The organism is Spiroplasma endosymbiont of Polydrusus pterygomalis (assembly GCF_964030635.1).
Taxonomy (GTDB): Bacteria; Bacillota_I; Bacilli_A; order Mycoplasmatales; family Mycoplasmataceae; genus Spiroplasma.
This window is the reverse complement of record NZ_OZ034909.1, coordinates 1384113-1441783: the sequence shown is the minus strand read 5'-3', so window position 1 is coordinate 1441783 and position 57671 is coordinate 1384113. Positions and strand designations below refer to the sequence as shown.

The 57671-nt window shown below is 27.5% G+C and carries 68 protein-coding genes, 10 tRNA genes, 1 other RNA gene, 2 pseudogenes and 1 riboswitch (1 of these 82 only partly in view); of the genes and pseudogenes, 43 read left to right on the top strand and 38 right to left on the bottom strand.

Features of this window, described 5'->3' with window-relative positions:
• A protein-coding gene (locus ACQH23_RS09320) for a BMP family ABC transporter substrate-binding protein (RefSeq protein WP_425378129.1) crosses the window boundary here: on the bottom strand, positions 1–1252 show its 5' portion. It extends 149 nt beyond the left edge of the window; 1252 of the gene's 1401 nt are visible here — the first part of the coding sequence; its start codon is at positions 1250–1252; its stop codon lies beyond the left edge, outside the window.
• An 86-nt stretch (positions 1253–1338) separates the two neighbouring features.
• A riboswitch (purine riboswitch) is annotated at positions 1339–1438 on the bottom strand.
• 305 nt (positions 1439–1743) lie between these two features.
• Between ACQH23_RS09320 and ACQH23_RS09315 the strand changes: the two genes are divergently transcribed.
• Together ACQH23_RS09315 and ACQH23_RS09310 are read left to right on the top strand one after the other, a co-directional pair.
• On the top strand, positions 1744–1884 hold the full coding sequence (locus ACQH23_RS09315; RefSeq protein ID WP_425378075.1) for a hypothetical protein: 141 nt from the start codon (positions 1744–1746) through the stop codon (positions 1882–1884).
• Between the two features lie 296 nt (positions 1885–2180).
• Entirely contained in the window at positions 2181–2864 is a 684-nt protein-coding gene (locus tag ACQH23_RS09310; RefSeq protein ID WP_425378128.1) for an IS3 family transposase, read from the top strand.
• A 118-nt stretch (positions 2865–2982) separates the two neighbouring features.
• On the opposite strand, the gene ACQH23_RS09305 is transcribed toward ACQH23_RS09310, so the two are convergent.
• From ACQH23_RS09305 to ACQH23_RS09295, 3 genes and pseudogenes are all read right to left on the bottom strand, one after another.
• Positions 2983–4317, bottom strand: coding sequence for a DEAD/DEAH box helicase (locus tag ACQH23_RS09305; protein ID WP_425378127.1), 1335 nt, complete (start codon positions 4315–4317; stop codon positions 2983–2985).
• Between the two features lie 573 nt (positions 4318–4890).
• Positions 4891–5814 (bottom strand): hypothetical protein, encoded by a 924-nt coding sequence (locus tag ACQH23_RS09300; protein WP_425378126.1) that lies wholly within the window; start codon positions 5812–5814, stop codon positions 4891–4893.
• Positions 5815–6116: 302 nt separating this feature from the next.
• Positions 6117–6452 (bottom strand): annotated as a pseudogene (locus tag ACQH23_RS09295) (IS3 family transposase); the annotation flags it as partial.
• 376 nt (positions 6453–6828) lie between these two features.
• Here ACQH23_RS09295 and ACQH23_RS09290 point away from each other — a divergent pair.
• Complete coding sequence (locus ACQH23_RS09290) at positions 6829–7779, top strand: IS30 family transposase (RefSeq protein ID WP_425377913.1); 951 nt, start codon at positions 6829–6831, stop codon at positions 7777–7779.
• 327 nt (positions 7780–8106) lie between these two features.
• On the opposite strand, the gene ACQH23_RS09285 is transcribed toward ACQH23_RS09290, so the two are convergent.
• The 3 genes from ACQH23_RS09285 to ACQH23_RS09275 are packed head-to-tail and all read right to left on the bottom strand — an operon-like array spanning position 8107 to position 9208.
• Positions 8107–8427, bottom strand: a complete 321-nt coding sequence (locus ACQH23_RS09285) for a hypothetical protein (RefSeq protein ID WP_425378125.1) — start codon at positions 8425–8427, stop codon at positions 8107–8109.
• Entirely contained in the window at positions 8342–8890 is a 549-nt protein-coding gene (locus ACQH23_RS09280) for a hypothetical protein (protein ID WP_425378124.1), read from the bottom strand. Before ACQH23_RS09280 ends, ACQH23_RS09285 begins: the two co-directional genes overlap by 86 nt.
• Positions 8891–8896: 6 nt before the next feature.
• Positions 8897–9208 carry a hypothetical protein gene (locus ACQH23_RS09275; protein ID WP_425378123.1) on the bottom strand — a complete coding sequence of 104 codons (312 nt, stop codon included), beginning with the start codon at positions 9206–9208 and terminating at the stop codon, positions 8897–8899.
• Positions 9209–9412: 204 nt separating this feature from the next.
• Between ACQH23_RS09275 and rpsL the strand changes: the two genes are divergently transcribed.
• From rpsL to ACQH23_RS09215, 12 genes are all read left to right on the top strand, one after another.
• Positions 9413–9835: a 30S ribosomal protein S12 gene (rpsL, locus tag ACQH23_RS09270; RefSeq protein WP_425378122.1), complete on the top strand. Its 423-nt coding sequence runs from the start codon at positions 9413–9415 to the stop codon at positions 9833–9835.
• Positions 9836–9857: 22 nt separating this feature from the next.
• Positions 9858–10325 carry a 30S ribosomal protein S7 gene (rpsG, locus tag ACQH23_RS09265; protein ID WP_425378121.1) on the top strand — a complete coding sequence of 156 codons (468 nt, stop codon included), beginning with the start codon at positions 9858–9860 and terminating at the stop codon, positions 10323–10325.
• A gap of 21 nt (positions 10326–10346) precedes the next feature.
• Positions 10347–12425 (top strand): elongation factor G, encoded by a 2079-nt coding sequence (gene fusA / locus ACQH23_RS09260; protein WP_425378120.1) that lies wholly within the window; start codon positions 10347–10349, stop codon positions 12423–12425.
• A gap of 117 nt (positions 12426–12542) precedes the next feature.
• Complete coding sequence (gene tuf, locus ACQH23_RS09255; RefSeq protein ID WP_425378119.1) at positions 12543–13733, top strand: elongation factor Tu; 1191 nt, start codon at positions 12543–12545, stop codon at positions 13731–13733.
• A gap of 143 nt (positions 13734–13876) precedes the next feature.
• Positions 13877–14986, top strand: a complete 1110-nt coding sequence (locus ACQH23_RS09250) for an IS3 family transposase (RefSeq protein WP_425378118.1) — start codon at positions 13877–13879, stop codon at positions 14984–14986.
• Positions 14987–15072: 86 nt separating this feature from the next.
• On the top strand, positions 15073–15219 hold the full coding sequence (locus ACQH23_RS09245; protein WP_425378117.1) for a hypothetical protein: 147 nt from the start codon (positions 15073–15075) through the stop codon (positions 15217–15219).
• A 405-nt stretch (positions 15220–15624) separates the two neighbouring features.
• Positions 15625–15864 (top strand): hypothetical protein, encoded by a 240-nt coding sequence (locus ACQH23_RS09240; RefSeq protein WP_425378116.1) that lies wholly within the window; start codon positions 15625–15627, stop codon positions 15862–15864.
• 506 nt (positions 15865–16370) lie between these two features.
• On the top strand, positions 16371–16688 hold the full coding sequence (locus tag ACQH23_RS09235; RefSeq protein ID WP_425378115.1) for a hypothetical protein: 318 nt from the start codon (positions 16371–16373) through the stop codon (positions 16686–16688).
• A 9-nt stretch (positions 16689–16697) separates the two neighbouring features.
• The gene (locus tag ACQH23_RS09230; protein ID WP_425378114.1) at positions 16698–16865 is read left to right on the top strand and encodes a hypothetical protein; all 168 of its coding nucleotides are present in this window, start codon (positions 16698–16700) and stop codon (positions 16863–16865) included.
• A 13-nt stretch (positions 16866–16878) separates the two neighbouring features.
• Positions 16879–17169, top strand: a complete 291-nt coding sequence (locus ACQH23_RS09225; RefSeq protein ID WP_425378113.1) for a hypothetical protein — start codon at positions 16879–16881, stop codon at positions 17167–17169.
• Positions 17162–17308: a hypothetical protein gene (locus ACQH23_RS09220; RefSeq protein ID WP_425378112.1), complete on the top strand. Its 147-nt coding sequence runs from the start codon at positions 17162–17164 to the stop codon at positions 17306–17308. The genes ACQH23_RS09225 and ACQH23_RS09220 overlap by 8 nt, the downstream gene beginning before the upstream one ends.
• 2 nt (positions 17309–17310) lie before the next feature.
• Positions 17311–17703: a hypothetical protein gene (locus ACQH23_RS09215; RefSeq protein ID WP_425378111.1), complete on the top strand. Its 393-nt coding sequence runs from the start codon at positions 17311–17313 to the stop codon at positions 17701–17703.
• 9 nt (positions 17704–17712) lie between these two features.
• Here ACQH23_RS09215 and ACQH23_RS09210 read toward each other — a convergent pair whose 3' ends face one another.
• Positions 17713–18309, bottom strand: coding sequence for a DDE-type integrase/transposase/recombinase (locus ACQH23_RS09210; RefSeq protein ID WP_425378110.1), 597 nt, complete (start codon positions 18307–18309; stop codon positions 17713–17715).
• A 167-nt stretch (positions 18310–18476) separates the two neighbouring features.
• The gene (locus ACQH23_RS09205) at positions 18477–19436 is read right to left on the bottom strand and encodes a transposase (RefSeq protein WP_425378109.1); all 960 of its coding nucleotides are present in this window, start codon (positions 19434–19436) and stop codon (positions 18477–18479) included.
• A 335-nt stretch (positions 19437–19771) separates the two neighbouring features.
• Here ACQH23_RS09205 and rplI point away from each other — a divergent pair, with 335 nt between their 5' ends.
• The 5 genes from rplI to ACQH23_RS09180 all read left to right on the top strand — a co-directional run bounded on the left by rplI (position 19772) and on the right by ACQH23_RS09180 (position 23647).
• A complete protein-coding gene (gene rplI, locus ACQH23_RS09200; RefSeq protein WP_425378108.1) occupies positions 19772–20221 on the top strand; it encodes a 50S ribosomal protein L9 in 450 nt (149 codons plus the stop codon).
• A 3-nt stretch (positions 20222–20224) separates the two neighbouring features.
• Positions 20225–21610 (top strand): replicative DNA helicase, encoded by a 1386-nt coding sequence (dnaB, locus tag ACQH23_RS09195; protein ID WP_425378107.1) that lies wholly within the window; start codon positions 20225–20227, stop codon positions 21608–21610.
• Between the two features lie 203 nt (positions 21611–21813).
• A complete protein-coding gene (locus tag ACQH23_RS09190) occupies positions 21814–22272 on the top strand; it encodes a hypothetical protein (protein WP_425378106.1) in 459 nt (152 codons plus the stop codon).
• A gap of 254 nt (positions 22273–22526) precedes the next feature.
• Complete coding sequence (locus tag ACQH23_RS09185) at positions 22527–22790, top strand: hypothetical protein (RefSeq protein ID WP_425377654.1); 264 nt, start codon at positions 22527–22529, stop codon at positions 22788–22790.
• A gap of 173 nt (positions 22791–22963) precedes the next feature.
• Positions 22964–23647 (top strand): DDE-type integrase/transposase/recombinase, encoded by a 684-nt coding sequence (locus ACQH23_RS09180; RefSeq protein WP_425378105.1) that lies wholly within the window; start codon positions 22964–22966, stop codon positions 23645–23647.
• 19 nt (positions 23648–23666) lie between these two features.
• On the opposite strand, the gene ACQH23_RS09175 is transcribed toward ACQH23_RS09180, so the two are convergent.
• Both ACQH23_RS09175 and ACQH23_RS09170 read right to left on the bottom strand, forming a co-directional pair.
• The gene (locus tag ACQH23_RS09175; RefSeq protein ID WP_425378104.1) at positions 23667–23840 is read right to left on the bottom strand and encodes a hypothetical protein; all 174 of its coding nucleotides are present in this window, start codon (positions 23838–23840) and stop codon (positions 23667–23669) included.
• Between the two features lie 27 nt (positions 23841–23867).
• A complete protein-coding gene (locus ACQH23_RS09170) occupies positions 23868–24620 on the bottom strand; it encodes an ISNCY family transposase (RefSeq protein WP_425378103.1) in 753 nt (250 codons plus the stop codon).
• A gap of 179 nt (positions 24621–24799) precedes the next feature.
• On the opposite strand from ACQH23_RS09170, the gene rpsT reads away from it, so the two are divergent.
• Both rpsT and rnpB read left to right on the top strand, forming a co-directional pair.
• Entirely contained in the window at positions 24800–25051 is a 252-nt protein-coding gene (gene rpsT, locus ACQH23_RS09165) for a 30S ribosomal protein S20 (protein ID WP_425378102.1), read from the top strand.
• Positions 25052–25552: 501 nt separating this feature from the next.
• Positions 25553–25922, top strand: an RNA gene (gene rnpB / locus ACQH23_RS09160) — RNase P RNA component class B.
• A gap of 205 nt (positions 25923–26127) precedes the next feature.
• Here rnpB and ACQH23_RS09155 read toward each other — a convergent pair.
• Positions 26128–26622 (bottom strand): UPF0236 family transposase-like protein, encoded by a 495-nt coding sequence (locus ACQH23_RS09155; protein ID WP_425378101.1) that lies wholly within the window; start codon positions 26620–26622, stop codon positions 26128–26130.
• Between the two features lie 5 nt (positions 26623–26627).
• Positions 26628–27146: a hypothetical protein gene (locus ACQH23_RS09150; RefSeq protein WP_425377771.1), complete on the bottom strand. Its 519-nt coding sequence runs from the start codon at positions 27144–27146 to the stop codon at positions 26628–26630.
• On the opposite strand from ACQH23_RS09150, the gene ACQH23_RS09145 reads away from it, so the two are divergent.
• From ACQH23_RS09145 to ACQH23_RS09100, 10 genes and pseudogenes are all read left to right on the top strand, one after another.
• Positions 27123–27497: a hypothetical protein gene (locus ACQH23_RS09145; protein WP_425378100.1), complete on the top strand. Its 375-nt coding sequence runs from the start codon at positions 27123–27125 to the stop codon at positions 27495–27497. The two genes, ACQH23_RS09150 and ACQH23_RS09145, sit on opposite strands and share 24 nt — an antisense overlap.
• 132 nt (positions 27498–27629) lie before the next feature.
• Positions 27630–28709: pseudogene (locus ACQH23_RS09140) on the top strand (IS3 family transposase).
• A gap of 43 nt (positions 28710–28752) precedes the next feature.
• A complete protein-coding gene (locus ACQH23_RS09135; RefSeq protein ID WP_425378099.1) occupies positions 28753–29250 on the top strand; it encodes a hypothetical protein in 498 nt (165 codons plus the stop codon).
• Positions 29251–29430: 180 nt separating this feature from the next.
• On the top strand, positions 29431–30381 hold the full coding sequence (locus ACQH23_RS09130; protein WP_425378098.1) for an IS30 family transposase: 951 nt from the start codon (positions 29431–29433) through the stop codon (positions 30379–30381).
• Positions 30382–30497: 116 nt separating this feature from the next.
• Complete coding sequence (gene efp, locus ACQH23_RS09125) at positions 30498–31055, top strand: elongation factor P (RefSeq protein ID WP_425379335.1); 558 nt, start codon at positions 30498–30500, stop codon at positions 31053–31055.
• Positions 31056–31088: 33 nt separating this feature from the next.
• Complete coding sequence (locus ACQH23_RS09120; RefSeq protein ID WP_425378097.1) at positions 31089–31394, top strand: MMB_0454 family protein; 306 nt, start codon at positions 31089–31091, stop codon at positions 31392–31394.
• 282 nt (positions 31395–31676) lie between these two features.
• Positions 31677–32069: a hypothetical protein gene (locus ACQH23_RS09115; protein ID WP_425378096.1), complete on the top strand. Its 393-nt coding sequence runs from the start codon at positions 31677–31679 to the stop codon at positions 32067–32069.
• 201 nt (positions 32070–32270) lie between these two features.
• Positions 32271–32720 (top strand): hypothetical protein, encoded by a 450-nt coding sequence (locus ACQH23_RS09110; RefSeq protein ID WP_425378095.1) that lies wholly within the window; start codon positions 32271–32273, stop codon positions 32718–32720.
• 140 nt (positions 32721–32860) lie between these two features.
• Positions 32861–34012: a hypothetical protein gene (locus ACQH23_RS09105; RefSeq protein WP_425378094.1), complete on the top strand. Its 1152-nt coding sequence runs from the start codon at positions 32861–32863 to the stop codon at positions 34010–34012.
• Positions 34013–34372: 360 nt separating this feature from the next.
• A complete protein-coding gene (locus ACQH23_RS09100) occupies positions 34373–34510 on the top strand; it encodes a hypothetical protein (RefSeq protein WP_425378093.1) in 138 nt (45 codons plus the stop codon).
• A 68-nt stretch (positions 34511–34578) separates the two neighbouring features.
• Here the strand turns inward: ACQH23_RS09100 and ACQH23_RS09095 are convergent, their stop codons facing one another.
• The 4 genes from ACQH23_RS09095 to ACQH23_RS09080 are packed head-to-tail and all read right to left on the bottom strand — an operon-like array spanning position 34579 to position 39000.
• Positions 34579–36015, bottom strand: coding sequence for a hypothetical protein (locus tag ACQH23_RS09095; protein ID WP_425378092.1), 1437 nt, complete (start codon positions 36013–36015; stop codon positions 34579–34581).
• A 15-nt stretch (positions 36016–36030) separates the two neighbouring features.
• Positions 36031–37326 (bottom strand): hypothetical protein, encoded by a 1296-nt coding sequence (locus tag ACQH23_RS09090; protein WP_425378091.1) that lies wholly within the window; start codon positions 37324–37326, stop codon positions 36031–36033.
• Between the two features lie 57 nt (positions 37327–37383).
• Positions 37384–37761, bottom strand: a complete 378-nt coding sequence (locus ACQH23_RS09085) for a hypothetical protein (RefSeq protein ID WP_425378090.1) — start codon at positions 37759–37761, stop codon at positions 37384–37386.
• 3 nt (positions 37762–37764) lie between these two features.
• Positions 37765–39000 carry a hypothetical protein gene (locus ACQH23_RS09080; RefSeq protein WP_425378089.1) on the bottom strand — a complete coding sequence of 412 codons (1236 nt, stop codon included), beginning with the start codon at positions 38998–39000 and terminating at the stop codon, positions 37765–37767.
• 1383 nt (positions 39001–40383) lie between these two features.
• On the opposite strand from ACQH23_RS09080, the gene ACQH23_RS09075 reads away from it, so the two are divergent.
• The 9 genes from ACQH23_RS09075 to ACQH23_RS09035 all read left to right on the top strand — a co-directional run bounded on the left by ACQH23_RS09075 (position 40384) and on the right by ACQH23_RS09035 (position 43607).
• Positions 40384–40695, top strand: a complete 312-nt coding sequence (locus ACQH23_RS09075) for a hypothetical protein (RefSeq protein WP_425378088.1) — start codon at positions 40384–40386, stop codon at positions 40693–40695.
• 14 nt (positions 40696–40709) lie between these two features.
• Complete coding sequence (locus ACQH23_RS09070) at positions 40710–40877, top strand: hypothetical protein (RefSeq protein WP_425378087.1); 168 nt, start codon at positions 40710–40712, stop codon at positions 40875–40877.
• A gap of 13 nt (positions 40878–40890) precedes the next feature.
• Positions 40891–41181, top strand: coding sequence for a hypothetical protein (locus ACQH23_RS09065; protein WP_425378086.1), 291 nt, complete (start codon positions 40891–40893; stop codon positions 41179–41181).
• Positions 41174–41320 (top strand): hypothetical protein, encoded by a 147-nt coding sequence (locus ACQH23_RS09060; RefSeq protein WP_425377993.1) that lies wholly within the window; start codon positions 41174–41176, stop codon positions 41318–41320. Before ACQH23_RS09065 ends, ACQH23_RS09060 begins: the two co-directional genes overlap by 8 nt.
• A 2-nt stretch (positions 41321–41322) precedes the next feature.
• Entirely contained in the window at positions 41323–42099 is a 777-nt protein-coding gene (locus ACQH23_RS09055) for a hypothetical protein (RefSeq protein ID WP_425378085.1), read from the top strand.
• Between the two features lie 137 nt (positions 42100–42236).
• Complete coding sequence (locus ACQH23_RS09050; protein ID WP_425378084.1) at positions 42237–42752, top strand: recombinase RecT; 516 nt, start codon at positions 42237–42239, stop codon at positions 42750–42752.
• 69 nt (positions 42753–42821) lie between these two features.
• Positions 42822–42968 (top strand): hypothetical protein, encoded by a 147-nt coding sequence (locus tag ACQH23_RS09045; protein WP_425378083.1) that lies wholly within the window; start codon positions 42822–42824, stop codon positions 42966–42968.
• A complete protein-coding gene (locus tag ACQH23_RS09040) occupies positions 42953–43423 on the top strand; it encodes a hypothetical protein (protein WP_425377638.1) in 471 nt (156 codons plus the stop codon). The genes ACQH23_RS09045 and ACQH23_RS09040 overlap by 16 nt, the downstream gene beginning before the upstream one ends.
• A gap of 4 nt (positions 43424–43427) precedes the next feature.
• Positions 43428–43607, top strand: coding sequence for a hypothetical protein (locus ACQH23_RS09035; protein ID WP_425378082.1), 180 nt, complete (start codon positions 43428–43430; stop codon positions 43605–43607).
• A gap of 45 nt (positions 43608–43652) precedes the next feature.
• Here the strand turns inward: ACQH23_RS09035 and ACQH23_RS09030 are convergent, their stop codons facing one another.
• The 21 genes from ACQH23_RS09030 to ACQH23_RS08930 form a co-directional block, all read right to left on the bottom strand.
• Positions 43653–44501, bottom strand: coding sequence for an IS3 family transposase (locus tag ACQH23_RS09030; protein WP_425378081.1), 849 nt, complete (start codon positions 44499–44501; stop codon positions 43653–43655).
• Positions 44502–44870, bottom strand: coding sequence for a transposase (locus ACQH23_RS09025; RefSeq protein ID WP_425378080.1), 369 nt, complete (start codon positions 44868–44870; stop codon positions 44502–44504). It abuts the gene before it with no gap.
• 106 nt (positions 44871–44976) lie between these two features.
• Complete coding sequence (locus ACQH23_RS09020; RefSeq protein ID WP_425378079.1) at positions 44977–45129, bottom strand: hypothetical protein; 153 nt, start codon at positions 45127–45129, stop codon at positions 44977–44979.
• Between the two features lie 25 nt (positions 45130–45154).
• Complete coding sequence (locus ACQH23_RS09015) at positions 45155–45310, bottom strand: hypothetical protein (protein ID WP_425378078.1); 156 nt, start codon at positions 45308–45310, stop codon at positions 45155–45157.
• 87 nt (positions 45311–45397) lie between these two features.
• A complete protein-coding gene (locus ACQH23_RS09010) occupies positions 45398–45625 on the bottom strand; it encodes a hypothetical protein (protein WP_425378077.1) in 228 nt (75 codons plus the stop codon).
• Positions 45586–45963 (bottom strand): hypothetical protein, encoded by a 378-nt coding sequence (locus ACQH23_RS09005; RefSeq protein ID WP_425378076.1) that lies wholly within the window; start codon positions 45961–45963, stop codon positions 45586–45588. The genes ACQH23_RS09010 and ACQH23_RS09005 overlap by 40 nt, the downstream gene beginning before the upstream one ends.
• Positions 45964–46346: 383 nt before the next feature.
• Entirely contained in the window at positions 46347–46487 is a 141-nt protein-coding gene (locus tag ACQH23_RS09000) for a hypothetical protein (protein ID WP_425378075.1), read from the bottom strand.
• A 75-nt stretch (positions 46488–46562) separates the two neighbouring features.
• Positions 46563–50315 (bottom strand): DNA-directed RNA polymerase subunit beta', encoded by a 3753-nt coding sequence (gene rpoC / locus ACQH23_RS08995; protein ID WP_425378074.1) that lies wholly within the window; start codon positions 50313–50315, stop codon positions 46563–46565.
• Positions 50316–50328: 13 nt separating this feature from the next.
• Positions 50329–54195: a DNA-directed RNA polymerase subunit beta gene (locus ACQH23_RS08990; protein ID WP_425378073.1), complete on the bottom strand. Its 3867-nt coding sequence runs from the start codon at positions 54193–54195 to the stop codon at positions 50329–50331.
• A 188-nt stretch (positions 54196–54383) separates the two neighbouring features.
• Entirely contained in the window at positions 54384–54761 is a 378-nt protein-coding gene (locus tag ACQH23_RS08985) for an IS3 family transposase (RefSeq protein WP_425378072.1), read from the bottom strand.
• Positions 54762–54820: 59 nt separating this feature from the next.
• Positions 54821–55084 (bottom strand): hypothetical protein, encoded by a 264-nt coding sequence (locus ACQH23_RS08980; protein WP_425378071.1) that lies wholly within the window; start codon positions 55082–55084, stop codon positions 54821–54823.
• 185 nt (positions 55085–55269) lie between these two features.
• Positions 55270–55345: transfer RNA gene (locus ACQH23_RS08975), tRNA-Phe, on the bottom strand.
• A 5-nt stretch (positions 55346–55350) separates the two neighbouring features.
• Positions 55351–55426: transfer RNA gene (locus ACQH23_RS08970), tRNA-Asp, on the bottom strand.
• A 2-nt stretch (positions 55427–55428) separates the two neighbouring features.
• Positions 55429–55503 (bottom strand) — tRNA-Met (locus tag ACQH23_RS08965).
• Between the two features lie 52 nt (positions 55504–55555).
• Positions 55556–55648: transfer RNA gene (locus ACQH23_RS08960), tRNA-Ser, on the bottom strand.
• Between the two features lie 31 nt (positions 55649–55679).
• Positions 55680–55756, bottom strand: a tRNA-Ile gene (locus ACQH23_RS08955).
• 1 nt (position 55757) lies between these two features.
• Positions 55758–55834, bottom strand: a tRNA-Met gene (locus ACQH23_RS08950).
• A 31-nt stretch (positions 55835–55865) separates the two neighbouring features.
• Positions 55866–55941: transfer RNA gene (locus ACQH23_RS08945), tRNA-Ala, on the bottom strand.
• 17 nt (positions 55942–55958) lie between these two features.
• A tRNA-Pro gene (locus tag ACQH23_RS08940) sits at positions 55959–56036 on the bottom strand.
• A 22-nt stretch (positions 56037–56058) separates the two neighbouring features.
• Positions 56059–56135: transfer RNA gene (locus ACQH23_RS08935), tRNA-Arg, on the bottom strand.
• 23 nt (positions 56136–56158) lie between these two features.
• Positions 56159–56234: transfer RNA gene (locus ACQH23_RS08930), tRNA-Cys, on the bottom strand.
• 162 nt (positions 56235–56396) lie between these two features.
• Here ACQH23_RS08930 and ACQH23_RS08925 point away from each other — a divergent pair.
• Entirely contained in the window at positions 56397–57263 is an 867-nt protein-coding gene (locus tag ACQH23_RS08925; RefSeq protein WP_425378070.1) for an ISNCY family transposase, read from the top strand.
• A complete protein-coding gene (locus ACQH23_RS08920) occupies positions 57178–57513 on the top strand; it encodes a hypothetical protein (RefSeq protein ID WP_425378069.1) in 336 nt (111 codons plus the stop codon). The genes ACQH23_RS08925 and ACQH23_RS08920 overlap by 86 nt, the downstream gene beginning before the upstream one ends.
• Positions 57514–57671: the final 158 nt, after the last annotated feature.

Sequence of the window (57671 nt, the reverse complement as noted above, 5' to 3'; positions counted from 1 at the left end):
TAATTTGATCAAATAAAGTATTTTTGCTTTTATCTTCAATAGTATTATGTAAAAAATCAACTAAGTCTTGTTTAACCCATTTAGTTGTTTCAATCCCTGTTCATGATGGGTGATTAAGGGAAGTTTGATCAGTATTAATTCAACAATTATTGGTTTGATATGTCAAATCTCACATTTCATTTCGAGCATCATAACCACATTCTTGCGAATAAATATTTTTTAAAGCATCATAAGTTGAAGTGCCAATTTGTTTTAGAGCACTTGTTACAACATAATTTTCCCCATAAATTTTTGATTGTTCAGTATCAACACCAACAACTTTAGCATTAACTTTATGAACTTTAATTTGATTAATTGTATCTTGCACTTGTGCCCCAGCAACAGGAAAAATAATACGAGCCCCCCGAGACAATAATTCATCACTAATAATTTTCCCGTCGCCAGCCTGAAATGATTGTGAAAATCATGATTCATTTTGTTTTAAAACTTTTTGAACTTTAGTAACTGGTTGCAAAGTTGTTATTGACGGATTAATATTTTGAACTTGCTCTAATAATTTGCCTTTTAAATTATTTCATTTATTGTTTAATGGTGCATCAATAATCATATTAAATAAATCAACCCCAATTAAAAAACCTCACATATAATTTGAAACAGCAACAGGATTGTCCATTCCACCATAAGTACCTATTTTTAATTGACCATTATATTCTTGCTGATGAGCATTTAAATAAATATTTGTTGCTAAACTAGCAAAAAAACCAGAAGCTTCAGATTGATAAGTAATTCCAATAATGTTTTTTGCTAAAGGAGCTTTTTGATACATATTAAGATGGATATTTTTCCTACTACCATCAATATAAATAATATTATCAACTAAAACTGAAGCTCACCCCAAAGTGTTACCATGATTAAAGCCTGGTAAAACTAAGGTCTTGGCCCCCGCAATTGAAGAAGTAATATAAGCACGTTTATAATCACCAGGTGTTTGACTAACTGATTCAAAATAACTTGCTCGTCAATCTGAAGTTTTTCATTGTAATCCTAAAATCCCGTTATTTTTTTGGGCAACAACATATTTACTTGCCCCTTGTCATGCCGATTGATTAAAAGCAAGGTCAGTAATAGTCCCACCATCAGTAATAACTCAAATACTACTATCAAAATAATATTTTTTTGTACAAGCAATAAGACTACTAGCTGAAGTCCCCGCAATATTTATAATCATTAAACTTTGTAAAATTCTTTTCATTAAATTTGCTCCTTTTTAACTTAATGTTCCTAAAAACAAAAAAATCAACCTGGTATCTTCAATTAAAATGAATGGTTAATGTTTAAAAAGCAAAAGCATTAATCTATAGTGTCTTTTTCCAATGGTAAGACGTAGAAACACTAGACCATATTACTAGTATATACAACTATATCATTTATTTTTATACTTACATCATAATCTATTTTTTAGAAAAAGCAAATAAAATAAAAAAAATCTCACCCGTATTTTTTTTAGGATATCCATGAAGTATAAGATAATATAATACAAAGTATGGTCATATTTATAGGGATAAACTTGTGCTGTTTATTATTAATTCCTGAATTGTAAATATATTCTTTAATTTTATCAATAGTTTTCGACAAAATTAAAGATTAATTATTATAAAAAGCGCTATGATTCTAGACTGCACCCAAAAAAGTAAGTAAAGAAAAAAAGTCTTTGCTAAAGTTTTAAAGGAGGTGCATTTTTATATGGCAAGAAAAGGACAAAAATTTAATAAATATACAGCAGATTTTCGAAAAAGGATAGGACAAGAGGTTAAAAATAATAGTATAAGTTTTATTGCAAAAAAATATGCAATTAATAAAAAAACTGTTGCTTCATGGTATTAAAATTTTAAGAAAGGGATTTTAAACACCAATAAAGGTCCAAAAGAATCATTTGAAAAAAGAGATTTAAACTATTACAAAGTTAGGTATGAATTATTAAAAAAGCTTCATGACTTTTACAATTAAATAAGATAAAAATTGTATTTTTTATCAAAGAAAACATTAATAAATATCCACTAAATTTATTACTTGATATAACAGATTTAAAGCGTAGTTATTGAGATAAATATAAAAATTATTCAAGTAATGGTAAGGATAGTGAACCATTAAAGAATATTGTAAAAGTCTATGAAGAAAATTTGAAACAATTTGGTTATCGTCGAATTACCAAATATTTAAAAGAAGATTATGGCATTGTTTATAATGCTAAGAAAGTATTACGAATTATGAAAGAAAATAATATTCAAGCTGAATATGTAAAGCGTATGCGTAGAAAAATATTAATAAAACAAAATAGAAATAAAAATATAATTAAATATCCTGATTTAGTAAATCGTAATTTTAATGATATTAAAGAAAGATTTTCAATTTTATTTACTGATGTAACTTATTTAATTTGAAATGGTAAAAAACATTATCAATCAACAATAATTGATGGATATACTAAAGAAATTATTGATGTAAAATGATCAAAATTTAATAATAACAAACTTGTAATTGATAATTTAAATGCTGCAATTAATAAAATTAAAAAAATAAAAAAAGAGCTAAATAAAACAATAATTCATTCAGATCACGGATATCAATATACATCTAAAGATTATAATAGTAAATGTTTAGATAACAAAATTATAATTTCAATGGGTAAAAATTATCATTGTGCAGACAACATTATTATTGAAAGTTTTCATTCATTACTTAAAAAAGGAACAATCCATAATAAAAATTATAAATCTCATAATGAATATATTAATGATGTTAAAAAATGAAATAAATGATATTCAAACCAAAAAGAAAAAGATATAATAAATGAAAGTTTGTAAACCTTTTTATTAACACTTACTAAACAGGGTGCAGTCTAATTATACTGAAAAAAAAGCACCATGGTGCTTTTAACAACTTAATTTCTTACAAAGAACATTTTGTAAGAAATTACTTGCCTTAAATTCGGTTAAATGTAAAATTATTTCTCCCAAATTTTTTATTTTTTTCTTTTCAAGTTTTATTACCTTGTGAACTGAAGTCTCTCTTACCATTAGATTGCTTACTTTTATTGCTACGTTGTGAATTATCATATTTAAAATTACTATTCTTTTGTTTAAAACTCGTTTGTTTATGATTAGCATCAAATTTTTTTGTTCCTTGTGGTTTTGGTTTTAAATAATATTCTGAAATATTTAATAATTCAATTCTCTTCTTCTGATATTCACCTAAGTGCTGCATTTCTTTCAATTCATTACAATTTGAAACAATTGAGATTGCTACTCCAGTTGCACCAGCTCGTGCTGTTCGTCCAATACGGTGAATATAACTTTCTCGTTCAGTTGGAATATCATAATTAATAACATAATCGATATTCTCAATATCAATTCCTCGCGCAGCAACATCAGTTGCAACCATTACCGTTGCTTTACCATCACGGAATAAACGCATTGCTTGTGTTCGTTCATAACGACTTTTATCACCATTAATAACACAGCAACTAATACCATTGCTTGTTAACATATCCGCAATTTTATTCGTAAAAGCTTTTGTGTTAGAAAAAATAATACTGCGTTTTGGTTGTAAATGTTGATATAAAGCAATTAAAACATCTTTCTTATGATAATTAATTGCATTAACATATTGTTGTGTTATATTATTTTGTTCAATGCTATTTTTTGTAACAACAATTTCAACTGGATTATTTTGATAAGTATTAGCAATTTCTAATACTTGTTTTGGCATTGTTGCAGAAAACAATAATGTTTGATATTTTTCTGGGGCATTTTCAAACACTTTATCAAGATCATTTTTAAAACCCATTTTTAACATTTCATCAGCTTCATCAAGGACAATTGTTTTAATTTTATCTAAGCGTAATGTCTTACGATTAATATGATCAGCAATTCGCCCTGGTGTTCCAACAATAATATTGCTTTTTCGTAAAGCATAAATTTGGCTTTGGATATGCGAACCACCACAAATTAATGTTGCATTTACTCCTTCTAAATAAGTTGCAAATCTACGTACTTGACCAATAATTTGGGTTGCTAGTTCATGTGTTGGACATAAGATAATTGTTTGTGACCGTTTTAAGTTTGTATCTAAGTTTTGCAAGATTGGTAAAATAAATGCTACCGTTTTACCAGTTCCGGTATGACTTTTACCAATAATATCTTGATTATTTAGGGCAACTGGAATCGCTTTTTCTTGGATTTCAGTTAGATTAGTATAACCCATTTTAGCAATCATTCGCTGTAATGATGGGTATAAATTTAATGTATTAAAATTCATTTAATCTCCTTTTATTTTCATATCATAGTTTAGTTGTTTTTTTAACATTACAGCTGTTGAATTTACATATTTATATTATTTTAGATAACAGAATAAATTAAAGTTTAACAACTTAATAAGTGTATCTCAAAATGACAAAAAAATAAAGTATTTTTATTTTAATTTTGTAGAAAAATCTTGATATTTTAATATTTTAATAAAACCTTGATTTTATTGGGTTTTATTAAAATGGACTTTTTACAAATTTCTATATTTTATAAGGGTTTTTGACTTTATCAAGATTTTTCGACAAAATTAAAATCTTTTTATGCTAAATTCTTAAATGTATATTGTACCTTACATTTTATATAACCTGAGTTGTAAAATTAAATGGGACAGTTAAACAAATAAAAATATTGTGTTAAAATCCAAATTTAAAAAAGGAGAAATAATAGTAGACTGTAGACCCTTTTATTTTATCTTTAGCCATATAAAAATGTTTCTCCTAACTTTATATATTAATAATAATCTAAAAAAATTTTTATTTATATATCTCAGTTAAAAGAAACATTGCAGTATTACTCCATAACATTTTTAAAATCACGGTTCAAATGGTAATTCAAAACCAAACCAACTATTAATTAAATCGTGCACTGCTTCTAAATTAAAATATAATATTACAATAGTTATAATTGCTAAAATTAAAAAGACTAACATCACAATCAATACTATTACTCAAACAGGTAATTTTCGTTTGCTTGTTTCTTCTTCATATTGAAATGGCATTTTAGTGGAATCCATTTTGCTCAAAACATTACTATTGTTATTAAAAACATTCGATGGAGCAAAATCAGGAGCAGAACTAAAACTTGGCGCAGCATTAAAATATGGCGTTGGACCAAAATTTGAAGTTTCTTGTCCAAAATCTGAATTTGATCCAAAAGTATTTCCACCACCAAAATTATCATCAAAATCACCATTAAGTGGTTGTTGTTGCATTAAATCAGGATTCATAAAAGAAAAATGACGACCATTATCTTGCATTTGGTGTTTTCCAGATTCTTGACCAGGAGCATATTGTTGCATTTCTTGTTGTTCTACTTCTGGTCCAACCACTGATGGATAAGTTAACATCCCAGGATATTTTGACATTTGTGGATAACCCATCATCATTGGGAATTGGGGCATCATTGAACACGGAAACATTTGTGGATAACCCATCATCATTGGCATCACAAATGGTTGATAAATAATTGGTTGATAAATTGGTTTATTATGTTGCGGTTTCATTGATGTGCTATTAATTCCTAATTTTTGTGAAATATAAGAAGAATTAAACGCCGGATTAGCTTCAGTTTGAAAATCATTTGTATTATTGGGAACTTTAATCGAGTCAGTTAATGGAGTTACTGCTGGATTTTTGTTTTCAAAATTATTATTTTCGAATTCATTTGAATTGCCAAACGAATTAAAATTATTTTCGTTCCCTCCATTAAAATTTGGTTCATTATTGTTCATGTGATACCTCCATCTAACTCAATATGCCCTCTGTCCAATTTGTTTATAAATTAACTATATCATATATTTGGTTAAAATTAAACTATTTTTTTAATTTTGTCGAAAACTCTTGATATTTTAATAAAACCTTTATTTTATTGGGTTTTTAATAAAATGTATTTATTGCAAATTTCTATATTTTATAAGGTTTTTTGACTTTATCAAGAGTTTTCTACAAAATTAAAGTAATTAACTAAATAATTAATAATTTCAAGATAAATTTTATTTAATGTTTGGATTGGCAACCCTTTTTAGGACACTTTTTATATGGACTGTTGTTTTCTAAATTCAACAGGTGTTAAATAATTTAAACTACCGTTAATTCGAATATTGTTATATCAATGCACAAAGTCAAATAATTTGTATTTTAATTGGGTTAAATTTATAAATTTTTGCCCCTTGATAAATTCCGTTTTAAAACTTTTGTAAGTTGTTTCAGCTACAGCATTATCAGAAGGACAGCCTTTATTGCTTAATGATCGTTTGATGTTAAAAGTATTTAAGATATTATCAATGATTTTATTTTTAAATTCATTACCCCGGTCAGTATGAAATAACGTAATTTGATTTAATGGTCTTGTAATTGAATAAAAGACTTTTTTTCTTTACTTACTTTTTTGGGTGCAGGATTGCTTTGCCAAAGTTGGGGAAAATAAAAAAGAAAGTTTTCAGTATAATTCAGCGTTTGAAAAAAATTAGAAAGAAAACCATCCTATGAATATTATAACTAGAATCCAAGAGTTTTTAAACGAAAATAATAACTCTTTTATTGATTTAATTAATGAAAGAGTTATTATTTTCGTTTAAAAACTCTTGGATTCTAGTTATAATATTCATAGGATGGTTTTCTTTCTAATTTTTTTCAAACGCTGAATTATACTTGTAAGTGCAAGTAAATAAAATTGCAAAAAATCTCATATAAAAGTTTTATGATGCTAAGTTTATTTTAGAAAAAATAAAGCAAGGAGTTTTTATATGGGATATAAACATCTTGGCATAGATGAAAGAATTTATATTGAGAATCAATTGAAGTTTAAAATAAAAATTAGTGAAATAGCTAAAAATATTAATCGAAGTATTAGTACTATTATTCGAGAAGTTAATAGAAATAAAGATAATAATCATTATTTTTCATTAATTGCACAAAATAAAGCAGAAAATAGAAAACAATCACATATTTATTTTCATAAGTTTAAAAATAGAGAATTAGTAAAATATGTACAACAAAAATTATTATTAGGTTGATCACCCGAACAAATTTATGGCAGAATTAAAAATTTTCATAAAGAATGAATTATTAGTTTTAAAACAATTTACAATTGAATTTATTCTGGATTACTTGAAAAAGTTACTAATAAAAATTTAAGAAGAAAAGGTAAGAAACGAAAATATCAAGAAAATCGGGGTAAATTTAATGGTAAATCAATTAAAGAACGAAATGCTAATGTTAATAATCGCGTAACTCTTGGTCATTGAGAAGGTGATACCGTAGTATCATCACGAGGTAAAAGTAAATCATGTTTAATAACTTTAGTTGAAAGAACATCAAGATTTACTTTAGCAATATTAGTTGAAAATAGAACTACTAAAGTTATTAACGAAAATATTAGCCATTATTTATCAATTCTGCCAAATAATCTTGTTAAGACTATAACATTTGATCGTGGTAAAGAATTTGCTAATTGACAACAACTTGAAAAAAATTTAAATGTGAAAATTTATTTTGCTAATGCATATTCACCCTGACAAAGAGGTACTAATGAAAATACTAATGGTTTAATTAGAGAAAAATTTCCTAAAAAATTTAATTTTTCAAATACTACTAAAAATGCAGTTCATAAATTTATATTGTCTTTAAACCAAAGACCAAGAAAAATACTAAATTATCTTTCGCCAATCGAATATTTGGTTAGAAAAATAATTTAGTTGCACTTAACTTTACAATTTGGCAAACTTAATTATACTGAAAACTTTCTTTTTTATTTTCCCCAACTTTGGCAACGCAATCAGTTTTCGACAAAATTAAAGCAAAAATGTAAAAAAATGGTAGAATTAGTAAAGTAAATAGTAAAAAGAATGTCAATATCTAGCAAAAATTTAGCAAAATTATTTAATTGATAATGTTTGTAATGTATATTTATTATTTCAAGGATGATTTGGTTTTGGTTTATATGCTTTATATTTGGGAACTTTGTTTTCAATATTTTTAATAGGAACCGGAATGTATTCTAATAAATTATATATTTGATTGTTTTATTTTAAATATAACGTTTCATCAAATGCTTTAATTACTGTAATTTTTGTTTTTGAATTAAAGACTTTTAACTTTTTATTATTATAAGCCATATATTTTTTATTGTTATAACTAATTGATGAACTATTGTCTGTTTGTCGCGTTGAAGTGATTGATAAAAATAAATTAATTTTGTCATTATTTCTCGCGTCAACAAAGACAGAATTGTTATAATCAATAGGAATGGCAAATTGTTTATTGAATTTGGTTATAAATTCTTTTAAGAATGTATTTGCTTCTTCAATAGTGGTTACTCCTGCGAGAATTAATTCATTTTTCAAGCGATCTTGTAGAGTGCCTCATAAACGTTCAATTCGTCCCTTTGCTTGGGGGAATTGAAGTAGTTATGATTTCGACACCTAATTCATCACAGCATCGGCTGAATTGAGTAAAGGTGTCTTTTTCTTCGGTTTTATCACTACTTTTTTGGTATGTAAAGATTGTTCGTTTATCGGTATAAAATGTCATGGGAATTCCATAATTTCGTAAAATTTGATGTAAAACATTATAATAACCTTGTAATGTTTCTTGATAAGCAAAATATAATCCAACAACCGTATTTGTTGTATCATCAATTGCGCCATGTAAAAATCATTTTGGACCATTTGGTCCTAATCAATGATGTTCACTGGCATCAGCTTGTAATAGTTCGCCGAAACATTTTCGACGTGCTCTTAAAGGGTGGGTTTTATCTTTTTTCTTTATTTTTTGCTTTCGAGGTGTTTTAATTTGATTTAAGGACATTAATTTTTATAAAACTGAATATGAAATGTTTATTCCTTCATTTTCGATTAATTTTTCTTTGAAATGAGTAAAATTAAAGCCAATATATTTAGTTTTATATAAATTTATAATCTTTTCACAAATTTGTGGATTTGTTTTATTGTGAGCTATCCTTCCACGAGAATGGTGAGCAAATGATTGACTATTTTGTGGATCATAAAGTTTTATAAGTTGTTCAATGCGACGAATTGATAAGTGTAAAATATTTGCAGCTCTTTGCTTTGATATTTTATTGTTAATAATTTTTTCAATTGTTTTGTATTTATGTTGTTCTTTCATTGTTAGTTTTCTTTCCATTGTTATCACCATTTTTAATTTTAAATGGTTGCGAAATTTTTGCTAGATAACTATTACGAAATTATCACAAGATAAGGACAAAAATTAAAGGAGAATATTGACTTATTTTGCTGTTTTATGTAATATTATATATGGATTGTATTTTTTGATACACTCGGATATGTGAAGCAGAAAGGAGAGAGTTTAATGCCAACAATTAATCAATTAGTTCGTAAACCACGAAAAGAAAAAGTGTGGAAAACAAAAGCACCCGCTTTAAATCGGGGGTTAAATTCTTTACAAAAAAAACAAACTAATGAAAACGCACCACAAAAAAGAGGGGTATGTACACGGGTAGCAACAATGACACCGAAAAAACCTAACTCAGCGTTACGAAAATATGCTCGTGTTCGTTTAACAAACGGAATGGAAGTAACAGCGTATATTCCTGGTGAAGGACATAACTTACAAGAACATAGTGTTGTCTTAATTCGCGGGGGAAGGATTAAAGACTTACCAGGGGTTCGTTACCATATTATTCGTGGAACATTAGATACCGCTGGAGTTAATAAACGCCAACAAGGACGTTCACTATACGGAACAAAAAGACCAAAAGCTGCAAAAGCTTAAGTAAACAGAAGAGAGGATTACTATGCGTAAACGTCAAGCAGAAAAGAGAGATGTTTTATCAGATCCAATTTATAATTCAAAATTGGTAACTCGTGCGATTAATAAAATTATGATCAACGGAAAAAGAGGAGTTGCACAAACAATTTTATATGGTGCATTTGATATTGTTAAAGAAAAAACAAAAACTGAACCATTAGAAGTGTTTAACAAAGCAATTGAAAATATTACTCCGCATTTAGAATTAAAAGTTCGTCGAATTGGGGGAGCTAATTATCAAGTCCCAATTGAAGTAAATGATGATCGTAAAGTTACCTTAGGGTTACGTTGATTAATTAATTATGCAAGATTACGAAATGAAAAGAGTATGATTGATCGCTTAGCAAATGAAATTATTGATGCTTCAAACGGAATCGGGGGAGCAGTTAAGAAAAAAGATGATACACACAAAATGGCGGAAGCTAATAAGGCTTTTGCACATTATCGTTGATAAAAAATAGAAAGGAAAAGAGAGATGGCAAGAGAATATTCTTTAGAAAATACGAGGAATATTGGAATTATGGCGCATATTGATGCTGGAAAAACAACAACAACTGAGCGTATTTTATTCCATACTGGTAAAATCCATAAAGTTGGAGAAACACATGATGGAGCTAGCCAAATGGATTGAATGGCCCAAGAACAAGAACGTGGAATTACAATTACTTCTGCGGCAACAACAGCGTTTTGAAAAAATATGCGTTTAAATATTATTGATACTCCAGGACACGTTGATTTTACCGTTGAAGTGGAAAGATCATTACGTGTTTTAGATGGAGCCGTTGCGGTGCTTGATGGACAATCAGGGGTTGAACCACAAACAGAAACAGTTTGACGCCAAGCAACAACTTATGGGGTACCAAGAATCGTTTTTGCTAATAAAATGGATAAAATTGGAGCTGATTTTTTGTATTCAGTAAAAACAATTCATGATCGTTTACAAGCAAATGCTCATCCAGTCCAAATTCCAATTGGAGCGGAAGATCAATTTAGCGGAATTATTGATATTGTTGAACGAAAAGCTTATCGTTATGATGGAACAGCAAACGAAGAAGCACAAGAAATTCCAATTCCAGATGATTTAAAAGATTTAGTTGAAGAATACCGCATGAAATTAATTGAAGCAGCGGTTAACTTTGATGAAGAATTAGTGTTAAAATATTTAGACGGAAATGAAATTACAATTCCAGAAATTAAAAGTGCAATTCGTGCTGCAACATTAACAGGTGATTTCTTCCCCGTTTTTTGTGGAAGTGCTTTTAAAAATAAAGGAGTTAAATTAATGTTGGATGGGGTAATTGATTATTTACCTTCCCCACTTGATATTCCATCAATTAAAGGAGTACTAGAAGACGGAACGGAAGTAGAACGTCATGTTGATGATAGTGAACCATTTTCAGCCTTAGCCTTTAAAATTATGACTGATCCCTTTGTTGGAAAATTAACATTCTTCCGAGTTTACTCAGGAGTATTAAAAAAAGGGAGTTCTGTTTTAAACTCAAAAAAAAATAAATCAGAGAGAATTGGTCGTTTATTAAAAATGCATGCTAATAATCGTGAAGAAATTGAAACAGTGTATGCTGGTGATATTGCTGCAGCCGTTGGTTTAAAATTAACAACAACGGGAGATACTCTTTGTGATGAGAAAAACGAAGTAATCTTAGAATCAATGGTATTTCCAGAACCAGTTATTAACTTAGCATTAGAGCCAAAAACAAAAGCTGACCAAGAAAAAATGAGTTTAGCATTACAAAAATTGGTCGAAGAAGATCCAACATTTCGAACATGAACAGATGAGGAAACAGGTCAAACAATTATTGCTGGAATGGGAGAATTACACTTAGATATTTTAGTTGATCGAATGAAACGTGAATTTAAAGTGGAAACCAATGTTGGAGCACCACAAGTTTCATACCGTGAAAAATTTAAAGATAGTGCTGAAGTGGAAGGAAAATACATTAAACAATCAGGAGGACGTGGTCAATATGGACACGTATGAATTAAATTTGAACCAAATCATGATAAAGGATTTGAATTCGTTGATGCTATTGTTGGTGGAAAAATTCCAAAAGAATTCATCGGTTCTGTCAAAAAAGGATTAGAGGAATCAATGCAAACAGGAAAATTAGCAGGATATCCAATGATTGATATTAAAGCAACTTTATTTGATGGGTCATACCATGATGTCGATTCATCACAAATGGCTTATGAGTTTGCAGCTAGTTTATCATTAAAAGAAGCATCGAAAAAATGTAAACCAGTTATTTTAGAACCAATTATGGCTGTTGAAGTTACTGTCCCCGAAGAATACTATGGGGATGTAATGGGGAACTTATCATCACGTCGTGGTCAAATCGAAGGAAATGATCAACGTGGGAATGCCCAAGTTGTTAAGGCAAAAGTTCCATTATCAGAAATGTTTGGATATGCAACTGATTTACGAAGTTTTACACAAGGGCGTGGAACTTATACAATGTTGTTTTCACATTACCAAGAAACACCAAAATCAATTACTGAAGAAATTATTAAAAAAGCTGGAAAATCAGCCGAATAATTGAATAAAAATGGTTTAATCCACCATTAGGAAAAAAGGATTGCAAAGCAAATAAAATTAATTTAAAATGGTTATGACATTTGTCTATTAATTAAAATATAGGAGGAAAAGATTAAAATGGCAAAACAAAAATTTGATAGAAGTTTACCACACGTTAACGTTGGAACAATTGGACACGTTGACCATGGGAAAACTACTTTAACAGCGGCTATTACAACGGTATTAGCCAAAAAAGGATTCGCAGAAGCCCAAAAATATGATAATATTGATAAAGCTCCTGAAGAAAAAGAACGTGGAATTACAATTAATACTTCACACGTTGAGTATCGTACTGAAAAAAGACACTATGCACACATTGACTGTCCAGGGCATGCCGATTATGTTAAAAACATGATTACTGGTGCTGCTCAAATGGATGGGGCTATTTTAGTTGTTGCAGCAACAGACGGACCAATGCCTCAAACAAGAGAACATATCTTATTATCACGCCAAGTTGGGGTTCCAAAAATGGTTGTGTTCTTAAACAAATGCGACATGATGGATGGCGATACTGAAATAATGGATTTAATCGAAATGGAAGTTAGAGATCTATTAAGCGAATATGGCTTTGATGGAGAAAAAACACCAGTTATTAGAGGATCAGCTTTAAAAGCACTTGAAGGTGATGCAAAATGAGAAAAAGAAATCATGAAATTAATGTCTGCAATTGATGAATGAATTCCAGAACCAGAAAGAGATACAGAAAAACCATTCATGATGCCAGTTGAAGATGTTTTCACAATTACAGGACGTGGAACAGTTGCAACAGGACGTGTTGAACGTGGGGTTGTTAAAGTTAATGAAGAAGTTGAAATTATTGGATTAAAAAGTGAAACTAAAAAAGTTGTTGCAACAGGTTTAGAAATGTTTAGAAAATTATTAGATGACGCTAAAGCTGGCGATAATGTTGGGATATTATTACGAGGAGTAGACCGTAATGATGTTGAACGTGGGCAAGTTATTGCAAAACCAGGTTCAGTTAAACCACATACAGAATTTAAAGCACAAGTTTATGTCTTAACAAAAGAAGAAGGAGGACGTCATACGCCATTCTTCGGAAACTACCGTCCACAATTTTATTTCCGTACTACGGATGTTACTGGGTCAATTAAATTACCAAGTGGTGTTGAAATGGTAATGCCAGGGGATAATGTTGAAATGACAGTTGAATTAATTGCATCAGTTGCGATTGAGGAAGGAACAAAATTCTCAATTCGTGAAGGTGGTCGTACCATCGGAGCTGGAACAGTTGTTTCAATTATCAAATAATAACATTTGGAAAAAATAACTCTTTTTGGAGTTATTTTTTTATTAGTGATAATTAATCTTGTTGGATAGGTTCCAATAAGTTGGACCATATTTATGTGGACTTTCAAATAAAATATAATTATGAAGAAAGTAGGAATATAAAAATGGGAAGAAATTCATACACCGATGAATTTAAAAAACAAATTGTTTTACTTTATCAAAATGGTAAAACCATTCTTGAAATTTTTAAGGAATATGGGGTGTCAAAATCAGTCGTATATCAGTGAATTGAAAAATTAAATAATTCTGGATCTTTTAAAGCAAAAGATAACCGCACTGTTGAAGAAAATGAACTTGATTGCCTTGCGGAAAGAATTAATCCAATTACGAATGGAAAACGACATTTTAAAGCAAGCGGCACTGATAATTGGCAAAAAATAGAAATTATTAACAATGATAAAGAAAAATATTCCGTGCGAAAAATGGGTCAAATATTAAAGATAGCAAAATCAACATATTACTATCAAATTAATAAAAACGCTACGGTTGATGTTAATAATTATGAACAAGAAGTTATCAGCGCATTTAATGATAGTCGCAAAATTTATGGAGCTCGTAAAATTAAAGCTATTTTAACCAGAAAAGATATTATCTTATCGCGAAGAAAAATTCGCCAAATTATGATTAAAAATCAGTTAGTATCTAAATACACCAAATTAAAATATTGTAATCATAAGTCAATGGTTAATAACGACGAAATTAGCAACGTTTTAAACCGTGAATTTAATAATAAACAACCAAATGAAGTTGTTGTTAGTGATTTAACATATGTTCAAGTTGGTGCTAAATGACATTATATTTGTTTATTAATTGACTTGTTTAATCGTGAAATAATTGGCTATAGTGCCGGGACAAACAAAACAGCCCAACTAGGACAAAAAGCCTTTTATTCAATTACAAGACCATTAAATCAAATTACGTTATTTCACACTGACCGGGGTAATGAATTTAAAAATAAAATCATTGATAATATCTTAAATACTTTTAACATCAAACGATCATTAAGCAATAAAGGCTGTCCTTCTGATAATGCTGTGGCTGAAACAACTTACAAAAGTTTTAAAACGGAATTTATCAAGGGGCAAAAATTTATAAATTTAACCCAATTAAAATACAAATTATTTGACTTTGTGCATTGATATAACAATATTCGAATTCACGGTAGTTTAAATTATTTAACACCTGTTGAATTTAGAAAACAACAGTCCATATAAAAAGTGTCCTAAAAAGGGTTTCCAACCCAGCTTTTTATCTTTTTTTCTTATATAATAATAAGTAAGTTCTGAAAGGAGTAATAACAATGGGATATAATCCAACGGTTAATAATGCGGAACTTTCCTCAAAAACTACTTTTTGAGGAAAGTTCTTTGTTTACATTTGATTTATTTTAATTTTCCCAATTTTCTTATTTATTTTAACAAGAAATAATTTAATTAGAAATAAATAAAAAATTACTTTAATTTTGTAGAAAACTCTTGATATTTTAATAAAACATTGATTTTATTGGGTTTTATTAAAATGTAATTTTTACAAATTTCTATAAATGTATCATGTACGATGAACCGGCAAAAAACAACTCTTGTTAAATAAAAAGGGTTGTTTTTTTATTTGTAAACCCATAATTATTAATTAATTCAGAGAAAGGGCAGCATCTTAAATTCTTAAAATAGAAACTTTTTATCGCAACTTTAAGTTAACGAAAAAGTTGTATTACACATTTATTAAATATCTTAGAAATTTTTACAAAGTGTACCTTTTTTTCTCCAATTTTAAGGTGTTGTCCTTTCTCTGTTTTAGTTAATTAATTTGGCTAATAAATAAAAAAACTTAATATTAAAGGAAGGAGTAAGTAATGGAAATTAATACGCAACAAACAATCTGTGATGTTGATAATTGCTATAAAGAAATATCATTAATTACCGAAGAATTTTTATCAAATAAAGTTTTATGAACTTGTGAAAAACATAAAGATTTATTAAATCGTACAAAAGATAAAAAACAAACGCGGTTTTATAAAAAATTAGAAAATTCAAAAATTATCTTTGATTGAGAAACTGGTTCTTTTAAACTTTGATTTTATAAAACAACTTAATGCAGTGTGGGACGGTTATTTTAAATAACTAAGTGCTTCCATAAGAACATGAGTTTAAGCTCATTCCCACAGCCAGCCGAGGCAAGTACTGAAATAGTGTATGAGGAAACATGTAAATCGGCGCTGGTTATATTTAAACTAAGCGATAGTCGTGATAAGTGCAAGGTCAACATCGAACGACAATAAAAATAGATTATAAATAAATTTGCGATAGATATTGTCCCATCGAGGATGGCAGCGGTTCTACAAACCACAACGCCAGCACCAGGCTCTTCAAGGTGCAAGTGAATTTATTTTAAAAACTGAACGTTTTGACTTGAAATAGTGCGGATGAAGAGAGAGAATTCTCTGGCTTTACCTCATAAAAACAACTGTCTATTATCTAATAATAAACAAATATTAAATATATTATCGCCACCGCTCACCCCCAGTGAAGCGGATGGCGTAGTAAATAAATAGATAAATACTTATATAACTAATTCTCGCTTTGGCACTTTCACTTGGGAGTGAGTGCCAGCGAATTAAAAATAGGAGGAAATATAATGGAATATAAAAGTTTGTATATTAATAAAACTTGAAGTGAAATAACAACATCATTTGATTGAGTGAATTGTCAACCTGTTAATTGTCGTATTTCTCATCATAAAAATCATTATGATTTACAGTGTTTAGAATGAGCAAAAATGTACTTAAATTTATGTGAAGATAAATGAGATGTTATTGCTTCTTATATGCAACATTACAAAATTAACGATATTTTAGATTTAGCAACAGATGGTTGAAAAATATTACAAATTGATAAAAAAATCAATCAAATAATTTAGGAGGTTTACATGAAAAAGTTAAATAAAATTTGTCTTAAACAAAGATATTGAGGTTTTTGTTTTCATAAAGAATGCAATAAAGAAAATAAATTGAATGAATTAATGCTTAAAAGTTATTCAGTATCGCAAGAAGATATTACGGATGAACATTGAGCATTAAACAATAAAAATAATTAGGAGGAATAAGAAAATGTCATATTGTATTAGTGATTACTTAAATGAAAAATTAATTAATAATAACGCATTAAAAATTAGTAATAAAGATATTATTTATGCACAAATTGATAGTGACTATGATATGAGTTGAGAATTAAATTTATATCTTAAATTTGGTAATGAAGAGCGACATGTAGGTAATATTTCATTGCCAAAAGATTTTGATTTAAATTTAAAATGATATGAAATTGATGAGGTTAAAGGTTTAATAGATGATTATTTAGAAGATGAAGAAGCAGACTACGAAGTGATAAATTATGAATAATATGTGAAAAGATGAAAGTGGTTATGTTTATAGCGAAGAAGATTTATTTAATATCGCATTAGAAGAATGTTGTTCAGAAGAAAGTGCCTATGAATATATTGATAATTTAATTATGGATATGAATTTGGAGGAAATTTAATTATGGCAGATTTAAAGTTAAATAATCAAATTAAAAATATTACCTATCCATTTTATTTAAAAGGTAATGATTTTAAAGAATTAAGTTTAAAAGCATTACCGATTAAAAATTGAATTGATAATCACGGTAAAGAATTAACAGATTTTATCTATCGTCATCTTAATCATTATGCATTAAATGGTTATCAAGATATACATTTAAAAGATATACCCAGTGCTATTAGTAAAATTGATTTTGTTTTTAGAGAACCATTAGAATTAATAAAAGATTTTAAAGATGAAGTAAATCGAATTAGAGTTAATATTATTAATTTAGAAAAAGTACTTCAAAATAATAAAATTGAAATTAAAAATAGCCTAATACAAGTAGACTGTACCCCGTTTAGTAAGTATTAATAAAAAGGTTTACAAACTTTCATTTATTATATATTTTTCTTTTTGGTTTGAATATCATTTATTTCATTTTTTAACATCATTAATATATTCATTATGAGATTTATAATTTTTATTATGGATTGTTCCTTTTTTAAGTAATGAATGAAAACTTTCAATAATAATGTTGTCTGCACAATGATAATTTTTACCCATTGAAATTATAATTTTGTTATCTAAACATTTACTATTATAATCTTTAGATGTATATTGATATCCGTGATCTGAATGAATTATTGTTTTATTTAGATCTTTTTTTATTTTTTTAATTTTATTAATTGCAGCATTTAAATTATCAATTACAAGTTTGTTATTATTAAATTTTGATCATTTTACATCAATAATTTCTTTAGTATATCCATCAAGTATTGTTGATTGATAATGTTTTTTACCATTTCAAATTAAATAAGTTACATCAGTAAATAAAATTGAAAATCTTTCTTTAATATCATTAAAATTACGATTTACTAAATCAGGATATTTAATTATATTTTTATTTCTATTTTGTTTTATTAATATTTTTCTACGCATACGCTTTACATATTCAGCTTGAATATTATTTTCTTTCATAATTCGTAATACTTTCTTAGCATTATAAACAATGCCATAATCTTCTTTTAAATATTTGGTAATTCTATTTTAATTTTGTAGAAAACTCTTGATAAAGTCAAAAAAATCATCAATATGACAATTTGAAAACGAATTTGATGGAAGATTATTATTGTTCTTTAACTTTTTTAGATGTTAAAATATAATATCGTTGCTTGTTGGTTTGGTGTTAAATCTTTGTGTTGGTATTTTCATTTTCAGAGATTTAAATAATTTTGAATGTTAGTAAAACCTAAACCATGATAATGAATTAAGGCTTCTTTAAGACTTGCTTGTAATTTAATAATTTTATTTAATTTTCGATAACTGGCATCAGGATTTGTCCTAGTTTTAGTGGCATATAAAGTAGAATTTGTTTGTTTTGCTACTAATAAATATAATGGTTGCATATCAGAAATAATAATGGAATTTTTGTTAATTAATTTTGTATTCATATTTTCAATAATTCACTGTTTTTGTAATCGTTTGGTATTAGTGGATTGAACAAAAATATTATTATTAGTATCAACTGCCATTTGAATACAACATTTAGTGTTAGTGGAAAATGGATCAAGATGATTTTTTCGTTTATCAAATTTATCTTTAAAATTACCTTTATGGATTTCTTTAATAAATGTTTCATCGATTTGTATTTGGCCATTTAATTTTTTAAATTTTAATTGAGTATTTTCTAATTGTTTTGATTGCATTAATTTTTGGCGATTATATCAAGCTGTTTTGGGTGTTGTTTTAATAAAACGGGAAATTACTTTACTAGATTGTCCTAGCAATGAAATTTGAATTAATAAATTTAATTGTTCATAATTTAAATGACTTCAATAAGTAAAATGATGACGAAAAGCATCAAAACTAGCTCGACATTTTTTGTATAAATATTTTTGTTTTCCTTCGGGATTATGGCCATTTTTAACACAATGATAAGATTTGCAATTAGGGCATTTAATACCTTTATCTCTAAATTTTTGATCAATTTCATTTAAGCGTTTTTGTTTTTTGATTAATTCTGCTTCTTTTTTAACTTTTTCATAAAATTCTAAAAATTGATCATCTGTTAAACTATTTATTAATTCTGCAAGTATTTTTTCCATCAATTATTTACCTCTCTTTATATTAAAAATATACCTAATTTTAGATATATTTTATAAATATCAAGAGTTTTCGACAAAATTAAAGAAATTCTTTAAAAATATCCATATAAAAACCCATAAGTTAAAAAAGCAAAAGCTAAGATAGCAATTATTACTTTATAATATCAAAAATAATCTTTGTATCAAATTCGATAATTTCAACGTTTCATAATCCCTCCGTGATATATTTACATATTATCATAAAATTCTTTTTTATTTTCCCCAACTTTGGCAACGCAATCAATTATAATTATTTTGCGAAGTTTTTCCGTTATAATTTGTAGTAGGTGATTAGGATGAAAGTTATTTTAGTGAAAGATGTTAAAGATAAAGGCAAAGTCAACGACGTGATTGAAGTTTCTGATGGCTATGCTAAAAATTACTTAATTAAAGAGGGATTTGCCATTCCAACAACTCCGACTAATTTGGCGAAGTTAAATGTCGTGTTATCGCAACAAGCAGCTCAAGCAGCAGCGACAAAAGCAACTTTAGAGGAATTAAAAACTGCCTTAGAACAATTAACATTAAATTTTAAATTAAAAGTACATGATAACAAAACATTTGGAAGCGTTTCTTTAACACAAATTGAAGATCGTTTAGCAAAAGAATTTAATTTAAAAGTTGATAAAAAGAAATTTATTGATAATAATAATTTGACAAGTTTTGGTCTGCATTATTTAAAAATTAAATTAGCTCCAAATATTATCGCAACATTAAAAGTAATGATTGAAAAAAAGGAGAGTTAATTGATGGAAACTTTAAATAAAATAGAAATAAATAAAACTGAGATAAATAAAATTAATGTTATTAATGATGCCGAAAAAAATGTTTTAGCAATTATTGCCCATTCAATTAATGCTGCTGAAGAAGTCTTTTCGATTTTAAACGAAGATGATTTTACTGTGATGAATTATAAAGTGATTTTTAAAGCTTTACAAGAACAATTTTTAGCAAAGGTTGCGATTAATGTTACAACATTGAGTAATTATATGTTAAAAAATAATATTTTAAATAAAATTGGCGGAATTGAATTTTTAACGGATTTATTTCAGTCATATACAACGGATGCTAATTTATCAGAGTATTTAGATATTATTATTACAAATACAACATCACGGCGTTTAAAAGCAGTTGTTAATAAGATTAACCGGTACATTGATGCTCATCAACCAATTGATGAAGTTGTTAGTCAGGCCGAAAAAGAAATTTTAGATGTTAAAAAAGAACGGAAAGGCAATTTATTTAAAACATCTTATGATGAAGTGGACAAAGTGTTACACAAAATTGAATTATTGGAAAATTCCGGGGAAATGTTAACAGGAAGTCCAAGTGGTTTTCGTGATTTAGACCGGATGACTTCGGGATTTCAAAAAGGGGATTTTATTATTTTAGCAGCGCGACCATCAATGGGGAAAACTGCTTTAGCATTAAATTTTGCTGTTAAATCAGCTTCTCAATCAAAGAAAGCTGTTGCAATTTTTTCTGTTGAGATGCCAGCGGAACAATTAATTCAAAGAATGTTAGGGAGTTATTCAACGGTAGATTCGGTTAAAGTTCGAACAGGAAAAGGTTTACAAAGTCGGGATTGAGAAAATATTACCAAGGCGGCAGATTTTTTAAAACAGACAAAGTTATTTATTAATGATACGCCTGGTTTAAAAGTTATTGAGTTGCAATCAAAGTTACGAAAATTATGCCGGGAAAATGAAGTTGGCTTAGTTGTGATTGATTACTTACAATTATTAAGCACCGGAACGCATTTTGGTGATTCACGGCAACAAGAAGTTTCCACAATTTCACGACAACTTAAAGCTTTAGCACGTGAGTTAGAAGTACCAATTATTTGTTTATCACAATTATCACGGTTAGTTGAAAAACGAGAAGATAAAAGACCAATTATGTCTGATTTACGTGATTCAGGGGCAATTGAACAAGATGCCGATATTATTATGTTTTTATTTCGAGAAGAATATTATACTGTCCATGATTCAGATAAGTTAGAATTAGCAGGGCCAGAAACTGAAAAAGCACAATTAATTTTATCAAAGCATCGAAATGGACCAACTGGTAACGTTGAATTATTGTTTGTAAAAAAACATGGATCGTTTGCTGATTTTGGTTTGCAAAATACATAAATTTAAGATAATATACTTCTTGCGATATTAACAAAAATAAAAAAAATTACAAATAAAAAAAATTAAATTAAACTTTAAAATAAGCATTTTTAAAAATTTTAATTGCTTTTTAAGCATAAATAATCAGGTATCGCAAGAAGTCTAATATATTACTCAGTGAAAAGAATAATTATTAAATTAGTGTTTTATAAAAGAGGTTTATAATGCGTAAGTTACTATCAATTTTTACAGCATCAGTGTTATGTTTAACATCAGTATCATCGCTTGTTGCATGTAGTGAAACCCCACAAGGGAATCCAGTTTCTGTTTTTATATATAATGGGAATCAAAAATTTAGTCATGCTCCAACAGCAAATAATAAATCAACAAATGGAATAGACGATGCCACTAAGTCAGGAAAAGATGAAACTGATGTTCCTTTTGATTATAGTTTACAAGGAGGCCAAATGGGCTTAGTTAATAATGTCCTTAATCCTTTTTTACATGGAATAAATTTAACAAAAGATAATAGTGTAACAACTGGGAAAGGGACAAAATGAAGTGATGAACAAGTTGCCGCTGGGTTACAAGGGCAAAAAGATAACTTAATTGCCAAGGCGAAAAGTGATACGACAGATCCTCTTGATAGTAGTAAGAAAATTAAACAAAAAGAAATATTATAAGCTTTTTATAATGATTATTCAACTAGTTATGATTCAACTTATGTGCAAGTAGCCTTACTTGCCAATGAAAATCAAACAATTCAGGATTAAACAAATAAAAATTTAGTGACAACAACTGGAAATCCAGAAAAAACAAATGAAAAAGATTGAGTTAAAGAGTATACTTGACCTACTACTAGTAAATAGACTGCACCCAAAAAAGTAAGTAAAGAAAAAAAGTCTTTGCTAAACTTTTAAAGGAGGTGCATTTTTATATGGCAAGAAAAGGACAAAAATTTAATAAATATACAGCAGATTTTCGAAAAAGGATAGGACAAGAGGTTAAAAATAATAGTATAAGTTTTATTGCAAAAAAATATGCAATTAATAAAAAAACTGTTGCTTCATGGTATGAAAATTTTAAGAAAGGAATTTTAAACACCAATAAAGGTCCAAAAGAATCATTTGAAAAAAGAGATTTAAACTATTACAAAGTTAGGTATGAATTACTAAAAAAGCTTCATGACTTTTACAATTAAATAAAAGAAAAATTGTATTTTTTATCAAAGAAAACATTAATAAATATCCACTAAATTTATTACTTGATGTAACAAATTTAAAGCGTAGTTATTGAGATAAATATAAAAATTATTCAAGTAATGGTAAGGATAGCGAATCATTAAAGAATATTGTAAAAGTCTATGAAGAAAATTTGAAACAATTTGGTTATCGTCGAATTACCAAATATTTAAAAGAAGATTATGGCATTGTTTATAATGCTAAGAAAGTATTACGAATTATGAAAGAAAATAATATTCAAGCTGAATATGTAAAGCGTATGCGTAGAAAAATATTAATAAAACAAAATAGAAATAAAAATATAATTAAATATCCTGATTTAGTAAATCGTAATTTTAATGATATTAAAGAAAGATTTTCAATTTTATTTACTGATGTAACTTATTTAATTTGAAATGGTAAAAAACATTATCAATCAACAATACTTGATGGATATACTAAAGAAATTATTGATGTAAAATGATCAAAATTTAATAATAACAAACTTGTAATTGATAATTTAAATGCTGCAATTAATAAAATTAAAAAAATAAAAAAAGATCTAAATAAAACAATAATTCATTCAGATCACGGATATCAATATACATCTAAAGATTATAATAGTAAATGTTTAGATAACAAAATTATAATTTCAATGGGTAAAAATTATCATTGTGCAGACAACATTATTATTGAAATTTTTCATTCATTACTTAAAAAAGGAACAATCCATAATAAAAATTATAAATCTCATAATGAATATATTAATGATGTTAAAAAATGAAATAAATGATATTCAAACCAAAAAGAAAAAGATATAATAAATAAAAGTTTGTAAACCTTTTTATTAATATTTACTAAACGGGGTGCAGTCTAAAAATTTTGTCATTATTAGGAGAGTCAACAAAGACAGAATTGTTATAATCAATAGGAATGGCAAATTGTTTATTGAATTTGGTTATAAATTCTTTTAAGAATGTATTTGCTTCTTCAATAGTGGTTACTCCTGCGAGAATTAATTCATTTTTCAAGCGATCTTGTAGAGTGCTTCATAAACGTTAAATTCGTCCCTTTGCTTGGGGAATTGAAGTAGTTATGATTTCGACACTTAATTCATCACAGCATCGGCTGAATTGAGTAAAGGTGTCTTTTTCTTCGGTTTTATCACTACTTTTTTGGTATGTAAAGATTGTTCGTTTATCGGTATAAAATGTCATGGGAATTCCATAATTTCGTAAAATTTGATGTAAAACATTATAATAACCTTGTAATGTTTCTTGATAAGCAAAATATAATCCAACAACCGTATTTGTTGTATCATCAATTGCGCCATGTAAAAATCATTTTGGACCATTTGGTCCTAATCAATGATGTTCACTGGCATCAGCTTGTAATAGTTCGCCGAAACATTTTCGACGTTCTCTTAAAGGGTGGGTTTTATCTTTTTTCTTTATTTTTTGCTTTCGAGGTGTTTTAATTTGATTTAAGGACATTAATTTGTATAAAACTGAATATGAAATGTTTATTCCTTCATTTTCGATTAATTTTTCTTTGAAATGAGTAAAATTAAAGCCAATATATTTAGTTTTATATAAATTTATAATCTTTTCACAAATTTGTGGATTTGTTTTATTGTGAGCTATCCTTCCACGAGAATGGTGAGCAAATGATTGACTATTTTGTGGATCATAAAGTTTTATAAGTTGTTCAATGCGACGAATTGATAAGTGTAAAATATTTGCATCTCTTTGCTTTGATATTTTATTGTTAATAATTTTTTCAATTGTTTTGTATTTATGTTGTTCTTTCATTGTTATTTTTCTTTCCAATGTTATCACCATTTTTAATTTTAAATGGTTGCGAAATTTTTGCTAGATAACTATTACGAAATTATCACAAGATAAGGACAAACGGGGTGCATTCTTCTTTACACTATTTTATCTATTTGCTATAATTCCTTTGTGTCTTAAAAGACGAAAGGAGATAAAAAATGGCTAATATTAAATCACAAATTAAAAGAGTTAAAACTAATGCAAAAGCTAATTTAGCAAATAAATCTTTTAAATCATCAGTAAAAACAGCAATTAAAAAAGCTGAAATTGCAATTAACGCTCAAGAAACAAACACACCAGAATTAGTTAATACTGCAATTAGTTTAGTTGACAAAGCAGTTACTAAAAGAATTTATCATGCTAATAAAGCCGCTCGTGTTAAAAGTAAATTAATGCTTAAATCACACTAATTTTAAATCCTTTTCAACAAAGACAATAAGTGTATTAAAAATAAAAAAATTCATAATTAGTTATGAATTTTTTTATTTTTAATATTTAATTTTGTCGAAAACTCTTGATGTTTATAAAATATTGTAGAAACCATATACATTTTGTACTTTTGGTATTTACATTTTTAAAAAATTGATTTTATTAATATTTTAAATAAGGAGTTTAAATTATGCAAAAAAAGCAATATTTAATTTTGCGGTCGTTAGTTAAAGAGTACGGTAAAGATATTGTTATTAATACTGTCAATAAAATTGCAAATGATATTGAAATTAAAAAGTAAAAGAATAAATTATTTCGCGTAATTTATTAGCGGATAATTTATTCAATAATGTTTTTAATGGAGCAAAGCGACAACGAGCGGAGCGAGTTTGCAAATTTCAATTTTTTAATTTATGAAAGGAGTTATATCATGCCAGTGTGTGGTTTCTACAGCGAAGATATAGTATAATAATTATGAGTTATAACAGAGCTAGTTGCTATTAACATTTTGTTAATAGAGGAAACTCCACGCTCGCACAGTCTGTGATGATTGTAGTGTTTGTGCTAATTTAATTCATAAAATTAGGCATAAGGGTAACTTATGACGGCTGAAAAAAATCCTACGTTATTATTAAATAATATGGAGTTTTTTCTATAAAAGTGCCACAGAAACGAGTTTTTAAAGAAATTTAAAAAATGGAACGGGTAAACCCCACAAGCGAGAAACCTAAATTTTGGTAAGGGAACTTCTTTTTTTTAAGCAGAAGAAACAAGAGGATCAATTTAATGATTGATAGATAAATAACTAGTATTTTATTTTAAGAAAATAAAAACAGAACGTGGGTTATGATGTTGTAACTTTGTTAATAAAAATAGATATTAATCCTTTAATTTTGTCGAAAAATCTTGATATTTATAAAATATATCTAAAATTAGGTATATTTTTAATATAAAGAGAGGTAAATAATTGATGGAAAAAATACTTGCAGAATTAATAAATAGTTTAACAAATGATCAATTTTTAGAATTTTATAAAAAAGTTAAAAAAGAAGCAGAATTAATTAAAAATCTGAATTATACTTGCACTTACAAGTATAATTCAGCTATTAAATAAATAACGTTTATAATATCGTGGACCACGGAGACAATCTTTAATTTTTTTAATAACATGGAAACGATCAATGATAAATTCAACATTGATGTGTTTTTCAACCGTTGAAATATATTGTGCACCATCACCAAGCACAATAATTTTAGCTGTCTCGGGTGATTCATAATTTAAGTTAATAAATTCTTTAATTCCTTGTCAGTATTTTTTAGAGTTAATTTTTTTAACTTCATTAGTCATTGTTACTAGAAATTTGACATTATGCATTGTTTTTCGTATTGTTTTAGGATCTTTATAACCAGTATGAAAGACGGTTAAACGGATTCTTTTCTTAATTTTTAATCGTTTTTTGATTTGATAACTAATGGCATTGCGATATGCTTCATCGGTTTCAATATAAATAACCCCATCATGTTTTAGTTTTGTATCTGGTTCATCTAGCATTAGTTCTAACAAATGTTTAATATCAAACCGTTTAATAAGGTTAAAAATTGTTTTTTTGTTATGTTAGCATTCCGATACATATTACAAATATCTTGATAACTAAAATTTATGCCTAATTTGCTGATTATTTCTAACGAAAAATCATAATCAAGTCGCTGATAACTTTCAATCCCTAATTGAATATCAAGTAAAAAGACCGTTTTTGGTTTTTTTGCCCCTTGAAATTCTGGTTTTAAGATATATTTTCCTCGTTTAAAAGTAACTTCACCATTACGAAAAACCAAAGTTCGTTGATAAAATCCTTTTGGAATATAACGTGCTTTGCGTCAGTCCTTATTAAAAATATAGTTATCAATATATTCAAAAATATTTTTAAATAGTATTCAAGCTTCAGAACTAATTTCATTGTTTAAATAGGATAATAGTGCTGTAATAGGGATATTGGGGCTAATTTCATTAATTAAATCAATAAAAGAGTTATTATTTTCGTTTAAAAACTCTTGGATTCTAGTTATAATATTCATAGGATAGTTTTCTTTCTAATTTTTTTCAAACTTAATTATACTGAAAAATTTCTTTTTTATTTTCCCCAACTTTGGCAACGCAATCCAATAATTCATTCAGATCACGGATATCAATATATATCTAAAGATTATGATAGTAAATGTTTAGACAACAAAATTATAATTTCAATGGGTAAAAATTATCATTGTGCAGACAACATTATTATTGAAAGTTTTCATTCATTACTTAAAAAAGGAACAATCCATAATAAAAATTATAAATCTCATAATGAATATATTAATGATGTTAAAAAATGAAATAAATGATATTCAAACCAAAAAGAAAAAGATATAATAAATGAAAGTTTGTAAACCTTTTTATTAATACTTACTAAACAGGGTGCAGTCTAATATATTTATGTGGACTTTCAAATAAAATATAATTATGAAGAAAATAGGAATATAAAAATGGGAAGAAATTAATATACCGATGAATTTAAAAAAATTGTTTTACTTTATCAAAATGGTAAAACCATTCTTGAAATTTTTAAGGAATATGGGATGTCAAAATCAGCCGTATATCAGTGAATTGAAAAATTAAATAATTCTGGATCTTTTAAAGCAAAAGATAACCGCACTGTTGAAGAAAATGAACTTGATTGCCTTGCGGAAAGAATTAATCCAATTACGAATGGAAAACGACATTTTAAAGCAAGTGGCACTGATAATTGGTAAAAAATAGAAATTATTAACAATAATAAAGAAAAATATTCCGTGCGAAAAATGGGTCAAATATTAAAGATAGCAAAATCAACATATTACTATCAAATTAATAAATACGCTACGGTTGATTTTAATAATTATGAACAAGAAGTTATCAGTGCATTTAATGCTAGTCGAAAAATTTATGGAGCTCGTAAAATTAAAGCTATTTTAACCAGAAAAGATATTATCTTATCGCGAAGAAAAATTCGCCAAATTATGATTAAAAATTAGTTATTATCTAAATACACCAAATTAAAATATCGTAATCATAAGTCAATGGTTAATAACGACGAAATTAGCAACGTTTTAAACCGTTAATTTAATAATAAACAACCAAATGAAGTTGTTGTTAGTGATTTAACATATGTTCAAGTTGGTGCTAAATGACATTATATTTGTTTATTAATTGACTTGTTTAATCGTGAAATAATTGGCTATAGTGCCGGGACAAACAAAACAGCCCAACTAGGACAAGAAGCCTTTTATTCAATTACAAGACCATTAAATCAAATTACGTTATTTCATACTGACCGGGGTAATGAATTTAAAAATAAAATCATTGATAATATCTTAAATACTTTTAACATCAAACGATCATTAAGCAATAAAGGCTGTCCATACGATAATGCTGTGGCTGAAACAACTTACAAAAGTTTTAAAACGGAATTTATCAAGGGGCAAAAATTTATAAATTTAACCCAATTAACCCAATTAAAATACAAATTATTTGACTTTGTGCATTGATATAACAATATTCGAATTCACGGTAGTTTAAATTATTTAACACCTGTTGAATTTAGAAAACAACAGTCCATATAAAAAGTGTCCTAAAAAGGGTTGCCAATCCAATCGTCAAAAATTAATGCAATCAAAACAATTAAAAAATACTCAATTAAAATTTAAAAAATTAAATGGCCAAATACAAATCGATGAAACATTTATTAAAGAAATCCATAAAGGTAATTTTAAAGATAAATTTGATAAACGAAAAACTCATCTTGATCCATTTTCCACTAACACCAAACGATTACAAAAACAGTGAATTATTGAAAATATGAATACAAAATTAATTAACAAAAATTCCATTATTATTTCTGATATGCAATCATTATATTTATTAGTAGCAAAACAAACAAGTTCTACTTTATATGCCACTAAAACTAGGACAAATCCTGATGCCAGTTATCGAAAATTAAATAAAATTATTAAATTACAAGCAAGTCTTAAAGAAGCCTTAATTCATTATCATGGTTTAGGTTTTACTAACATTCAAAATTATTTAAATCTCTGAAAATGAAAATACCAACACAAAGATTTAACACCAAACCAACAAGCAACGGTATTATATTTTAACATCTAAAAAAGTTAAAGAACAATAATAATCTTCCATCAAATTCGTTTTAAAATTGTTATATTGATGATTTTTTTATTTTGCTGAATTATACTTGTAAGTGCAAGTAAATAAAATTGCAAAAAATCTCATATAAAAATTTTATGATGCTAAGTTTATTTTAGAAAAAATAAAGCAAGGAGTTTTTATATGGGATATAAACATCTTGGCATAGATGAAAGAATTTATATTGAGAATCAATTGAAGTTTAAAATAAAAATTAGTGAAATATCTAAAAATATTAATCGAAGTATTAGTACTATTATTCGAGAAGTTAATAGAAATAAAGATAATAATCATTATTTTTCATTAATTGCACAAAATAAAGCAGAAAATATAAAACAATCACATATTTATTTTCATAAGTTTAAAAATAGAGAATTAGTAAAATATGTACAACAAAAATTATTATTAGGTTGATCACCCGAACAAATTTATGGCAGAATTAAAAATTTTCATAAAGAATGAATTATTAGTTTTAAAACAATTTACAATTGAATTTATTCTGGATTACTTGAAAAAGTTACTAATAAAAATTTAAGAAGAAAAGGTAAGAAACGAAAATATCAAGAAAATCGGGGTAAATTTAATGGTAAATCAATTAAAGAACGAAATGCTAATGTTAATAATCGCGTAACTCTTGATCATTGAGAAGGTGATACCGTAGTATCATCACGAGGTAAAAGTAAATCATGTTTAATAACTTTAGTTGAAAGAACATCAAGATTTACTTTAGCAATATTAGTTGAAAATAGAACTACTAAAGTTATTAACGAAAATATTAGCCATTATTTATCAATTCTTCCAAATAATCTTGTTAAGACTATAACATTTGATCGTGGTAAAGAATTTGCTAATTGACAACAACTTGAAAAAAATTTAAATGTGAAAATTTATTTTGCTAATGCATATTCACCCTGACAAAGAGGTACTAATGAAAATACTAATGGTTTAATTAGAGAAAAATTTCCTAAAAAATTTAATTTTTCAAATACTACTAAAAATGCAGTTCATAAATTTATATTGTCTTTAAACCAAAGACCAAGAAAAATACTAAATTATCTTTCGCCAATCGAATATTTGGTTAGAAAAATAATTTAGTTGCACTTAACTTTACAATTTGGCATTTTATCAAGAGTTTTCTACAAAATTAAAGTAATTTTCTGGTTAAAATTAAGATATAATTAAAACAAGAAAAATAGAAAAGGAAGAAGATGATGATTAGTGTAAACGATTTCCGTCCCGGATTAACGTTTCAATATGAGGACAGCATTTATGTTGTAATTGAAGCACAACATTCAAAATCAGGGCGTGGCCAAGCGCATGTTAAAACAAAAGTTAGAAATTTGCGTAGTAATGCGACAACAAATATTACTTTCACTGGTGGCTATAAAGTTGAGAAAGCAATTATTGATAAAGTTGATATGCAATATTTATATGATGATGGGGCCAATGTTATCTTTATGGATACCCAAACTTATGACCAATTAGAAGTTCCTTCAACTAAGCTAGTTTGAGAAAAGAACTTTTTAAAAGAAGGAGTAATGACTTCCGTTACAAAATATGAGGGTGAAGTTTTAGAAATTATTTTACCAGATAAGGTGGATTTAGTAATTACCGAAGCCGAAGCAGCAGTTAAAGGGAATACGAGTTCAGTAGCCATGAAAAAAGCAGTGTTAGAAACTGGCTTAGAATTACAAGTACCATTGTTTATTAAAGAAAGGGAAGTAATTACCGTTTCAACTAGTGATGGGAAATATTCAGGCCGTGCTTAATCTTCATCAACAAACAAAGGAGAGTGACTAAAAATGAATAATAATTTTAATGAATTAACAGTTGATAATAATCATCGGGGGACAATTGTTGTCAGTTTATTAACAGTTAAAAAAATTATTTTATATGCAATCCACGATATGACACACCAATATTTTGTTGATAAAGTTGAATGTCTAATGTTTGATAATTCATTATTACATATTTATATTAGTGGTAAAGTAATCAAAAAAGAAAATTTAAATGATTTAACCGCTGAAATTAATGAAGCAATTATGAAAGAATTAAGTTATTCTTTACAAATTAAACCAAAGAATATTAGTATTACTTATCATCATTAGTTGTCTTTGCATTAAAAATATAACCTGAATTGTAAATATATTTGGGACACTTTATTGAATATTTTGTATTAAATCCAATGAATTTTTATAATTTGTATTATGTAAATTCAAGCAGCAAATTCTGTCTCTTGTTAGTATGATAATAACATCATTTAAAATAAATGCAACTATTTTTTTAAAAAAATGTCCTTATCTTGTGATAATTTCGTAATAGTTATCTAGCAAAAATTTCGCAACCATTTAAAATTAAAAATGGTGATAACAATGGAAAGAAAAATAACAATGAAAGAACAACATAAATACAAAACAATTGAAAAAATTATTAACAATAAAATATCAAAGCAAAGAGCTGCAAATATTTTACACTTATCAATTCGTCGCATTGAACAACTTATAAAACTTTATGATCCACAAAATAGTCAATCATTTGCTCACCATTCTCGTGGAAGGATAGCTCACAATAAAACAAATCCACAAATTTGTGAAAAGATTATAAATTTATATAAAACTAAATATATTGGCTTTAATTTTACTCATTTCAAAGAAAAATTAATCGAAAATGAAGGAATAAACATTTCATATTCAGTTTTATACAAATTAATGTCCTTAAATCAAATTAAAACACCTCGAAAGCAAAAAATAAAGAAAAAAGATAAAACCCACCCTTTAAGATAACGTCGAAAATGTTTCGGCGAACTATTACAAGCTGATGCCAGTGAACATCATTGATTAGGACCAAATGGTCCAAAATGATTTTTACATGACGCAATTGATGATACAACAAATACGGTTGTTGGATTATATTTTGCTTGTCAAGAAACATTACAAGGTTATTATAATGTTTTACATAAAATTTTACGAAATTATGGAATTCTCATGACATTTTATACCGATAAACGAACAATCTTTACATACCAAAAAAGTAGTGATAAAACCGAAGAAAAAGACACCTTTACTCAATTCAGCCGATGCTGTGATGAATTAGGTGTCGAAATCATAACTACTTCAATTCCCCAAGCAAAGGGACGAATTGAACGTTTATGAGGCACTCTACAAGATCGCTTGAAAAATGAATTAATTCTCGCAGGAGTAACCACTATTGAAGAAGCAAATACATTCTTAAAAGAATTTATAACCAAATTCAATAAACAATTTGCCATTCCTATTGATTATAACAATTCTGTCTTTGTTGACTCTCCTAATAATGACAAAATTAATTTATTTTTATCAATCACTTCAACGCGACAAACAGACAATGGTTCATCAATTAGTTATAAGGCATATATCTTTTTTTTCCCCCCCGTACGATGACTATTTCATTGCTAATTCATCCCTTAAAACACGCGTAATAAGAAGTATTTAACAAGATAAAAGTTTTTAAAATAATCACTAATTTTGCTTATATATATATACTGGGAGTAGGACTTGATAAAAAGTTTCAAGATTAAAAAAGGAGAAAAACAAGTATGAAAAAATTACTTAGTTTATTAAGTGTATTAACAATTAGTGGAACTGCTGTACCAACAACAATTGCTGCTAGTAGTTATCAAAAGCAAGAACAAAATTTAGAAAATTTAAATAGAAATAAAAGAGATTTTTATGCAAAAGAGCAGATTGAATTTTTTAATAATAACTTTTTTTATAAATTTAATGTTAACTATGATAATTATAAAAGTATTCATGATGATAAAAATAATCGATCAGTTAAAGATAATGTAGGTGAAGAAGATAAGGTTATTGTTTCTGATTGAACTAAGTATGCAAAAAATCGAGAAGAATTTAAGCAAAAATTTTCAGGAATTGAATTTATTAATTTTAAAGTTGAATGATACATGTGGGGTGAAACAAAAAATAAAAAACAATTGAAAATTTCAACTTCAAAAATTTACGATAAATATGAGTATGATGTTCTGAGATCTGCAGAAACCGAAATTATAAATGAATCTAAAAGAAGCATTTTTGGAGCTATTCACCATATAAATTCATGATGTTATATATATTTTGATGGTAATAAAATCAGATTTATAAATGTTGCTCATATGGTTGATGAAAAGACAACTACTAGTCCTTGAGTAAAAATTAAATTTGATTCAATTCGCCTTGTCGGTGAAATTGATGTAAATCCCTTATTTTCACTAACAGTAGAAAAAGCAAAACAGTTTTATATTTGGGCTTCTAATAAAGAAAAAGAATTAAAAGATAAAAAAGAAGATCCTAACTATAATAAAAATCATTTATTAAACGAAGAAAATTCTTTTAAAGAAAATTTTAAACTGTGACTTTTACAAATAAGACATGATTATATTCAAGATTTAATAAATATTAATCAAAATAATGAAATAATTAGTCTTAAATCAGAAATAGATGACATAAAATCAAGATTAGATAAATTAGAAAAACCAAAAACATGTTTAGATAATATTTTTGATGCATTTAAAAAAAATACGCTTTCAAACGCTCCTGCTGATGCTTGAAAAAATATAAAAGAAAATATTGATTCTCCTTTAAAAATTATTGTTAAAAAATCAGGGAAAGCGTTTGCTACTGGTTTGTTAACTGGTATTGCCAAAGGTTCTGCGCTTGGTATAATAAGTTGTGTTGCTGATTCTCTCCTTTAAAATATATAGGAATCAATATTTATTTTAAATAACAAAATAAAAAATTTATTAACTATTTTAGGGACAATCGCTTTAACATGAATAAGCACAACAACTTTAGTTGCTTGTAATACGCCACAAGAATATACACGCGAAGAATTAGCAAAATTAAAAGAAGAAAACAAAATTAAAACAAATAACCAAGAAATTAGAGATAACTTAGAATGAATTGCACCACAAGAAAAACCATTTTTTAATCCTGATAATAAATGATATTTTATAACTTTTTATTCAGATGGTTGAAAAATTAAAAAATTATCAAATAATGAAAATGGTAGAAAAATATATTTATTTAAAGACAAAATAGGAATTGAATATACTATGATGAATTGGCCTAATCCTAATAGCGAAGAAAGTGATAATGGTAATCATTTTAAATCAGTTTATCGTTGAAATGGAAAAGAACAAAATTTGCCTAATTTAGATAATGATGAAAATGGTAATATAAAAGTTAAATAAAAATAGAAAAAAGAGATATTATGAACTTGTCTACTTTATTTTAGATGTTCATTAAATCTTTTTTTTGTTTATCTTGGCTTCATTGTTATTTCAACAGGATTATTACTATTATTTTTAATACCTAATACATTTAGATTATTAACATCTATTGTTATATTTTTATCGTTACCAAAAAAAATAGTAAGTAAGTCTTTAAATGTAAACAATAAATAAGGTAATAAAGTTTTTGTAAATCTAATTTTTAATTTCATATCATTAGTATAATATGCTTGTAAATATGTTTCTTTAATTTTAGAATTATCTGGTCTGTCTAATAATGATATTTGTAGTAAAAATTTTATTCTATCACCATTTTTTGAATCATATACATTATAGTTTTTTTGTAATAATCTATTAGTATAACCAATAGCAAATGTTTTAATTTCATTAGTTATATTATCAGTATATAAAATTATTCTATTATCAAAATTAACTTTATCAGTTTGCGAATAACCCTTCTGTTGTAAAGTTATATTTTCCAATGAAAATAAATTATTACTACATTTTTCACTTCCACCAATTATATTAATATCTCTATTAGGTATAAAATTTTCTATATTTGGTTGCCCACATTCAACTTGTAAATTAGCTAGATTATTTATTTCAATAGTTTTATAAGCATCTAGGAATTTACTGATACTTTGAATTGTTGGGTCAATTTTTTTTAAATCAATTTCTACTTCATAATAAGCATAATTAACTTCATTAGAAAATAAGTTAATATATGTACCTGTTCTTTTGCATTGTGCAGTTGCTATAATTTTAGTTAATAATGGTTGCACTGTATTAGCATCTCAGATATCTTTTGTATAAGGTTGATATTTATATGGTACTGGTGGTAATACATATTGTGGGTAATTAAATGTTGGTATTTCATAGTCATGTGGTAATAAGAAACTATTTTTATAATTAGTTGTCATGTCACGTAAATAATTATTTAATGTACTTTTTGTTTTACCACGAAAACTTCATACTGATAAACGTAAATAATCTTCTTCATTATTGGTATATGGGTTATCAGCATAAAAGATAATTTCAAAATTACCTTTATATAAAGCTTGTATTGAAAACATATCAATAATATAACTACAATTTGTCCCATCTGGTGTTTGTAAGAATTCACAATCATTATCTTCTTCACCATCACTAACTGGTGTTTGAGCATCAACTGCTGTTGTAAGTTCATTAATTAAATAAATTCGGTTAGTTTTTTGATTTAATTGTTTTAGATTATATGTTGAATAAACTATATTATTTGTTGGTTTACCATCCTTAGTTAAAACAGTACCTACTAATTTATCAGTTAATAAAGTAGTAAACCCGAAACTAGTGGCATTTGCTCCAAAAATAGCACCAACTTTATCATTGCCTTGTTCTCTAAATATTTCAAATGGTAAATAACCATTACCTTTTGCATTACCACTTCAAAAAGCATCATTATAAAAACTATAAATATTAGCACTCATAAAGCCATTAAGTCATTAAAAATTAGGTCAAGTTTTTTCATCTTGATTAATAACTCAGCCTCATGGAATACCAAATGAAATAAAGTTTAATAATTTACCAACTCCACCTGGTATCGTAAAAGGATTAAAAACTAATTTTTGTGTATAGTTTAAAGGTAATACTGTTATTTGGCGATTAATAAAATTATTCATATTTAAAATATCTCAGACATTACATGAACCCATTTTATTGTATTCAAATTGAACTTGTCCTACAGTATTACCAAATTCATCTTTTCTTCTAAAATAAGATGATGCTTGAGTACTAATAATATTATTAACGTCACCACTATTTACTTTTATTTGACTTGGTGGCGTTATTTTTCAATTTTTAGACCAATAAAATTTAGAGTCATTATTTTCTTCTTTAATTGTTTTTCCAACAGTAGGATTACTTTCTTGGTCAGTTATAACAATACCCTCACTATTTTTTTGCTTTCAAAAATAATATCTACTTTCCATATCTTTTTTTCAGTTTTCATAACCAGTTATCATTGTTGGTTGAATCCCTTGAATGTTATATCAACTTACTTCAGGTGATGCATAAGTATTAACTTTGTCAGGCGGACACATATACATGTTATACATTAATAAATCTCGTGAATTCATTACTTTTGGATTAAATTGACCTTTAATAATTGGTCGACCAATAACTGGCATATCAAAAAAGATCGGATTACCATAAAATTTAACTGCCATTGCTCTAACACCGGGGTCTTTTAATAACATATCATCTAATTCAATAATTCCTTTATTTGTTTTCTCATTATAAGTTATTTTAGGAAAACAATAACCCTCGCCTGGTACTGATGTTTGAATAAATTGTCTAACTGATAAACCACTATTACTAATTTTGTCATTAATACTTGAAAAGGTAATTTCTTGTCATAAAAAACTACCATCATATGGTGAATAATAATTAATAACATTTGATGGATATAATCATTGTCTATCTTGGGGAGAAATATTTATATTACCTCCACCAATATTTAATCCATGGTCATTAAAAACCGTATAAAAGTTATAATAATCATTAATATTTAATTTATCTGCATCTTCATCTAAAATTAATAAAGTATATTGTCTTTCAGTTGATTGCTGAGTAAATACTTGTTCAAATTTAGCTTCACCAAATTGAATCGAACTTCTATCATCAATCATATAAGCATCTCAATGTTTACCAACTTTAACTTCTTTTGTATAAAAATTATCAGATTTATTATCATTATTAATAAAATAACTTAATTTATATTGCTTTAAGTATTCTAACATTCTATTAATATCATAAATATTTTCCCCATCAATTAATTTTCAATAAACATTATTATTTTAATCTTTTAATTTCATCGCGAACGGTGTTTCATTATTTGCTCATATAGTTGAATTAATTGATTGGTTATTAAAATCATCAATCGTTAATATCTTAGTTTCTTCACCTTTATATTTTTGGACTATTTTTAAACTATCTTGTCATTGAGCAATCGTACTTTCCATATTATCAAATATTCTTGAATAACTACCATAATCACTAGGTTTTGCGTTATTGGGTTTTCAACCTGTTTCAGTATCAGGAATATATGAACTATAAACATTAAAAGGAAATACCATTCAATGTCTATTATCTTTTATATTTTCTCTGATATCTATTAAAGTATCGTGGGCTTGTCTTCTTAGTTCTTCGATAACTCCTGAGTTAATTCTACTCATTTTTTAATTCTCCTTTATTTCTGTTCTATCTTGTAAGGCATTTTGATTATTACCAGTTTCATCATATTCTAGTAATTTATTATTATGTTCGATTTCTTTAGCTTGCATTTTATCTTGTCATGCTTCTACTTTCTCAAAATATTTTGTTGCTTCTAATTCATCAATATTGTCATATTCAGTTATAGCTCTTATTGGCTCCATTGTGCCATTATCTAATCTAGCAGTAATTAATTCATTTTGTCGCATTTGGTCAACTAAACTAGCACTAATAAAATCAAAACCATAAGGCCGTTCACCAATACCATTTCATAAACCATAATATTTTAAAACAGTATCAAACATCTTAGTATAATATTGCTTACGATATGCTTGTAAATATGCTTGTTTTTCTAAGTCTTTTGTTTTAGTTAATAATGACTGTGTTTTATTCTGGTCATTATCTGATTTATCACCAAAAGGACTAGAAAAATGACATGCTAAATATACTTGCTCAATAATTGATTTTTGATCTTCGGTATATGTTTCTAATGTTGGTGCACCTTGTACTACTTGTAAAGATTGAGATGATGTCCCATCTGCTGCCGTTTGACCTGATTGAATGAAAATATCATCAAATACATCTTGTAATGCTTTTTTATTTCCCATATTGTAAGCATTCATTAAACCATCATCTAATACCCCATATCAGTGCGTACGATTAGCTCATCGTTCTTTTGATTTAATATTAAAACTATCTTCTAAATCAAATTGTAATTTATAACAATTTGCCATTGTGGGTCATGGATTTAATGTAGTTGAAGTTGATAAGAACAATGGATTAGGTTCATTTATCATTTCTCAAAAAGGGACTATACCTAATTTATTTTTAAATTCTTGGATTAAAACAGGTCTAACATCATCTTTAATTTGTGTTTTACTTTGTCCAACAACTACCTCATTATTTTTTGGTCAACCTTTAATAACTATTTTATCTTTGGTACAAATTAAATTTAAAATAAATCCACTGTCTGATTGATGATAATTTAATCAAATATCAGCCCCTTGTTCAATTTCATTTATTTTACTTACACGAGATGTAAAGTTAAAAGGGTTAATTCATAAATCAATATTGCCATCACTAGTCTCTAATAAACCGAAAATAGTTTTACCCATTAAACTTGCTGTTAATTCATTTTTATCTAATTTTTCTTTTATTTTATAAGCTGAATTATACTTGCACCTACAATTATAATTCAGCAAATTTTAAAACACTATTAATATCACTTAAGTTTGGTAAACTAGGGAAAGTATTATTCATGGTTATTTTGCTCCTTTAATTTTAAGATAAGTGCATAATTAATAATATTTACTGTTAATAAATTTGGCTCATTTGCTAAAACTTGAACACATACTTTAACTTTTTGATATTTTTTAATATATTCGTTATATAAATTTAATTTACATATTGCGATATTATTGCACAGTTTCAGATAACTGAGAATTTTAATTAAAAAATGCTTTCATTTCATATTGAAGTGGTGGCATTTTTAAATTTAAAATTTTTCTTTTTTCATTATAAGGCGTCGTGTACGATGAACCTCCAAAAAACAACTCTTGTTAAATAAAAAGGGTTGTTTTTTTATTTGTAAACCCATAATTATTAATTAATTCAGAGAAAGGGCAGCATCTTAAATTCTTAAAATAGAAACTTTTTATCGCAACTTTAAGTTAACGAAAAAGTTGTATTACACATTTATTAAATATCTTAGAAATTTTTACAAAGTGTACCTTTTTTTCTCCAATTTTAAGGTGTTGTCCTTTCTCTGTTTTAGTTAATTAATTTGGCTAATAAATGAAAAAAATTAATATTAAAGGAAGGAGTAAGTAATGGAAATTAATACGCAACAAACAATCTGTGATGTTGATAATTGCTATAAATCAATATCATTCATTACCGAAGAATTTTTATCAAATAAAGTTTTATGAACTTTTTAAAAACATAAAGATTTATTAAATCGTACAAAAGATAAAAAACAAACGCGGTTTTATAAAAAATTATAAAATTCAAAAATTATCTTTGATTGAGAAACTGGTTCTTTTAAACTTTGATTTTATAAAACAACTTAATGCAGTGTGGGACGGTTATTTTAAATAACTAAGTGCTTCCATAAGAACATGAGTTTAAGCTCATTCCCACAGCCAGCCGAGGCAAGTACTGAAATAGTGTATGAGGAAATATGTAAATCGGCGCTGGTTATATTTAAACTAAGCGATAGTCGTGATAAGTGCAAGGTCAACATCGAACGACAATAAAAATAGAGATGGCCACTTTATAAATAAATTTGCGATATATATTGTCCCATAGAGGATGGCAGCGGTTCTACAAACCACAAAGCCAGCACCAGGCTCTTCAAGGTGCAAGTGAATTTATTTTAAAAACTGAACGTTTTGACTTGAAATAGTGCGGATGAAGAGAGATAATTCTCTGGCTTTACCTCATAAAAACAACTGTCTATTATCTAATAATAAACAAATATTAAATATATTATCGCCACCGCTCACCCCCAGTGAAGCGGATGGCGTAGTAAATAAATAGATAAATACTTATATAACTAATTCTCGCTTTGGCACTTTCACTTGGGAGTGAGTGCCAGCAAATTAAAAATAGGAGGAAATATAATGGAATATAAAAGTTTGTATATTAATAAAACTTGAAATGAAATAACAACATTATTTGATTGAGTGAATTGTCAACCTGTTAATTGTCGTATTTCTCATCATAAAAATCATTATGATTTGCAATGTTTAGAATGGGCAAAAATGTATTTAAATTTATTTGAAGATAAATGAGATGTTATTGCTTCTTATATGCAACATTACAAAATTAACGATATTTTAGATTTAGCAACAGATGGTTGAAAAATATTACAAATTGAGAAAAAAACAATCAAATAATTTAGGAGGTTTACATGAAAAAGTTAAATAAAATTTGTCTTAAACAAAGATATTGAGGTTATTGTTTTCATAAAGAATGCAATAAAGAAAATAAATTGAATGAATTAATGCTTAAAAGTCATTCAGTATCGCAAGAAGATATTACTGATGAACATTGAGCATTAAACAATAAAAATAATTAGGAGGAATAAGAAAATGTCATATTGTATTAGTGATTACTTAAATGAAAAATGAATTAATAATAACGCATTAAAAATTAGTAATAAAGATATTATTTATGCACAAATTGATAGTGACTATGATATGAGTTGAGAATTAAATTTATATCTTAAATTTGGTAATGAAGAGCGACATGTGTGTAATATTTCATTGCCAAAAGATTTTGATTTAAATTTAAAATTATATGAAATTGATGAGGTTAAAAGTTTAATAGATGATTATTTAGAAGATGAAGAAGCAGACTACGAAGTGATAAATTATGAATAATATGTGAAAAGATGAAAGTGGTTATGTTTATAGCGAAGAAGATTTATTTAATATCGCATTAGAAGAATGTTATTCAGAAGAGACTGCTTACGAATATATTGATAATTTAATAAGTGAAATGGATTTGGAGGAAATTTAATTATGGCAGATTTAAAGTTAAATAATCAAATTAAAAATATTACCTATCCATTTTATTTAAAAGATAATGATTTTAAAGAATTAAGTTTAAAAGCATTACCGATTAAAAATTGAATTGATAATCACGGTAAAGAATTAGCGGAGTTTATCTATCGTCATCTTAATCATTATGCATTAAATGGTTATCAAGATATACATTTAAAAGATATACCCAGTGCTATTAGTAAAATTGATTTTGTTTTTAGAGAACCATTAGAATTAATAAAAGATTTTAAAGATGAAGTAAATCGAATTAGAGTTAATATTATTAATTTAGAAAAAGTACTTCAAAATAATAAAATTGAAATTAAAAATAGCCTAATACAAGTTCAATACTTAAAACAACAACAGTTTATTCAAACTAAAAAACAAGAACAAGAAAATAGGGTTGAATATGCTAATAACTTAACGCCTGATATGGGGTTAGACATGGACCAAATTGAAGATGAACAAGTTCGTGTTATGGAAGATGTAGCAAAAATAGAACAAGATTTAGAAAAAACTACTAGTAAATTTCGGAAAGAAAAAATATTAATTAAAGATATTGATATTTTGGGTGTTAATGATGATTTTTTACAAAATGCTGATAAATTAGAACTTATTAATTTAATTAAAAATTATTTAATTGTTGATGAACAAATTGTTAAAAACGAAATTAAAAAACAATGAGATAGTAATAAAAAAATTAATACTATTGGTGTTAATGGAATTAAATTCAAAATAAATAAAGGAGAGAAATAATTATGAATAATCAAATGGGAATAAAATAATTAGTAGCAACAGCAGTTAAAGCATATGAATTAAATGTTAATGCTAAATATTTACAAGAAAATTTAATTGCTTTACAAGAACTAAAATTAAAAAATAATCAAAGTTATATGAATTTAGTGGGTAATGCTGATAATGGAAAAATTACAGCCTTAGGAATTATTAATTTAAGTAATAAAGGTTTAATTTTTGGCAAAGATTTTAATATTATTCCATTTAAAAATAAATTAACAACTATTATTGATAGTAGTGTGTTTCAAAAAAGAATGGAACAAGAAAATTGAATGTTAAAACGAGGAATTATTTATAAAAGTGAAAAATTTGTATGAGATACCGATTTAAAAAAACCAAAATTACATGAAATAGATTTTATGACAAATACCAGTCAATATGAAAATATTATTGGTGCTTATGCTTTTGGAATTAATCGTTTAACTGGTGAAACAAAAGGAATTTTATTAAGAAAATCAGATATTGACCGTTTAAAAAATAGTAGTCCAAGTGGAAATAGTGAATATTCGCCTTGAAATAAATGACCAAAAGAAATGGTTGAAGCAAAATTATATCGTAAATTAGCCCAAGAATTAGGTGTAGATATTACTGACATTGATTTAGATGAAAAATAAATTAAAGAAGATGGTAATTTTGATTATATACCTTTTAATGATATTACTGTCGCCAAAAATAATGGGCAGATGAGCGATGAACCCTTATCAAACAATATAAATACCTCATTTTATATAGAAATAGCGGATACAAAAAATAATGTAGTTAAAGAAGAAGATATTTCTAATGTAGTACCAACAGTTAATAATAATGATGAAGAATGAGCAACTTGATAAAAATAGGTATTGACCCATCAGGGACTGGTACTACTGCTATCGTTACTTTTAAAGATAATAAATTAATTGATAAATCCGAATATACACATTATGATTGAATTACACAACCCGATATTATTTTAGATGTATTAAGACCAGATGCAATTATTAATATTGAAGATTGTTTATATACATCTGCTAACGCAAGTAAAGATAGGGATGATTTATTAAAAGTAATTGGAACAGTTAAATACAATACAAAAAAAGTACACAATATTAATTGAGTATCACCAAAACACACTAAATCAATTGTTAAAAATATGGAAAATTTAAGTAAATATAATGATAGTTGTATATGAGAATTTGATAAAGATAGTAATTTAATTTATCAATATGGTAAAGGTTGAAAATATAATAATGATAAAATAAGTAATCATTTACGAGATGCAATTATTATTGCTAATTATGAGGTTTAATATTATGAAAAAATCATATAATCAAAAAACAGGAAAATATTATTCTTGTAAAATTCGAAATGTTAATATTTACTTAAATAAAAATGAAGAAAAAATTTGAAATAAATTATCTAACTTTGATACTTATTCACAACGAATAGAATATCTTATTAATTTTTATATAAGTCACAACAAAGAAAAATAAAAAAATAACCAATTAAGGTTGCACAGTTTCAGATAACTGAGAATTTTAATTAAAAAATGCTTTCATTTCATATTGAAGTGGTGGCATTTTTAAATTTAAAATTTTTCTTTTTTCATTATAATGAATTATATAATTATCTACAATATTTTTTACTTCTAAAATATTTTTACAGTGTGATAATTCTGAGTTCTCGGTTTTAAGAATTGAAAATCAATTTTCAATCGGTGAATTATCTAAACAATTGCCTCTTCTTGACATACTTATATTTATACCGTGTTTTTTTAATAATTTTTCATAAGCTTTTGAAGTGAAATGAATACCTTGATCAGAATTAATAGTTAATTCACCTTTGATTATTTTTCTTTTAATAATTGCTTCTTTGATACAATTATTTACTCAATTTACTGTTGGAGTTGTTGTTAAAGAATAATTTACTATTAAATTACTAAATAAATCCTTGATTGCAAATAAATATACTCATTCTGTGATTGTTTTAACATACGTAATATCAATTGATCACTTTTGATTAGTTTTTTCAGCTTTAAAATTACGTTTTAATAGATATTTATGTCGAATATGTTCATTTGTCATTTTTAAGAAATGATTAATTTTTTTTCTTGTTTTAATTCTTACACTAGAAATTCTATTAGCTAATTTCATATAACGATAAACTGTTGAATTCGACACATTAATTTTTTGCTCTTCCAAAGATAATTTAATTTGTCTGTGTCCTTTAATACTATTTTCTCTATGAATTGCTTTAATTATTTCATATATTGAATAATCAATATTTGGTTGATATTCATCACAATTTTTTGAATATTTATTTCAAGTATCATATGAAATTCTTAATTCTTTTAAATATCATGATAAAGTAATTTTTGAAACTTGCAATTATGATTTAATAAAAGCAATTTGTTTTCTAATGTTTGTTTTTGTTTTTATCTTTGGAAGAGCAACAAGCTTTTTTAAAACTTCATTCTCAGCTTTTATTCTTTCATTTTCTTTTTTTAATAAATAGTTTTCACGTTCTAAGGGTTTTTTAAACTTATTTAATTCAAAATATTTTCGCTTTTTTCGTTCTTTTAGAATTTCTTTATTTTGTTGAAATTGATTTACTCATTTTGAAATAGTTGCTAAACTAATATGATATTCTTTTGCTATTTCACTATAAGATTTATTGTTAATTGAATATTCATTAACAATTTTTTCTTTAAATTCAAAAGAATGATCTTTAGATCCTTTTATTTTACCTTTAGCCATATAAAAATGTTTCTCCTAACTTTATATATTAATAATAATCTAGAAAAATTTTTATTTATATATCTCAGTTAAAAGAAACATTGCATAACCAATTAAGGTTATTTTTTTAAATACTATTTGTTAGTTGTCTAATAGCATCTTTTTGTGCTTGTTTTTTGTCGTTTACTTTAACTTGTTTTTTAACATTTTTAATTTGACCTGTTTTAAGGGCTAATTCTGTTGCATAATCAAGGTCCTCGTAAATGTTTTTCGTGGGCAATAACAGCCGTTCTTAATTCTCTAAGTTATGCTTTATATTTTTTAATTTTTTTAGCAGATAATCCAAGAATACCAAGACTACCCATTCCACCAGCACCAGCTAACACAAGTAAAGCAATCATTAATGTTTCATTCATGTTTTTGTTTCCTTTCTTATCCTTACTCAAACAGTAGCCATCCATTCTTTCAGAACAAAATAATTTATAAATTAAGCTATATAACCACCCAAAATATCTACCACCCCTATATATAGTCTATTTTAATAAAATTTACTTATTAGTTTCATAATTATTATTTATATTTAATTTTTTGTTATTTTCTTCTTGTTTTTGTTTTTTAATATTTTCGTTTTGTATATTTTTAAATATTTCTTCTGTTATACCATCTAAATTATTTCATTGTTTTGCTATTCTTGGTTGAATAACGCGCGGATTAATCCGACAATCTAAGCAATATCTTAAATCGTCTTTTTTTCATTTTGATTTATCAATTGCCAAATTGTAAAGTTAAGTGCAAGTATAATTCAGCTTTTAATTTTATTAATTGCAGCATTTAAATTATCAATTACAAGTTTGTTATTATTAAATTTTGATCATTTTACATCAATAATTTCTTTAGTATATCCATCAATTATTGTTGATTGATAATGTTTTTTACCATTTCAAATTAAATAAGTTACATCAGTAAATAAAATTGAAAATATTTCTTTAATATCATTAAAATTACGATTTACTAAATCAGGATATTTAATGATATTTTTATTTCTATTTTGTTTTATTAATATTTTTCTACGCATACGCTTTACATATTCAGCTTGAATATTATTTTCTTTCATAATTCGTAATACTTTCTTAGCATTATAAACAATGCCATAATCTTCTTTTAAATATTTGGTAATTCGATGATAACCAAATTGTTTTAAATTTTCTTCATAGACTTTTACAATATTTTTTAATGGTTCACTATCCTTACCATTACTTGAATAATTTTTATATTTATCTCAATAACTACGCTTTAAATCTGTTATATCAAGTAATAAATTTAGTGGATATTTATTAAGGTTTTCTTTGATAAAAAATACAATTTTTCTTTTATTTAATTGTAAAAGTCATGAAGCTTTTTTAGTAATTCATACCTAACTTTGTAATAGTTTAAATCTCTTTTTTCAAATGATTCTTTTGGACCTTTATTGGTGTTTAAAATTCCTTTCTTAAAATTTTAATACCATGAAGCAACAGTTTTTTTATTAATTGCATATTTTTTTGCAATAAAACTTATACTATTATTTTTAACCTCTTGTCCTATCCTTTTTCGAAAATCTGCTGTATATTTATTAAATTTTTGTCCTTTTCTTGCCATATAAAAATGCACCTCCTTTAAAAGTTTAGCAAAGATTTTTTTTCTTTACTTACTTTTTGGGGTGCAGTCTACTTTCTAATATTCTTCAGCTTTGGCAGCAATTCCAGCCGTAATAATATCTTTCGGATTTTTTAATCCTGTTCCAGCCGGAATTAAGTGCCCTAACATAATGTTTTCTTTTATGCCTTCTAAACTATCAACTTTACCTTTAATGATTGCTTTAACCAAAACACGGGTTGTATCTTGGAAGGACGCTGATGATAAGAATGACTCTGATTCTAATGGCGCTTTCTTAATTCCAAAGATAACATGTTTCGCTGTTGGTGGTTTTTTCATTGAGCGAACAGCATTAACTGTTTCATTACGATAACGTTTAATTGTTACAATTTCGCCTGGTAACAATTCAGTATCTCCTGCATCAATAATTTTAACTTTATTCAACATTTGTTTAATAATAATTTCAATATATTTATCTGAAATTTCAATTCCTTGTAAACGATAAACTCGTTGTACCTCTTTTAAAATATAATTATGAACATCTTCAATTTTGGCAACTTCCAATAATTCTTTAATATTAATTGAACCTTCAGTTAATTTTTGACCACGAACAACTTTATCCCCTACTTTAACTCTTAAAACAGCATTATATTGGGTTTTATATTTTCGTTCATCACTATCTGATTTAACATAAATGGTATGAATCCCACTCTCATCACGAATATCACTAATTTCCCCATCAATTTCGGAAATTTCCGAAATTGATCCTTTCGGAGTAGTAACGTCTAATAATTCTTTAATCCGTGGTAACCCTTGGGTAATATCAGCACCACCAGCAACACCACCGGTATGGAATGTCCGCATTGTTAACTGCGTTCCGGGTTCACCAATTGATTGGGCCGCAATTGTTCCAACAGCTTCACCAATTTCAACTTCCATCCCCGTTGCCAGGTTTTTCCCATAACAACGTTGACAAATTCCTTTTTCAGCTTCACAAGTTAATACTGAACGAATAATAACTTCTTTAATATCACTATTAACAATTTTGCGACTATCTTCTTCTGTTAATAATGTATTAGCTAGAATAACTTCGCGATTCTTTAGTTTAATATCTTTTAAATTATAACGACCAACTAGGCGGTCAAATAACGGCACAATGATATTAGCGTGTTTTTGTTCAATAATATCTGAAACAACAAAACCACGACGAGAATTACAATCTTTCATTGTAATAATAATTTCTTGCGAAACGTCAACTAACCGTCTTGTTAAATATCCCGAGTCGGCTGTTTTTAACGCCACATCGGCCATCCCTTTTCGCGCTCCATGGGTTGAAATAAAAAATTCAGACACGGTTAAACCTTCCCGGAAGGAAGATTTAATTGGCAATTCAATAATATCTCCTTTTGGATTATTCATTAATCCCCGCATCCCAACTAACTGCGTAAAGTTTGACACATTTCCCCGTGCTCCTGAATCAGCCATCATAAAGATTGGATTTTTAGGGTCTTCGCGTAAAACATGTTCTAATTCAGCTTGAATATTATCTTTTACTTTTGATCAAACACTAATAATTCGATGTTGTTTTTCCCGACTTGTTAACATTCCTATTTTAAAGTAATTATTAATTTCTTTTACTTTTTGGTCAGCTGCTTTAAATTCTTCTTGTTTTTTATCATAAACTTTAACATCGCCCGCTGAAACAGTTACCCCTGATTTTCCGGAATATTTAAATCCTAGGTTTTTCATGTTGTCTAACATTTCAGCTGTTTTATTAGCACCATATATTTTAAAATAACGATCAATAATATTTGATAAATCTTTTTTCTTAAACGGTGGCTTTACCGTTCATGTCGCTAAGTATTCAATTAAATTAACATTATCCTTAATTAATGAACACGCTGGTAAAGCTGTTAAATTTTCGACATTTGGCTCATTTAAATAAGGGAATTCCTCTTTAAAAATTTGGTTAAAAATAATTTTGCCTGGTGTCGTAATAATATAATCATTCATTTGCTCAGGAGCAAACTTTTTATGCGTAAAACCAGCAACCGGAATAGCAACTAAGGCGTGGAGAGCAACAGCTCCGGTTTCACAAGCAATCACTGCTTCATTTAAATCTTTAAAGATTGTTCCTTCACCTAATTGTCCTTTTTCTTCGTATGTTAAATAGTAGTTCCCTAACACCATATCTTGGGTTGGAGTAACAATTGGTTTTCCATCTTTTGGCCCTAAAATGTTACGACTTCCCAACATTAAACTACGAGCTTCGCCAACTGCTTCATCGGTAATTGGCACATGGACCGCCATTTGGTCACCATCAAAATCGGCATTAAAAGCGGTTGTTACTAAGGGATGCAATCGAATTGCTTTTCCTTTAACTAGTTTTGGCTCAAATGCTTGAATTCCTAATCGGTGTAAAGTTGGCGCACGGTTTAATAAGACCGGACGTGTTTTAATAACATCTTCTAAAATTTCTCACATTTTATCATCTTGATTTAAAATTAATTTTTCAGCAACTTTAATATTTGCTGCTAAACCATCTTTCACTAATTTGCTAATAACAAATGGTTTAAACAAAGTAATTGCCATATCCCGTGGTAAACCACATTGATACATTTTTAAATCTGGACCAATCGCAATAACCGAACGTCCTGAATAATCAACCCGTTTCCCTAACAAGTTTTGACGGAAACGACCTTGTTTCCCTTTTAAAATACTTGTCAATGATTTTAGGGGGCGTTTATCTTTCCCAGTTACAGGGCGAGCTTTTCGTTCATTATCTAATAATGCATCAACAGCTTCTTGTAACATCCTTTTTTCATTATTAACAATGACACTTGGGGCTCCCATTATTTTAACTTTTTTTAATCGTTCATTTCGAATAATAATTCGACGATATAAATCATTAATTTCTGAAGTGGTAAAACGACCCCCATCTAATTGAATAATTGGGCGAATGTCCGGTGGAATTACTGGCACCGCACGAAGAATCATTCACTCTGGGCGTGACCCTGATTTTTTTAATGAATCTAAAACTTCTAATCGTTTCATTAATTTATTTTGGTCTAATTGTGTTTTTTTGTCTTTTAAATCTTGTTTAATTTTTTCAATTTCATCATCAATATTTAAGTTTTTCAATAATACTTCAATCGCCTCGGCCCCAATACCAAAACGGGCCCTCGTATGGCGATTAATAAATTGGGAACATTCATCCATTGAAAATGGTAACGAAGTATTTTTTAAATCTTCAATCATTGTTTCACCAGCTTCATAAGCAATTGTATCTGGTTCTAATGTATCTAAAATTTCTCGTAATGTTTTTGTTAAACGTTGACGAGTTGCAGCTGAAGTTTTAGCATTTCCTAAATCTAAAACCATTTTTTGTTTTAATGATTTTGCATCACCAATATCTAAAACAATATACGAAACAAAATAAACAACTTCTTCAAGTTCTTTTGTTTTCACATCTAAAATTAAAGCAATTCGACTTGGGGTTGCTTTTAACATTCAAATATGGGTAACTGGTTCTTCTAATTCAATGTGCCCCATGCGTTCACGACGAACAATTGCTTCGGTAATTTCAACCCCACAACGTTCACAAATTTTTCCTTTATTTTTTGATTTTTTGTACTTCCCACAAGCACACTCAAAATTTTTGGTTGGCCCAAAAATTTTTTCATCAAATAATCCATCGCGTTCTGGTTTTAAGGTTTTATAATTAATTGTTTCTGGTTTTTTAACTTCCCCAAATGACCAGCTCCGAATATCGTCAGGGTTTGCCAAACCGATTTTAATCATTCGATTATTTTTTTCATTATTATCAATCATTTTTTCTTCCCCCTTAATCTAATTCGTTTTTATCATATAAATTATCTTGTAAGTCAAAACTATCTTCGATTTTAGTAAAATCATCTAAATTATTACTTTTTTGTGGATCACGATTATTAGTACTTAAAATAAAATTATCAATGTCAAATTCATCTTCAAATTCACCACTATCAGTTAATAAATCTTCATCAACATAATCTGATTCATCATAACTTTTAATATTTTTAATGTTTCCTTTTTCATCAATCATATGAATATTAAATCCTAAACCTTGGATTTCACGTGTTAAAACATTAAATGATTCTGGAATTCCCGGTTCAGGAATCTTTTTATCTTTGATAATTGATTCATAAGCACGCGTTCTTCCTTTAATATCATCCGACTTAATTGTTAAAATTTCCCGCAATGTATGCGCTGCTCCATAAGCTTCTAACGCTCATACTTCCATTTCTCCGAAACGTTGTCCCCCATTTTGAGTTTTTCCTCCTAATGGTTGTTGGGTAATTAATGAATATGGTCCGACATTTCGGGCATGCAATTTATCATCAACCATGTGTGATAATTTCAGCATATACATTACTCCGACTGAAACAGGATTATCAAATTTTTCTCCTGATTGGCCATCAATTAAAACTTCTTTCCCAAAGTTTTTCATTTCCGCTTTGTCCATAATTTCAATTAATTCTTCATTTGTCATGCCATCAAAAACGGGCGTTGAAATTTTTTGTCCTAATTTTTTAGCTGCCATTCCTAAATGAATTTCTAGCACCTGTCCAATATTCATTCGTGATGGTACCCCTAATGGATTTAACATAATATCAATTGGAGTTCCATCTTCTAAATGCGGCATATCTTCTAATGGTAAAATTTTCGAAATAACCCCTTTGTTCCCGTGGCGCCCGGCCATTTTATCTCCCTCTTGGATTTTTCGTTTTTGAACAACATAAATTTTAATAACTTCTAAAACATCCGCTGATAATTCATATTTTTCCCGAGGAAAACGTTTAATTGCTTGAATAATTCCTTCGCCCCCATTTGGTACTCGTAATGAATTATCTTTAACATTTTTTGATTTTTCCCCAAAAATTACTTGTAATAATTTATCTTCTGGTGATAATTGGGTTTGTCCCTTTGGTGTTACTTTCCCAACTAAAATATCCCCTGGTTTAACTTCAGTTCCGATAATAACTAAACCATAATCGTCCAAAAATTTCCGCGCATTCTCTGAAATATTCGGAATTTCATGCGTAATTTCTTCAGGCCCTTGTTTTGTTTGACGACGTTCAATTGTGTATTCTTCAATATGAATTGAAGTGAAAACATCTTCCGATACTAATCGTTCTGAAATAATAATAGCATCTTCATAGTTATACCCATTTCATGTTGTAAAAGCGACAACAACATTTTGTCCTAACGCTAATTCTCCTTTATCAATTGATGGTCCATCCGCTAAAACTTGTCCTTTTTCAACTTTTTGACCGTGTCTTACTAATGGCACATGTGTTAATGATGTTCCTTGATTACTACGAACAAAAGTATCTAAATTATATTTTTTTAAGCCTTCTTTTGTTTTTAAAACAATTTTTGTGGCATCAACAAAATCAACTGTCCCATCATATTGTGAAACAATAGCTAACCCTGAGTCGCGAGCAGCAGCATATTCAACTCCTGTCCCAACATATGGTGAATTTGGAGAAATTAATGGAATTGCTTGACGTTGCATATTGGCTCCCATTAAAGCACGGTTAGCATCATCATTTTCTAAAAATGGAATACAACTTGTGGCAATTGAGACAATTTGTTTTGGTGAAACATCGACATAATCAACATTATTTCGCACGGAAATAATATTCTCCCCTTGGAAACGAGCCACTACTTGTTCATCTAAAATTTGACCCTTATCACTTAAACGAATATTAGCTTGCGCGACAACATAATTTTTTTCCTCATCCGCTGTCAAATAATCATTTTCCATCGTAACTTTACAATCATTAACACGACGGTATGGTGTTTCAATAAAGCCATATGAATTAATTTTGGCATAAGTTGCTAAGTTATTAATTAACCCAATATTTGGTCCCTCTGGTGTTTCAATTGGACAAATACGACCATAATGTGAGTAGTGAACATCCCGCACTTCTAAACCAGCGCGTTCTCTTGAAAGTCCCCCTGGTCCTAATGCTGTTAACCGACGTTTATTTGTTAATTCCGCTAAAGGATTTGTTTGATCCATAAATTGTGATAACTGTGATAAATTGAAAAATTCACCAATAATAGCTGACAATGGTTTATTATTAATAATATTTGATGGCTTCATTTTAAATAAATTTGAAGTTGACATTTTTTCTTTAACATTTTTTTCAATTCTTAATAATCCAATTCGAAATTGATTTTGTAATAATTCACCAATTGTTCGAACACGACGATTTCCTAAGTGGTCAATATCATCAACTTCGCCAATTCCATTCGTTAGATTTAATAAATACGAAAAAGTTGCTAAAACATCTGGCACAGTAACATGTTCCTCCATTGCATTAGGATCAATTCCAATCACATTGGCTACTCGTGAACGAACTTCATTATCAACATAAACTTTAATTTTTTGGATTTTATTAGAACAAATAATTTCATCACTAAATTTAACTTCTTCTAAACAAGCGCCAGCTTTTAAAATTCCTTTTAACTTATTAATAGCTTCTTTATCCATTAAAGTTCCCTCGACAAAAACGACTTTCCCTTGGACATTTTTAATGTCTTCTGCTAATACTTTATTATAAATACGGTTCTCAACAGATAATTTTTGTATTAATTTAAAACGTCCGGCTTTTGTTAAATCATATTTACGTTTATCAAATAATAATCCATATAAATACTTTGTCGCTCCATCCGGAGTTGCTGTTTCACCTGAACGAATTTTTTTATAAATCTCTTGCACAGCAATACTTTGATCATATGAAATGTCCCCTGTGTATGGGTCTAATTCATAAGTATTTTTTACTAATTTATTATCACCAAAAATATCTAGTGCATCTTCTTTAATAATTCCTAACGCTGTTAATAAATTAGCAACTGATACTTTTCTAGATTTATCAATTTTGACATAAAAAACATTTTCAAATTTCTCTTCTTTACCAACTTTAATTTTTTTATGATCTGATTCAAATTCTAATCATGTTCCTCGTGATGGAATTAAATCAACATAATAAACGTTCTCCCCGTTTTTACGATTTAAATCAATTTTATAATATGCTCCTGGTGAACGAACTAATTGTGAAACAACAACTTTTTCTGAACCATTAACAATAAAAGTTCCTTTTCCGGTCATTAATGGAAAATCACCAAAAAAGACTTCGCCTTCTTTTTCGATTGTAATATCAAAAATTAGTTTATCATCTAATCTTTCTTTAATTGTTACGGTACATGTTGCTGTTTCATCACCTGAATGAATATCATAATAAATAACATCAGTTGATTTTTTTAAAATTGTGATCATATGTCCAATACGTTCTTCAATTCATGCTTTAATTAATTCTGGTTCACCTTTAATAATTTCTTTTTCAACTTCTAAATCTTTTGAATTAATTGTTAATTTTAAATTTGAATAAATCGGTTCTTCAAAAATCTTTGATTCATCTTTTGCTTGAGAAATAGTTCGTCGTGGTTCTCTAAATTCTCAATCTAACATCTCTAAAACGATATTCCCTTCATGCTCAACAATCGGAAATACCTCCCCGAACACTTCGCTAATTCCTGTTTTCTTAAATCAATCGTATGTTTCAGTTTGGATTTCAATTAAGTTTGGTAAATCCAAATTCCCACTTACTTTTGTATAATCAATTCTTTTAGCGTAATGCCCAAATTTTTTTTCTTTTAATACCATTAATTATTAACCTCACTTTTCACAATATACGCTTGTTAATTATATATTAGTTTAATGTAAAAGTCAATTCTTTTTACTATTTATGTCCTTATCTTGTGATAATTTCGTAATAGTTATCTAGCAAAAATTTCGCAACCATTTAAAATTAAAAATGGTTGCGAAATTTTTGCTAGATAACTATTACGAAATTATCACAAGATAAGGACATAAATAGTAAAAAGAATTGAAAATCTTTCTTTAATATCATTAAAATTACGATTTATTAAATCAGGATATTTAATTATATTTTTATTTCTATTTTGTTTTATTAATATTTTTCTACGCATACGCTTTACATATTCAGCTTGAATATTATTTTCTTTCATAATTCGCAATACTTTCTTAGCATTATAAACAATGCCATAATCTTCTTTTAAATATTTGGTAATTCGACGATAACCAAATTGTTTTAAATTTTCTTCATAGACTTTTACAATATTTTTTAATGATTCGCTATCCTTACCAGTACTTGAATAATTTTTATATTTATCTCAATAACTACGCTTTAAATCTGTTATATCAAGCAATAAATTTAGTGGATATTTATTAATGTTTTCTTTGATAAAAAATACAATTTTTCTTTTATTTAATTGTAAAAGTCATGAAGCTTTTTTAGTAATTCATACCTAACTTTGTAATAGTTTAAATCTCTTTTTTTAAATGATTCTTTTGGACCTTTATTGGTGTTTAAAATTCCTTTCTTAAAATTTTCATACCATGAAGCAACAGTTTTTTTATTAATTGCATATTTTTTTGCAATAAAAATTATACTATTATTTTTAACCTCTTGTCCTATCCTTTTTCGAAAATCTGCTGTATATTTATTAAATTTTTGTCCTTTTCTTGCCATATAAAAATGCACCTCCTTTAAAGTTTAGCAAAGACTTTTTTTCTTTACTTACTTTTTTGGGTGCAGTCTATTTTGTCAATCTTGAAAACATTGCCATCACCTTTTTAATTATATAACAAAAATAAAAGACTCTAAATTAATCTAGGATTAATTTAGAGTCTAGGATTATTTCTAACTAAATTCAATGGTGGTTCAGGACAGAATCGAACTGCCGACACTTTGAGCTTCAATCAAATGCTCTACCAACTGAGCTACTGAACCACGATTGGCGGTCTTGACGGGAATTGAACCCGCGATCTCCTCTGTGACAGAGAGGCATGATAACCACTTCACTACAAGACCATTGGTTGCGGGGGCAGGACTTGAACCTGCGACCTTTGGGTTATGAGCCCAACGAGCTACCACTGCTCCACCCCACAACTTTAATACTATCATAACTTAACTTTTAATTGCAAGTTTTTTTCTGTAAAATGGCGGAAGATGAGGGATTCGAACCCCCGCGCGGATTTCGCCGCCTGTCGGTTTTCAAGACCGATCCCTTCAACCAGGCTTGGGTAATCTTCCAAAAATGTGTTGAAAGCAATTAAATAATAAATGGTGGACCCTACTGGACTTGAACCAGTGACCATCCGGTTATGAGCCGGATGCTCTAACCAACTGAGCTAAGGGTCCATGGTAGCGAGAAAGAGACTTGAACTCTTGACCTCCCGGTTATGAGCCGAGCGCTCTAACCAACTGAGCTATCCCGCCATATCATGTTTAATTGTTTTATTAATGTTAATGGTGGACCCGAACGGGATCGAACCGTCGACCCCCTGCGTGCAAGGCAGGTGCTCTCCCAGCTGAGCTACGGGCCCAAAAATAGTATAAAAAATGGCCGGAAAGACAGGATTCGAACCTGCGACCCCTCGGTCCCAAACCGAGTGCTCTACCCAAGCTAAGCTACTTTCCGAAAAAAATAACATTTAAATAAATGGCGCGCCCAGAAGGATTCGAACCCTCAACCTTTTGATTCGTAGTCAAACGATCTATCCAATTGATCTATGGGCGCATAGAAATAAAACTATATTTAAATGGAGGCACTAGTCGGATTCGAACCGACGATCGGGGAGTTGCAGTCCCATGCCTTAGCCACCTTGGCTATAGTGCCATAAAATATAAACCCCTAATATATTATCATATTCATAATTCATTTCAAGACAAATTTTTAATTTTGTCCTTATCTTGTGATAATTTCGTAATAGTTATCTAGCAAAAATTTCGCAACCATTTAAAATTAAAAATGGTGATAACAATGGAAAGAAAAATAACAATGAAAGAACAACATAAATACAAAACAATTGAAAAAATTATTAACAATAAAATATCAAAGCAAAGAGCTGCAAATATTTTACACTTATCAATTCGTCGCATTGAACAACTTATAAAACTTTATGATCCACAAAATAGTCAATCATTTGCTCACCATTCTCGTGTAAGGATAGCTCACAATAAAACAAATCCACAAATTTGTGAAAAGATTATAAATTTATATAAAACTAAATATGTTGGCTTTAATTTTACTCATTTCAAAGAAAAATTAATCGAAAATGAAGGAATAAACATTTCATATTCAGTTTTATACAAATTAATGTCCTTAAATCAAATTAAAACACCTCGAAAGCAAAAAATAAAGAAAAAAGATAAAACCCACCCTTTAAGAGAACGTCGAAAATGTTTCGGCGAACTATTACAAGATGATGCCAGTGAACATCATTGATTAGGACCAAATGGTCCAAAATGATTTTTACATGACGCAATTGATGATACAACAAATACGGTTGTTGGATTATATTTTGCTTGTCAAGAAACATTACAAGGTTATTATAATGTTTTACATCAAATTTTACGAAATTATGGAATTACCATGACATTTTATACCGATAAACGAACAATCTTTACATACCAAAAAAGTAGTGATAAAACCGAAGAAAAAGACACCTTTACTCAATTCAGCCGATGCTGTGATGAATTAGGTGTCGAAATCATAACTACTTCAATTCCCCCAAGCAAAGGGACGAATTGAACGTTTATGAGGCACTCTACAAGATCGCTTGAAAAATGAATTAATTCTCGCAGGAGTAACCACTATTGAAGAAGCAAATACATTCTTAAAAGAATTTATAACCAAATTCAATAAACAATTTGCCATTCCTATTGATTATAACAATTCTGTCTTTGTTGACGCTCCTAATAATGACAAAATTAATTTATTTTTATCAATCACTTCAACGCGACAAACAGACAATGGTTCATCAATTAGTTATAACAATAAAAAATATATGGCTTATAATAATAAAAAGTTAAAAGTCTTTAATTCAAAAACAAAAATTACAGTAATTAAAGCATTTGATGAAACATTATATTTAAAATATAACAATCAAATATAGAATTTATTAGAATACATTCCGGTTCCTATTAAAAATATTGAAAACAAAGTTCCCAAATCTAAAGCACATAAACCAAAACCAAATCATCCTTGAAATAATCAATATACATTACAAACATTATCAATTAAATAATTTTGCGAAATTTTTGCTAGATATTG